This window comes from Pseudomonas sp. 210_17 TE3656 (genome assembly GCF_054821965.1).
Genome location: NZ_JBTRBC010000001.1, coordinates 3,836,433 through 3,891,200 on the forward strand (window position 1 = coordinate 3,836,433; position 54,768 = coordinate 3,891,200).

Annotated in this window: 57 protein-coding genes and 2 pseudogenes (2 of these 59 running past the window's edge); 23 read left to right on the forward strand and 36 right to left on the reverse strand. The window is 60.6% G+C overall.

Annotated elements, in window-relative coordinates; all coding sequences use genetic code 11:
- A protein-coding gene (locus ACVI9W_RS17980; RefSeq protein WP_422419813.1) for an MIP/aquaporin family protein crosses the window boundary here: on the reverse strand, positions 1–750 show its 5' portion. 102 nt of this gene lie to the left of the window's left edge; 750 of the gene's 852 nt are visible here — the first part of the coding sequence; it begins with the start codon at positions 748–750; its stop codon lies beyond the left edge, outside the window.
- 327 nt (positions 751–1,077) lie between these two features.
- Here ACVI9W_RS17980 and ybaK point away from each other — a divergent pair, with 327 nt between their 5' ends.
- Together ybaK and ACVI9W_RS17990 are read left to right on the forward strand one after the other, a co-directional pair.
- The gene (gene ybaK, locus ACVI9W_RS17985; protein WP_191830896.1) at positions 1,078–1,548 is read left to right on the forward strand and encodes a Cys-tRNA(Pro) deacylase; all 471 of its coding nucleotides are present in this window, start codon (positions 1,078–1,080) and stop codon (positions 1,546–1,548) included.
- A gap of 93 nt (positions 1,549–1,641) precedes the next feature.
- Positions 1,642–2,421, forward strand: coding sequence for a PhzF family phenazine biosynthesis protein (locus tag ACVI9W_RS17990; protein ID WP_461530711.1), 780 nt, complete (start codon positions 1,642–1,644; stop codon positions 2,419–2,421).
- A gap of 75 nt (positions 2,422–2,496) precedes the next feature.
- On the opposite strand, the gene ACVI9W_RS17995 is transcribed toward ACVI9W_RS17990, so the two are convergent.
- Together ACVI9W_RS17995 and argF are read right to left on the reverse strand one after the other, a co-directional pair.
- Entirely contained in the window at positions 2,497–3,606 is a 1,110-nt protein-coding gene (locus tag ACVI9W_RS17995) for an ABC transporter ATP-binding protein (RefSeq protein ID WP_422421853.1), read from the reverse strand.
- Positions 3,603–4,523 carry an ornithine carbamoyltransferase gene (gene argF / locus ACVI9W_RS18000; RefSeq protein ID WP_461530712.1) on the reverse strand — a complete coding sequence of 307 codons (921 nt, stop codon included), beginning with the start codon at positions 4,521–4,523 and terminating at the stop codon, positions 3,603–3,605. Before argF ends, ACVI9W_RS17995 begins: the two co-directional genes overlap by 4 nt.
- Positions 4,524–4,889: 366 nt before the next feature.
- Between argF and ACVI9W_RS18005 the strand changes: the two genes are divergently transcribed.
- On the forward strand, positions 4,890–6,998 hold the full coding sequence (locus tag ACVI9W_RS18005; RefSeq protein WP_461530713.1) for a molybdopterin oxidoreductase family protein: 2,109 nt from the start codon (positions 4,890–4,892) through the stop codon (positions 6,996–6,998).
- Positions 6,999–7,090: 92 nt separating this feature from the next.
- A complete protein-coding gene (gene grxD, locus ACVI9W_RS18010) occupies positions 7,091–7,426 on the forward strand; it encodes a Grx4 family monothiol glutaredoxin (RefSeq protein WP_028943477.1) in 336 nt (111 codons plus the stop codon).
- Between the two features lie 67 nt (positions 7,427–7,493).
- Here grxD and bfr read toward each other — a convergent pair whose 3' ends face one another.
- Both bfr and ACVI9W_RS18020 read right to left on the reverse strand, forming a co-directional pair.
- Positions 7,494–7,964: a bacterioferritin gene (gene bfr / locus ACVI9W_RS18015; RefSeq protein ID WP_157191402.1), complete on the reverse strand. Its 471-nt coding sequence runs from the start codon at positions 7,962–7,964 to the stop codon at positions 7,494–7,496.
- Positions 7,965–8,163: 199 nt separating this feature from the next.
- A complete protein-coding gene (locus ACVI9W_RS18020; protein ID WP_157194694.1) occupies positions 8,164–8,382 on the reverse strand; it encodes a bacterioferritin-associated ferredoxin in 219 nt (72 codons plus the stop codon).
- A gap of 232 nt (positions 8,383–8,614) precedes the next feature.
- On the opposite strand from ACVI9W_RS18020, the gene ACVI9W_RS18025 reads away from it, so the two are divergent.
- The gene (locus tag ACVI9W_RS18025) at positions 8,615–9,217 is read left to right on the forward strand and encodes a peroxiredoxin (protein WP_038607775.1); all 603 of its coding nucleotides are present in this window, start codon (positions 8,615–8,617) and stop codon (positions 9,215–9,217) included.
- 62 nt (positions 9,218–9,279) lie between these two features.
- On the opposite strand, the gene rnt is transcribed toward ACVI9W_RS18025, so the two are convergent.
- Both rnt and pyrC read right to left on the reverse strand, forming a co-directional pair.
- Entirely contained in the window at positions 9,280–9,948 is a 669-nt protein-coding gene (gene rnt, locus ACVI9W_RS18030) for a ribonuclease T (protein WP_274295447.1), read from the reverse strand.
- Positions 9,945–10,991 carry a dihydroorotase gene (gene pyrC, locus ACVI9W_RS18035; RefSeq protein ID WP_461530714.1) on the reverse strand — a complete coding sequence of 349 codons (1,047 nt, stop codon included), beginning with the start codon at positions 10,989–10,991 and terminating at the stop codon, positions 9,945–9,947. The genes rnt and pyrC overlap by 4 nt, the downstream gene beginning before the upstream one ends.
- Positions 10,992–11,121: 130 nt before the next feature.
- On the opposite strand from pyrC, the gene ACVI9W_RS18040 reads away from it, so the two are divergent.
- The gene (locus ACVI9W_RS18040; protein WP_461530715.1) at positions 11,122–12,063 is read left to right on the forward strand and encodes a flagellar protein MotY; all 942 of its coding nucleotides are present in this window, start codon (positions 11,122–11,124) and stop codon (positions 12,061–12,063) included.
- 129 nt (positions 12,064–12,192) lie between these two features.
- Positions 12,193–13,410, forward strand: a complete 1,218-nt coding sequence (locus ACVI9W_RS18045) for an argininosuccinate synthase (RefSeq protein WP_461530716.1) — start codon at positions 12,193–12,195, stop codon at positions 13,408–13,410.
- A 43-nt stretch (positions 13,411–13,453) separates the two neighbouring features.
- Here the strand turns inward: ACVI9W_RS18045 and ACVI9W_RS18050 are convergent, their stop codons facing one another.
- Positions 13,454–14,008: a hypothetical protein gene (locus ACVI9W_RS18050; RefSeq protein WP_461530717.1), complete on the reverse strand. Its 555-nt coding sequence runs from the start codon at positions 14,006–14,008 to the stop codon at positions 13,454–13,456.
- A 429-nt stretch (positions 14,009–14,437) separates the two neighbouring features.
- Here ACVI9W_RS18050 and ACVI9W_RS18055 point away from each other — a divergent pair, with 429 nt between their 5' ends.
- Positions 14,438–15,064: a response regulator transcription factor gene (locus ACVI9W_RS18055; RefSeq protein WP_191830868.1), complete on the forward strand. Its 627-nt coding sequence runs from the start codon at positions 14,438–14,440 to the stop codon at positions 15,062–15,064.
- Positions 15,065–15,159: 95 nt separating this feature from the next.
- On the opposite strand, the gene ACVI9W_RS18060 is transcribed toward ACVI9W_RS18055, so the two are convergent.
- From ACVI9W_RS18060 to metG, 8 genes and pseudogenes are all read right to left on the reverse strand, one after another.
- Positions 15,160–15,336, reverse strand: coding sequence for a PA3496 family putative envelope integrity protein (locus ACVI9W_RS18060; RefSeq protein WP_461530718.1), 177 nt, complete (start codon positions 15,334–15,336; stop codon positions 15,160–15,162).
- Positions 15,337–15,441: 105 nt separating this feature from the next.
- Positions 15,442–16,080, reverse strand: a complete 639-nt coding sequence (gene nth / locus ACVI9W_RS18065; RefSeq protein ID WP_107024622.1) for an endonuclease III — start codon at positions 16,078–16,080, stop codon at positions 15,442–15,444.
- A 4-nt stretch (positions 16,081–16,084) separates the two neighbouring features.
- Positions 16,085–16,609, reverse strand: a complete 525-nt coding sequence (locus ACVI9W_RS18070; protein WP_461530719.1) for an Rnf-Nqr domain containing protein — start codon at positions 16,607–16,609, stop codon at positions 16,085–16,087.
- Positions 16,602–17,219 carry an RnfABCDGE type electron transport complex subunit G gene (locus tag ACVI9W_RS18075; protein ID WP_461530720.1) on the reverse strand — a complete coding sequence of 206 codons (618 nt, stop codon included), beginning with the start codon at positions 17,217–17,219 and terminating at the stop codon, positions 16,602–16,604. Before ACVI9W_RS18075 ends, ACVI9W_RS18070 begins: the two co-directional genes overlap by 8 nt.
- A complete protein-coding gene (locus ACVI9W_RS18080; RefSeq protein ID WP_461530721.1) occupies positions 17,216–18,202 on the reverse strand; it encodes an RnfABCDGE type electron transport complex subunit D in 987 nt (328 codons plus the stop codon). The genes ACVI9W_RS18075 and ACVI9W_RS18080 overlap by 4 nt, the downstream gene beginning before the upstream one ends.
- Positions 18,198–19,043 (reverse strand): annotated as a pseudogene (rsxB, locus tag ACVI9W_RS18085) (electron transport complex subunit RsxB); the annotation flags it as partial. The gene ACVI9W_RS18080 and the pseudogene rsxB, both read right to left, overlap by 5 nt.
- Entirely contained in the window at positions 19,040–19,621 is a 582-nt protein-coding gene (locus tag ACVI9W_RS18090) for an Rnf-Nqr domain containing protein (RefSeq protein ID WP_461530722.1), read from the reverse strand. The gene ACVI9W_RS18090 and the pseudogene rsxB, both read right to left, overlap by 4 nt.
- Before the next feature lie 91 nt (positions 19,622–19,712).
- Positions 19,713–21,752 (reverse strand): methionine--tRNA ligase, encoded by a 2,040-nt coding sequence (metG, locus tag ACVI9W_RS18095; RefSeq protein WP_461530723.1) that lies wholly within the window; start codon positions 21,750–21,752, stop codon positions 19,713–19,715.
- 154 nt (positions 21,753–21,906) lie between these two features.
- On the opposite strand from metG, the gene apbC reads away from it, so the two are divergent.
- On the forward strand, positions 21,907–23,001 hold the full coding sequence (gene apbC / locus ACVI9W_RS18100) for an iron-sulfur cluster carrier protein ApbC (protein ID WP_191830861.1): 1,095 nt from the start codon (positions 21,907–21,909) through the stop codon (positions 22,999–23,001).
- A 137-nt stretch (positions 23,002–23,138) separates the two neighbouring features.
- Here the strand turns inward: apbC and ACVI9W_RS18105 are convergent, their stop codons facing one another.
- Entirely contained in the window at positions 23,139–23,348 is a 210-nt protein-coding gene (locus tag ACVI9W_RS18105; RefSeq protein WP_010221054.1) for a cold-shock protein, read from the reverse strand.
- Positions 23,349–23,698: 350 nt separating this feature from the next.
- Between ACVI9W_RS18105 and dcd the strand changes: the two genes are divergently transcribed.
- Complete coding sequence (gene dcd / locus ACVI9W_RS18110; RefSeq protein WP_028943496.1) at positions 23,699–24,265, forward strand: dCTP deaminase; 567 nt, start codon at positions 23,699–23,701, stop codon at positions 24,263–24,265.
- 99 nt (positions 24,266–24,364) lie between these two features.
- Complete coding sequence (locus tag ACVI9W_RS18115) at positions 24,365–24,598, forward strand: hypothetical protein (protein WP_038607815.1); 234 nt, start codon at positions 24,365–24,367, stop codon at positions 24,596–24,598.
- A gap of 3 nt (positions 24,599–24,601) precedes the next feature.
- On the opposite strand, the gene ACVI9W_RS18120 is transcribed toward ACVI9W_RS18115, so the two are convergent.
- From ACVI9W_RS18120 to ACVI9W_RS18170, 11 genes and pseudogenes are all read right to left on the reverse strand, one after another.
- Entirely contained in the window at positions 24,602–25,366 is a 765-nt protein-coding gene (locus ACVI9W_RS18120) for an ABC transporter ATP-binding protein (RefSeq protein ID WP_038607818.1), read from the reverse strand.
- A 27-nt stretch (positions 25,367–25,393) separates the two neighbouring features.
- Positions 25,394–26,509: a succinylglutamate desuccinylase/aspartoacylase family protein gene (locus ACVI9W_RS18125; RefSeq protein ID WP_461530724.1), complete on the reverse strand. Its 1,116-nt coding sequence runs from the start codon at positions 26,507–26,509 to the stop codon at positions 25,394–25,396.
- Between the two features lie 7 nt (positions 26,510–26,516).
- Complete coding sequence (locus ACVI9W_RS18130) at positions 26,517–27,227, reverse strand: ABC transporter permease (protein ID WP_038607823.1); 711 nt, start codon at positions 27,225–27,227, stop codon at positions 26,517–26,519.
- The gene (locus ACVI9W_RS18135) at positions 27,224–27,952 is read right to left on the reverse strand and encodes an ABC transporter permease (RefSeq protein WP_038607826.1); all 729 of its coding nucleotides are present in this window, start codon (positions 27,950–27,952) and stop codon (positions 27,224–27,226) included. Before ACVI9W_RS18135 ends, ACVI9W_RS18130 begins: the two co-directional genes overlap by 4 nt.
- 110 nt (positions 27,953–28,062) lie before the next feature.
- Positions 28,063–28,845, reverse strand: a complete 783-nt coding sequence (locus tag ACVI9W_RS18140; protein ID WP_422420302.1) for a transporter substrate-binding domain-containing protein — start codon at positions 28,843–28,845, stop codon at positions 28,063–28,065.
- Positions 28,846–29,043: 198 nt separating this feature from the next.
- A complete protein-coding gene (locus tag ACVI9W_RS18145) occupies positions 29,044–31,092 on the reverse strand; it encodes a c-type cytochrome (protein WP_461530725.1) in 2,049 nt (682 codons plus the stop codon).
- Between the two features lie 186 nt (positions 31,093–31,278).
- A pseudogene (locus tag ACVI9W_RS18150) lies at positions 31,279–33,721 on the reverse strand (penicillin acylase family protein).
- A gap of 110 nt (positions 33,722–33,831) precedes the next feature.
- The gene (locus tag ACVI9W_RS18155) at positions 33,832–34,032 is read right to left on the reverse strand and encodes an SEC-C metal-binding domain-containing protein (protein ID WP_038607838.1); all 201 of its coding nucleotides are present in this window, start codon (positions 34,030–34,032) and stop codon (positions 33,832–33,834) included.
- A gap of 6 nt (positions 34,033–34,038) precedes the next feature.
- On the reverse strand, positions 34,039–34,509 hold the full coding sequence (locus ACVI9W_RS18160) for an LEA/WHy family protein (RefSeq protein ID WP_038607840.1): 471 nt from the start codon (positions 34,507–34,509) through the stop codon (positions 34,039–34,041).
- Positions 34,510–34,514: 5 nt separating this feature from the next.
- Positions 34,515–34,991, reverse strand: coding sequence for a YchJ family protein (locus ACVI9W_RS18165; protein ID WP_461530726.1), 477 nt, complete (start codon positions 34,989–34,991; stop codon positions 34,515–34,517).
- A gap of 4 nt (positions 34,992–34,995) precedes the next feature.
- Complete coding sequence (locus ACVI9W_RS18170; protein WP_461530727.1) at positions 34,996–35,490, reverse strand: DUF6231 family protein; 495 nt, start codon at positions 35,488–35,490, stop codon at positions 34,996–34,998.
- A 160-nt stretch (positions 35,491–35,650) separates the two neighbouring features.
- Here ACVI9W_RS18170 and ACVI9W_RS18175 point away from each other — a divergent pair, with 160 nt between their 5' ends.
- The 4 genes from ACVI9W_RS18175 (at position 35,651) to ACVI9W_RS18190 (ending at position 38,260) form a co-directional block, all read left to right on the forward strand.
- Positions 35,651–36,337, forward strand: a complete 687-nt coding sequence (locus tag ACVI9W_RS18175; protein ID WP_038607890.1) for an OmpA family protein — start codon at positions 35,651–35,653, stop codon at positions 36,335–36,337.
- Positions 36,338–36,427: 90 nt separating this feature from the next.
- On the forward strand, positions 36,428–37,138 hold the full coding sequence (locus tag ACVI9W_RS18180; protein ID WP_461530728.1) for an OmpA family protein: 711 nt from the start codon (positions 36,428–36,430) through the stop codon (positions 37,136–37,138).
- 95 nt (positions 37,139–37,233) lie between these two features.
- Complete coding sequence (locus tag ACVI9W_RS18185) at positions 37,234–37,509, forward strand: DUF1145 domain-containing protein (RefSeq protein ID WP_461530729.1); 276 nt, start codon at positions 37,234–37,236, stop codon at positions 37,507–37,509.
- Entirely contained in the window at positions 37,502–38,260 is a 759-nt protein-coding gene (locus tag ACVI9W_RS18190) for a collagen-like protein (RefSeq protein WP_461530730.1), read from the forward strand. Before ACVI9W_RS18185 ends, ACVI9W_RS18190 begins: the two co-directional genes overlap by 8 nt.
- 92 nt (positions 38,261–38,352) lie before the next feature.
- Here ACVI9W_RS18190 and ACVI9W_RS18195 read toward each other — a convergent pair whose 3' ends face one another.
- Positions 38,353–38,817, reverse strand: a complete 465-nt coding sequence (locus ACVI9W_RS18195; RefSeq protein WP_461530731.1) for a CopD family protein — start codon at positions 38,815–38,817, stop codon at positions 38,353–38,355.
- A 97-nt stretch (positions 38,818–38,914) separates the two neighbouring features.
- Between ACVI9W_RS18195 and dinG the strand changes: the two genes are divergently transcribed.
- The 5 genes from dinG to pdxH all read left to right on the forward strand — a co-directional run bounded on the left by dinG (position 38,915) and on the right by pdxH (position 46,418).
- Positions 38,915–41,059, forward strand: a complete 2,145-nt coding sequence (dinG, locus tag ACVI9W_RS18200) for an ATP-dependent DNA helicase DinG (protein ID WP_038607904.1) — start codon at positions 38,915–38,917, stop codon at positions 41,057–41,059.
- Positions 41,060–41,140: 81 nt separating this feature from the next.
- Positions 41,141–43,396 (forward strand): beta-agarase, encoded by a 2,256-nt coding sequence (locus ACVI9W_RS18205; protein ID WP_461530732.1) that lies wholly within the window; start codon positions 41,141–41,143, stop codon positions 43,394–43,396.
- A 139-nt stretch (positions 43,397–43,535) separates the two neighbouring features.
- Positions 43,536–44,681, forward strand: a complete 1,146-nt coding sequence (locus ACVI9W_RS18210; protein ID WP_461530733.1) for a serine hydrolase domain-containing protein — start codon at positions 43,536–43,538, stop codon at positions 44,679–44,681.
- A 99-nt stretch (positions 44,682–44,780) separates the two neighbouring features.
- Complete coding sequence (locus ACVI9W_RS18215; protein ID WP_461530734.1) at positions 44,781–45,752, forward strand: OmpA family protein; 972 nt, start codon at positions 44,781–44,783, stop codon at positions 45,750–45,752.
- Between the two features lie 18 nt (positions 45,753–45,770).
- On the forward strand, positions 45,771–46,418 hold the full coding sequence (pdxH, locus tag ACVI9W_RS18220; RefSeq protein ID WP_461530735.1) for a pyridoxamine 5'-phosphate oxidase: 648 nt from the start codon (positions 45,771–45,773) through the stop codon (positions 46,416–46,418).
- On the opposite strand, the gene ACVI9W_RS18225 is transcribed toward pdxH, so the two are convergent.
- Positions 46,415–46,651, reverse strand: coding sequence for a hypothetical protein (locus tag ACVI9W_RS18225; protein WP_422420889.1), 237 nt, complete (start codon positions 46,649–46,651; stop codon positions 46,415–46,417). The two genes, pdxH and ACVI9W_RS18225, sit on opposite strands and share 4 nt — an antisense overlap.
- Before the next feature lie 146 nt (positions 46,652–46,797).
- Between ACVI9W_RS18225 and ACVI9W_RS18230 the strand changes: the two genes are divergently transcribed.
- Positions 46,798–47,262 (forward strand): outer membrane lipoprotein, encoded by a 465-nt coding sequence (locus ACVI9W_RS18230; protein ID WP_461530736.1) that lies wholly within the window; start codon positions 46,798–46,800, stop codon positions 47,260–47,262.
- 68 nt (positions 47,263–47,330) lie between these two features.
- Here the strand turns inward: ACVI9W_RS18230 and nhaA are convergent, their stop codons facing one another.
- Positions 47,331–48,509 (reverse strand): Na+/H+ antiporter NhaA, encoded by a 1,179-nt coding sequence (gene nhaA, locus ACVI9W_RS18235; RefSeq protein ID WP_461530737.1) that lies wholly within the window; start codon positions 48,507–48,509, stop codon positions 47,331–47,333.
- A gap of 220 nt (positions 48,510–48,729) precedes the next feature.
- Here nhaA and ACVI9W_RS18240 point away from each other — a divergent pair, with 220 nt between their 5' ends.
- Positions 48,730–49,824: a PLP-dependent cysteine synthase family protein gene (locus tag ACVI9W_RS18240; RefSeq protein WP_422420894.1), complete on the forward strand. Its 1,095-nt coding sequence runs from the start codon at positions 48,730–48,732 to the stop codon at positions 49,822–49,824.
- 77 nt (positions 49,825–49,901) lie between these two features.
- Here the strand turns inward: ACVI9W_RS18240 and ACVI9W_RS18245 are convergent, their stop codons facing one another.
- The 3 genes from ACVI9W_RS18245 to ACVI9W_RS18255 form a co-directional block, all read right to left on the reverse strand.
- Entirely contained in the window at positions 49,902–51,515 is a 1,614-nt protein-coding gene (locus ACVI9W_RS18245; protein ID WP_422418200.1) for an NAD(P)/FAD-dependent oxidoreductase, read from the reverse strand.
- A gap of 106 nt (positions 51,516–51,621) precedes the next feature.
- Positions 51,622–52,296 carry a COG3650 family protein gene (locus ACVI9W_RS18250; RefSeq protein ID WP_461530738.1) on the reverse strand — a complete coding sequence of 225 codons (675 nt, stop codon included), beginning with the start codon at positions 52,294–52,296 and terminating at the stop codon, positions 51,622–51,624.
- 70 nt (positions 52,297–52,366) lie between these two features.
- On the reverse strand, positions 52,367–52,966 hold the full coding sequence (locus tag ACVI9W_RS18255; RefSeq protein WP_342624463.1) for a short chain dehydrogenase: 600 nt from the start codon (positions 52,964–52,966) through the stop codon (positions 52,367–52,369).
- Positions 52,967–53,074: 108 nt separating this feature from the next.
- Between ACVI9W_RS18255 and ACVI9W_RS18260 the strand changes: the two genes are divergently transcribed.
- Positions 53,075–53,983 (forward strand): LysR family transcriptional regulator, encoded by a 909-nt coding sequence (locus ACVI9W_RS18260; RefSeq protein WP_461530739.1) that lies wholly within the window; start codon positions 53,075–53,077, stop codon positions 53,981–53,983.
- Between the two features lie 3 nt (positions 53,984–53,986).
- On the opposite strand, the gene ACVI9W_RS18265 is transcribed toward ACVI9W_RS18260, so the two are convergent.
- Together ACVI9W_RS18265 and ACVI9W_RS18270 are read right to left on the reverse strand one after the other, a co-directional pair.
- Entirely contained in the window at positions 53,987–54,232 is a 246-nt protein-coding gene (locus tag ACVI9W_RS18265) for a hypothetical protein (RefSeq protein ID WP_157191441.1), read from the reverse strand.
- Between the two features lie 138 nt (positions 54,233–54,370).
- Positions 54,371–54,768: the 3' portion of an ABC transporter ATP-binding protein gene (locus tag ACVI9W_RS18270; protein ID WP_038607943.1), read on the reverse strand. 304 nt of this gene lie beyond the right edge of the window; only the last 398 of its 702 coding nucleotides appear in the window; the start codon falls outside the window, past its right edge; its stop codon occupies positions 54,371–54,373.

The following is a 54,768-nucleotide window of genomic DNA, read 5'->3' on the forward strand; positions in this document are numbered from 1 at the left end:
ACCAAGGCTCGCCCCTATGATCGGCGCAAAAATCGGAATCAGGAAATAGGGAATGTCACGACCGCCAGTAAAGGCGACTTCGCCCCATCCGGCGAGGAATGTCATCAGCTTGGGCCCCAGGTCACGGGCCGGGTTCATCGCAAAACCGGTCAGCGGCCCCATGGCGCTGCCGATCACGGCAATCAGCAGGCCGATCAGCAACGGTGCCATGGCACCGCGGGGCAGACCATTGTTGTCGTCGGTCAGGGCCATGATCACCGCCATCAATACGGCAGTGATGATCACCTCGACCAGAAATGCCTGGCCGGTGGACAGCGCCGGGTGTGGGTAGGTGGAGAACACTGAAGCCAGCTCAAGGCTGGCCTGGCTGCCACGAACCATGGCATGGGTTTGTTCGTAATCGAAGAACAGGTTGCTGTACAGCGTATAGACCAGCGCGGCGCCGCAGAAGGCCCCGGCGATCTGGGCGACGATGTAGAACGGTAATTTGTGCTTCTCGAACCCGGCGAACAGCCACAAAGCGATGCTCACTGCAGGGTTGAGGTGAGCGCCGGAGACCCCGGCGGTCAGGTAGATCGCCATGCTCACGCCGACGCCCCAGATGATGCTGATTTCCCACAGGCCGAAGCTGGCACCCGCGACTTTGAGCGCAGCCACGCAGCCGGTACCGAAAAAAATCAGCAGGGCGGTGCCGAGGAATTCGGCCATGCATTGGCTGGATAAGGTGGGTTGTCGCAGAGCTGTCGTCATTCGTTACCTCGGTTTTTGTTGTTGTGAGGCGCAGTGAGCGCTCGACAAAAGCCCGACAGAAATCCCCATTTCGGTCAGGCAGGCGGCAAAAAACGCACCTGTTCGGTGCATTGCTATATTCAGAATCGAAAAAATATAGACAAGAAACGCTTATGTCAAAGGTCGAAAGTGAACTGGTGTTCACAAACTGACTATTGGCAACGTGCTGATGCTGAATCGTTCCGGCGCCTGATTGGCTGGTTGGGGGGGAGGCTTAGTGGTTCGAGGAGGTCGTTTTGTCCTAAAGTAACCGGCGAAATGCTATTCACTTTCTGTTTGGAGTCCCGCATGACCCCCGCCCTGGATCTGCTGAAAAAGCTTCGCGCCGAACATCACATTCACAGTTATGAACATGATCCCAAAGCGGCGTCCTACGGGCTTGAAGCCGCGGAGAAGCTCAATCTTGAGCCGGTACGGGTGTTCAAGACTTTGCTGGCTAGCAGTGAAAAGGGTGAATTGCTGGTGGCGGTGGTCCCGGTGATAGGTAGTCTCGATCTGAAGGGCCTTGCCCACGCGGCCGGGGTGAAGAAATGCGAGATGGCCGATCCGGCAGCGGCCCAGCGTTCCACAGGCTACCTGTTGGGCGGGATCAGTCCGCTGGGCCAGAAGAAACGACTGCGCACCTTTATTGATCAGTCCGCTCAATCTTTTGAAACGATTTTTGTCAGTGCCGGGCGGCGCGGGCTGGAAGTGGAGCTGGCGGCGGCGGTGCTGGCTGAACACACACAGGCAACGTTCGCCGCCATCGCCCGCGACTGACAACTGTATGCTGAAAATCCGACGACTCTGTCTCTGTTAGCCCCTGCCTGGTTACGGGCATGCTCAGTGTCCCAGAACAGAGAGAGTCGCCGCATGCAGCTGGAATTTCACCAGGTCGACGCCTTCAGTGAGCGTCCCTTTGCCGGCAATCCGGCCATGGTCTACCGCCTCGACCAGTGGCTCAGCGATGAGCTGATGCAGCAGATCGCCGCTGAACACAACCTTGCCGAAACCGCCTTTGTGGTGGCGGATGGCGCGCAGTGGCAGATTCGCTGGTTTACCCCCACCACTGAAGTCCCCTTGTGTGGTCACGCGACCCTGGCCAGTGCCCATGTGCTGCTGGAGGTTTACCAGGTGCCGAGCGAGCGCCTGCTGTTCCAGAGCCAGTCCGGGCCCTTGAGCGTGAGCCGTGAACACGGCCGGTTGCTGCTGGACTTTCCCCGTATCGATCCGCAACCGGTAAGTCGGCCATTACCGGTTGCCGAGGCTTTAGGCTGTCCGGTGCTGGAGGTGCTGCAGACCAAGGAATTGCTGGTGGTACTTGAGTCTGAACAGGCGGTACGCGACTGCACACCGGACATGGCGGCGCTGGCGCAATTGCCTGGATTGGGCGTGATCGTCACGGCGCGGGGCGAGAAGTATGACTTTGTGTCGCGGTACTTTGCTCCGGGGATCGGTATTCCCGAAGATCCGGTGACTGGTTCGACCCATTGCTGTCTGATTCCCTATTGGGCTGAGCGCTTGGGTAAGACTGAACTGCACGCCTTTCAGTGTTCCAGTCGCGGCGGAGAGCTGTTCTGTCGGCTGGAGGGTGAGCGGGTGAAAATTGGTGGTTATGCCCGGCGGGTAGCTAGTGGTACGTTGAGTCTGTAAAAAAGCATCGCGGGGCAAGCCCGCTCCCACAGGCCTCATAGCTGTGGGAGCGGGCTTGCCCCGCGATTGCGGATATCAGACCGCCGAGCTATAGCGCCGAACACCGTTCTCCGGCACCGGCAGCTGCGCCGCCACACTACCCGGTACGGCAAACAGCACCAGGTGATCTGCGGCCACTTCAATGCCTACCTCGGCCCCGACCTGATGATCGATATGGCTAGGAAAAATCGCTTCAAGCTGGCTGCCGGTCGGCAGTTGCAGGCGATAGAGGGTCGAGGCACCGAGGAAGCTCTTGCCGGTGATCAGCGCCTTGAGAGCACTGTGCGGGGCGTGAATGATGTCGTCTGGACGCAACAGCACATCAACCGCGCAGCCGGGGGTGAAGGTATAGGCGCGGTTGCCATGCAGCTCACCCAGTTCGGTTTGCACCGACTCCGGGCTGGTCAGCTGGCCACGAATGAAGTAGCCCTGGCCAATGAAGCTGGCGACGAAGGGCGTGAGGGGTTCGTGATAGAGGTTGTAGGGGGTATCCCACTGCTCCAGGCGACCTTCCTTGAACACGCCGACGTGATCGCTGACGGCAAAGGCTTCTTCCTGGTCGTGCGTGACCAGAATGGCACTGGTGCCACGGCTCTTGAGAATGTCGCGGACCTCATGGCTGAGGCGCCGGCGCAGCTCCACGTCGAGGTTGGAGAAAGGCTCGTCGAGCAACAGCAGTTGCGGCTCGGGGGCCAGTGCGCGGGCCAGGGCCACGCGCTGTTGCTGGCCGCCGGAAAGCTCGTGCGGGTAGCGTTTGCCGAGCCCGCCAAGCTTGACCAGTTCGAGCATTTCGGCCACGACCTGTTGCTGCTGCGGGTGCTTGCCGATGCCGAATGCGATGTTCTCGGCGACCGTCAGGTGCGGGAACAGCGCATAGTCCTGGAACACCATGCCGATCCTGCGTTTCTCCGGTGCCAGGGTGAAGCCGGCCTTGGAGATGACCTCGCCCGCCAGCTGGATCTCCCCCTCATGCACCGGCTCGAAGCCGGCGATGGCGCGCAAGGTGGTGGTCTTGCCGCACCCCGATGAGCCCAGCAGGCAACCGATGTCGCCAGCGTTGAGGTGCAGGTTGAGGTTCTGGACGATGCGCTGCTCGCCATAGCCACAGGCGAGGTTGCGCAGGTTAAGCAGTAAAGGTTGACTCATGCGTGGTGATAGGCCGGTTCAACAAGAGATTCGAGAAGCGCCTTCTGTGCATGCAGACGGTTTTCAGCCTGATCCCAGGCGACCGAGCGTGGGTCGTCGAGCAGGTCGAGACTGATTTCCTCGCCACGGTGGGCGGGCAAGCAGTGCATGAACAGGGCATCGGGTGCTGCCAGGTCGAGCAGTTCGCGGGTTACCTGGTAAGGCGCGAACAAGGCCAGACGCCGTGCAGTTTCCTCTTCCTGACCCATGGAAGTCCAGACATCGGTGCTCACCAGGTGCGCACCTTGCACGGCATCTTTGGGTTCACGGAAGATCTGCACGCGGTCACCGGCCTTGGCCAGAAACTCCGGGTTGGGCTCGTATTCGGCCGGGCAAGCGATGCGCAGCTGGAAGTCGAACTGGATCGCCGCTTCTATATAGCTGTTGCACATATTGTTGCCGTCGCCGATCCAGGCCACGGTCTTGCCCTGGATTGCGCCGCGATGCTCGAGGAAAGTCTGCATATCGGCCAGCAATTGGCACGGGTGCAGGTCGTCCGACAGGCCATTGATTACCGGTACGCGGGAATTGGCGGCGAACTCGGTCAGGGTGCTGTGGGCAAAGGTACGGATCATCACCGCATCGAGCATGCGCGACATGACGATGGCGCAGTCGCCGATCGGCTCGCCACGGCCCAGTTGGGTGTCGCGCGGGGACAGGAAGATGGCCTGGCCGCCGAGCTGGATCATGCCGGCTTCGAACGACAGCCGGGTACGGGTCGAGGATTTCTCGAAGATCATCCCCAGCACGCGGTTTTTCAGGGGTTCGAACAGTACGCCGCGGTTACGCAGGTCCTTCAGCTCGATGCCTCGACGGATCACACTGAGCAGTTCGTCGGGTGTGAAATCCATCAGGGAGAGAAAGTGCCTAGCGCTCATGTTTGACTACCTTTTTGCAACAGACCGCAGATCAACAATGCCGGTTTTCAGAAACAACGGAAGTGACCTGCGGCGAAAGCCGCACGGGGCGACGAAATAAGGGAAGACGCAATACTATAATTAAATGTCGCGTCATACCAAGTGGGGCGTGCACTGTGTGTATTGCTGGCAGTGTCGTAACCCATTGGCGGGCCGTTTTTTTTGTTTGCTACACAAGGGTTTTACACTGCCCGCTGAGGCCTTGGCAAACACCCGCGTGAATCGCTGCGCCTGATGCCGGTAGATTCACATGGCGAAACTCGCTGGTCGCCATGCACGCTCAGGCCCATAGTCAGGCGGATTACCAGACACCCGGAAGAGGTGGCCATGAACAAGACCTTGCATCACCGTGCCTGTCACCTGTGTGAAGCCATCTGTGGCTTGACCATTGAAACCACTCAGGAGCCCGGTGCAGAGCCACGCATCAGTTCGATCAAGGGTGATCCCCAGGACAGCTTCAGCCGCGGCCACATCTGCCCCAAAGCCGTGGCCCTGCAAGACATCCAGAACGACCCTGACCGGCTGCGCGCGCCGCACAAGCGGGTAGGCGACAGCTGGCTGGCAATTGGCTGGGACGAAGCCTTCGCGCTGGCCGCGCAAAAGCTCTGGGCCGTCCAGCAGGCCCATGGGCAGAACGCCGTGGCGGTCTACCAAGGCAACCCCAGCGTGCACAACTACGGGCTGATGACCCACAGCAACTACTTCCTCGGTCTGCTCAAGACCCGCAATCGATTTTCCGCCACCTCGGTCGACCAGTTACCGCACCACCTGACCAGCTACCTGATGTATGGCCATGGCCTGTTGCTGCCGATTCCGGATATCGACCATACCGATTTCATGCTGATCCTCGGCGGCAACCCCTTGGCGTCCAATGGCAGCATCATGACCGTGCCGGATGTCGAAAAGCGCCTCAAGGCGATTCAGGCCCGGGGCGGCAAACTGGTAGTCGTCGATCCGCGGCGCAGTGAAACCGCAGCCATGGCTGACCAGCATGTGTTTATCCGGCCTGGAGCAGATGCCGCGTTGCTGTGCGCCATGCTCAACACCTTGTTTGCCGAAGGCCTGGAGCGTGCTTCGGCATTGCCGGTCGATGGCCTGGACGAAGTGCGTATGGCCATAGCGCCGTTCACTGCCGAGTCGATGGCCCCCCTGTGCGGCGTCGATGCGCTGGTCATCCGGCAACTGGCGCGTGACTTTGCAGCTGCCGACAAAGCGGTGTGCTACGGCCGGATGGGGGTATCGACCCAGGCTTTCGGCACGCTTTGCCACTGGCTGGTGCAACTGATCAACCTGGTCAGCGGCAACCTTGACCGGGTTGGCGGTGCCTTGTGCACGCAGCCGGCGGTGGATCTGGTCGCGAGCACCGCAGGTGGCCATTTCAACGCGTGGCAGAGCCGGGTCTCCGGCTTGCCGGAGTACGGAGGTGAGCTGCCGGTGGTGGCGCTGGCCGAAGAGATGCTGTGCGAAGGGGAGGGGCAGGTACGCGCCCTGGTGACCGTGGCCGGCAACCCGGTGTTGTCCACGCCCAACGGCCGGCAGCTGGAGCGTGCGCTGGGCGGGCTTGAGTTCATGCTCAGCATTGACCTCTACATCAACGAAACCACGCGTTACGCCGACCTGATCCTGCCGTCCACCTCGGCGCTGGAGAACGATCACTACGACACCACCTTCAACCTGTTGGCGGTGCGCAATATCAGCCGCTTCAACCGGGCGATACTGCCCAAACCGGAAGGCGCGCTGCATGACTGGGAGATCTTCGTGGGCCTGGCCAAGGCCTACGCCGCACTCAGCGACAAACCTCTGAAGCCCACTGTACCTCCGGCGCAGATGATCGATAGCGGCTTGCGCCTTGGACCTTATGGCGAGCGTTCGGCCTTCAAACTATCGATAGAGACCTTGGCTGAGTACCCTCACGGTATTGATCTGGGGCCGCTGCAACCGAACCTCGCTGGCCGTCTGAAAACTGCCAACCAGCGCATCCAGGCGGCACCTGCGCAGATTCTTGGCGATTTGCAGCGATTTGCCGCTCAGCAGCCGGCCGAGCCTGGGCAGTTGCTGTTGATCGGTCGCCGACATGTACGCAGTAACAATTCCTGGATGCACAACTATCACCGTCTGGTGAAGGGTAAACCGCGTCATCAACTGTTGATGCACCCGGATGACCTGGCAGGGCGGCAGTTGCAGGATGGGCAGCGGGTCAGGGTCAGTTCGCGGGTCGGCAGCATTGAGGTCGAGGTGCAGGCTTGCAGCGATCTGATGCCCGGGGTGGTCAGCCTGCCTCATGGCTTTGGTCATGCCCGTGCAGGCGTGCGTATGGACATTGCCTGCAGCCAGCCTGGCGCCAGTGCCAATGACCTGACCGATGAGCGCCAAGTGGATGCCGTTTCAGGCAATGCAGCGCTCAATGGCGTGCCGGTGCAGGTGGTTGCCGCCTGATATCGGCAAGGCCGAGCGTCAAGCTCGGCTTTCCGATACAATGCGTCACCGTGCCGACAACCAGGTCGGAAAGTTCAGCCGCGAGGTGCTTCATGGATATCATTGAAACAATCAAAGAGCAGATTGCTAACAACACCATTCTGCTTTACATGAAAGGCTCGCCGAATGCCCCGCAGTGCGGCTTTTCGGCCAAGGCGGCGCAAGCCGTGATGGGTTGTGGCGAGAAATTCGCTTACGTGGATATCCTGCAGAACCCGGAAATCCGCGCCAACCTGCCAAAATATGCCAACTGGCCGACTTTCCCACAGCTGTGGGTTGCCGGTGAGCTGGTTGGCGGTTCCGACATCATGGCTGAAATGTTTGCCAACGGCGAACTGCAGACCCTGATCAAGGAAGCTGCAGCCAAGGCTGAGGCGGCCAAGGCCTGATTACAGGTTTGGTCAAAAAAAAGCCCCGCAATGCGGGGCTTTTTCATTTGCAGCGGGTCAGGCGAAGTTACTCGCCCATCTGCGACTGCAGGTAGTTTTCCAGACCGACTTTGTCGATCAGGCTCAGCTGGGTTTCCAGCCAGTCGATATGCTCTTCCTCGGACTCGAGGATGTCTTCAAGCAGCTCGCGGCTGCCGAAGTCGCCAACGGTTTCACAGTGGGCGATAGCGGCCTTGAGGTCGGCCAGACCTTTCTGCTCGATTTTCAGGTCGCATTCGAGCATTTCTTTGGTGTGTTCACCAATCAGCAGCTTGCCCAGGTCCTGGACGTTGGGAATGCCTTCGAGAAACAGAATACGCTTGATCAGTTTGTCAGCGTGCTTCATTTCATCGATGGATTCCTTGTACTCGTGCTTGCCGAGCTTATCCAGACCCCAGTCTTCATACATGCGCGCATGCAGGAAGTATTGGTTGATTGCGACCAGCTCGTTTCCGAGGATCTTGTTGAGATGCTGGATGACGCTAACGTCGCCTTTCATGATGGGGTCCTGCCCTATAAGTGTGTCTATAAGCAAGAGTTTGAGCCCCGTAACTTCGACTGTCAAACCTAAGTTATTGAATAATAAATGAAAATTAATCGGAATAAGAATGTTTGTGTTCCGCGTTATACCCCTAACTTATTGAATTACAGGCATAAAAAAACCGGACACGGGGTCCGGTTCTTGGAATGGGCTGTTTTTACGCTGCAGTAAATTCCACAGGGTAGGGCAAGATAGCCTGGCTGACCTGCAGTTCGGTCAGGGTTTCACGCACAACCTGCTTGGCCAGGCAGGCACATTTGCCACACTGGCTCGCCACGTTGGTGGCGCTTCTGACTTCCTTGTAGCTGCAGCATCCTTCATAGATCGCATCGCGGATCTGTCCGTCGGTTACACCAACACAAAGACACACATACATAGGGCAGACCATCGCTGGTAAAGGCTCAATGCGAAGAAGCTTAATGTTAATGAGAATGCTTGTCAAAGCACAATATGCCGAACTTTGCGCCAGAGCGACCAGCGGCAGCTTTCGAAGGTGCAGAGCCTGAAATTCGGCGAGCAGCGTCAGGCGGTGTATCATGGCCGACCTTTGCTCTGTCAGGTGGCTTATGCCAGCCTGCACAGCTGTTTCAACCATCAGGAGATATCGAATGAGCGTACTCGTTGGCAAAACTGCCCCGGACTTCACTGTTCCAGCCGTACTGGGCAATGGCGAAATCGTCGACAGCTTCAACCTGGCTTCGGCCATCAAAGGCAAGTACGGCCTGGTGTTCTTCTACCCGCTGGACTTCACCTTCGTCTGCCCGTCCGAGCTGATCGCTCTGGATCACCGCATGGCTGAGTTCCGCGACCGTAACGTTGAAGTGATCGCAGTGTCGATCGACTCGCACTTCACCCACAACGCCTGGCGCAACACCCCGATCAATGCCGGTGGCATCGGTCAGGTGCAGTACATCATGGCTGCTGACATGAAGCACGAAATCGCCAAGGCCTACGACGTTGAGTCCGAAGGCGGCGTTGCTTTCCGTGGCGCGTTCCTGATCGACGACAAAGGCGTTGTCCGTTCGCAGATCGTCAACGACCTGCCACTGGGCCGCAACATGGACGAGCTGCTGCGTCTGGTCGACGCCCTGCAATTCCATGAAGAGCACGGCGAAGTCTGCCCTGCCAACTGGAAAAAAGGCGACAAGGGCATGACCGCTTCGCCTGAAGGCGTTGCTGCTTACCTGAGCGAGAACGCTGGCAAGCTGTAATAGCGAGCGACAAAAAAAAAACCGGCCTTGATGGCCGGTTTTTTTATGGGTTCAGCAAGGCGTCAGTCGTTGAAGTCCTGCCAGCCACCCATTTCCTTCCAGCGATTGACGATGCCGCAGAACAGCTCGGCAGTCTTCTCGGTGTCGTAACGGGCCGAGTGGGCCTCACGACCGTCGAAATCGATGTCGGCACTCTGGCAGGCACGGGCCAGCACGGTCTGGCCGTAGGCAAGACCGGCCAGGGTCGCGGTGTCGAAACTGGAGAACGGATGAAACGGGTTGCGTTTCATATCGTGGCGCGCCACCGCCGCGTTGAGGAAGCCAAGGTCAAAGCTGCTGTTATGGCCCACCAGGATCGCCCGCTTGCAGCCATTGGCCTTGAGCGCCTTGCGCACGCCACGGAAGATATCGGTCAGCGCTGACTCTTCGCTGACGGCCATGCGCAGTGGGTGATCGAGCTTGATCCCGGTGAACTCCAGGGCGGCCTGTTCGATGTTGGCACCTTCGAACGGTTCGACGCGGAAGAAGTAGGTGTGCTCCGGGAACAGGAAGCCTTTTTCATCCATGCCGATGGTTACTGCGGCAATTTCCAGCAGGGCGTCGGTAGCGCTGTTGAAACCACCGGTCTCGACATCCACTACAACCGGCAGGTAACCACGAAAACGTTCAGCCATCGGGTGGCGTGGGCCACCGCTTGGACCATCCTGGTCGTCGTACAGATCTTCACTCACGCAGTTTCCTCCAGCAGGCGCCAGCGCAGTTGTTCACCGGCGCGCAGCGGGATAACGGTCTGCTCGCCGAACGGCAAGCTGCTTGGGGCGGTCCAGTCTTCACGAACCAGGGTAATGGTGTCGGTGTTGCGCGGCAGGCCGTAGAAGTCCGGGCCGTGCTTGCTGGCAAAACCTTCGAGCTTGTCCAGCGCGTTGCGCTGTTCGAACGCTTCGGCGTACATCTCGATGGCGGCGTAGGCGGTGTAGCAGCCGGCGCAGCCACAGGCCGCTTCTTTGGCGTGACGGGCGTGGGGCGCCGAGTCGGTACCGAGGAAGAACTTGCTGCTGCCGCTGGTGGCTGCGTCCAGCAAGGCCACCTGGTGGGTGTTGCGCTTGAGGATCGGCAGGCAATAGAAGTGCGGACGAATACCGCCGACCAGCATGTGGTTGCGGTTATACAGCAGGTGCTGGGCGGTGATGGTCGCGCCGACGTTGGCCGGAGCCTCGTTGACGAACTGCACGGCATCGCTGGTGGTGATGTGCTCGAAGACCACTTTCAGGGTCGGGAAGCGTTCGACGACACGGCGCAGATGCTCGTCGATGAACAGCTTCTCGCGGTCGAACACGTCGATCTCGCTACGGGTCACTTCACCGTGCACCAGCAGCGGCATGCCGATTTCGGCCATGGCTTCGAGTGCCGGGAAAATGTTGTCGATGCTGGTAACGCCGGAATCGGAGTTGGTCGTCGCGCCGGCCGGATACAGCTTGGCGGCATGCACGAAACCTGTAGCCTTGGCTGCGCGGACTTCTTCGGGCTGGGTACGGTCAGTGAGGTACAGCACCATCAGCGGTTCGAAGCGGCTACCGGCCGGACGTGCGGCCAGGATGCGCTCGCGATAGGCGCCGGCTTCGGCGGCATTGCGCACTGGCGGTACCAGGTTGGGCATGATGATTGCGCGAGCAAAGGTGCGCGCAACGTCGCCAACGGTGTGGGGCAAGACGGCGCCATCACGAAGATGGATGTGCCAGTCATCGGGACGCAGGAGGGTCAGGCGGTCGGACATTGGGGATTCCAGGCGGGTCGAACTCAAGGTGAATGCTACCGGAAAAGCCGGGTCCGAGCACTCGCTATCAAGTTTTGCCACGCCTGACCGATAGCCTGCGGGTATACCGTGAAAATCTGTGGAGCCGCCCGTGCGCCAGCGTTATCTAGCCCTACTCAGCCTGTTTGCCTGCTTGCCGGCGACGGCACTCACTTTCCAGACCCGTCTGGAGAATATTGAGTGGAAGGTCGAAGGCGATCAGTTCGAATGCCGCCTGGTCCAGCCGGTTGCCGATTTCGGTAGTGGTGAGTTCGTGCGCCGTGCCGGTGAACAGGCGACGTTTCAATTGCGTTCGAGCAGCAATGTCCTGGGTACAGGATCTGCAACCCTGCTGGCTGCCGCAGCGCCCTGGCAGCCAGGCCGTGGCGATATCAACCTGGGCTCGGTGCGCATGGCCCGTAGCGGCGTGCTGTTTACCAGCTCTCAAGGGCAGGCCAGCCGTCTGATCAATGGTCTGCTCGACGGCCGCAGTACCGTGGTTCGCAACTATGCCGGTGAAGCCGGGCGAGCGATGGAAGTGCGCCTGTTGCCGGTAAAATTCAGCAAGGCCTACAGCGATTACCAGGTCTGCGCCGCCAAGCTGCTGCCAATGAATTACGACCAGGTGCGCCAGGCACGGGTCGATTTCCCTGGGGGCGGGATTGAACTGGACGCCAATGCCAAGGCGCGTCTGGACGTGATCCTGGAGTTTCTCAAGGCCGATCCTACGGTCAACCGCATCGAGCTTGACGGTCACTCCGACAACAGTGGCAATCGCCTGACCAATCGTGATCTGTCCCGACGCCGGGCCTTGGCGGTAATGGAGTACTTCAAGGCGCATGGCATTGCCGAAGATCAGATCAGCGTACGCTTCCACGGTGAGCGCTACCCGCTGGCCGCCAACAACTCGGCCGCCAACCGCGCGCGCAATCGCCGGGTGAATATTCAGCTCGATCGGGTAACCCCGGTTGAAACAGCGTCAGAAAAAGCCCCGGAAACACCAGCAGCCCCCGCGGCGCAAACGGAAACTGGCAAGCCATCGATCAAGTCGTGAGGTGCGACCGTCCGTCGCGCTCTCGACAGTTCCTGTCGCTTTGTCGTCACAAGCTGTCGCCCCACTGTAATTTTTGCGGCAAGGCCGGTAGAATCGACGGCTTTCCGTACAACCCCGTGGAGTGATGGCATGGCGGACGTAAAAAAGGTCGTACTGGCGTATTCCGGCGGCCTTGATACTTCGGTGATTCTCAAGTGGCTGCAGGATACCTACAACTGTGAAGTGGTGACTTTCACTGCCGACCTGGGGCAGGGCGAAGAGGTCGAACCGGCCCGCGCCAAGGCTCAGGCCATGGGCGTGAAAGAAATCTACATCGATGACCTGCGCGAAGAGTTCGTGCGCGACTTCGTTTTCCCGATGTTCCGCGCTAACACCGTTTACGAAGGCGAGTACCTGCTGGGTACTTCCATCGCTCGTCCGCTTATCGCCAAGCGTCTGATCGAAATCGCCAATGAAACCGGCGCCGACGCCATTTCCCATGGTGCTACCGGCAAGGGTAACGACCAGGTGCGCTTCGAACTGGGTGCCTATGCACTCAAGCCGGGCGTCAAGGTTATCGCTCCATGGCGTGAATGGGACCTGCTGTCCCGTGAAAAACTCATGGACTATGCCGAAAAGCACGGTATCCCGATCGAGCGTCACGGCAAGAAAAAATCGCCTTATTCGATGGACGCCAACCTGCTGCACATCTCCTATGAAGGTGGCGTGCTGGAGGATACCTGGACCGAACACGAAGAAGACATGTGGAAGTGGACCAAGTCGCCAGAGGCTGCGCCGGACGTTCCTACCTACCTGGAACTGACTTACCGCAACGGTGACATCGTTGCCCTGGACGGCGTTGAAATGTCGCCGGCCACCGTATTGGCCACCCTCAACCGCATTGGCGGCGAGAACGGCATCGGTCGTCTGGACATCGTCGAAAACCGCTATGTCGGCATGAAGTCCCGTGGCTGCTACGAGACCCCGGGCGGCACCATCATGCTGCGCGCGCACCGGGCGATCGAGTCGATCACCCTGGATCGTGAAGTCGCTCACCTGAAAGACGAGCTGATGGTCAAGTACGCCAGCCTGATCTACACCGGCTACTGGTGGAGCCCGGAGCGTCTGATGCTGCAGCAGATGATCGACGCCTCCCAGGTCAATGTGAACGGTGTCGTGCGCCTGAAACTGTACAAGGGCAACGTGATCGTCACTGGCCGTAAGTCCGATGACTCGCTGTTCGACGCCAACATCGCAACCTTCGAAGAAGATGGCGGCGCTTACAACCAGGCCGACGCAGCGGGCTTCATCAAGCTCAACGCCCTGCGTATGCGCATTGCTGCAAACAAGGGTCGTTCGCTGCTCTGAACGATGCCTTGAATGAAAACCCCGGCCTGGTCCGGGGTTTTTTTTAGTTGTTGATCGGCTGGGTTGCCAGTGTTGTCTGGATGCCTGTCTCCAGGTTGATTAGTGTCCAGGTGTTGCACAATGGGTGGGTCTGGTCCAATGCCAGCATGGCAAAGTGTTCGAGCAATTGACTCGCACATGTTCCGCTTATGGTAATGGTTACGGATGCTTGAACAATCTGTAGCGGATTACCAGGCGCATGGGCAGTGCTGTTGTCCGCTGCGAGGCTGATAGCCTCATTGTCTATCGGTAATTCAGCGGGTGCCTGTAGTACGTTGCTATTGATTGTTTCCAGCGTAGTGGGTGGTTGCACTGAAGTAGCAGCGGCGGAGGCGTCGGTGGAATCCTGTATTGGCAGTGAATACAAAGATTTGTAGTTGAAGTTGAGTGTAAGGAAGAATAAGACGGTCAGAAAAAACGGAAAGCCTACAAGAAACCATGTGTAGGTGGTCTGGCTGTCTTCACTTAGAAAAGGCAACGAAGCCAGCGCCGAGGCTTCGATGATTCCGGCGAATATAGCAATGATGGTCAATGGGCTTTTCGGCTCTGCGTTGCTCATCGCCGTGTCCTCACTTCGCTTTCACCCAGTCGAGTGGCTATTAGTCTGGATAACACGCGGGGTTGGCACTGGGCGGGATTTCTGATCGGGGAAACTATTGCCTCGCATCTTGTATCGAACCTCATAGAGGTCGGTAAATATATATCAAGATTATAAGACTTTTCCTTCAGGTATTAAGGTGCTGCTGGCTGGGTTATTTAGGTGTGCTGGTGCTATTTTTGGTTTTAGAGGTTAATTCTGTTTCGTTCAAGGGCACTGATGTAAGTGTGGGAATGGGCAGGTTCAGGTTTTTTGTAGGACCAATCCTCTATGTGTGTAGGTTTTATCTTTGTGTGCTTTTGCTCGCGGGTGTCGCAATACAATATGTCGCGTAACTAGGCTATTGTGCGGGCTCAAAAAAAATCGAACAGCGAACAATTGGATCTGCCCATGAATAAAGTGCTGATCGTGGATGATCACCCGGTCATCCGCCTGGCTGTACGTATGCTGATGGAGCGGCATGGCTATGAAGTCATCGCAGAGACGGATAATGGCGTGGACGCGTTACAACTGGCACGAGAGCATGATCCGGATATCGTCATTCTGGACATCGGCATCCCCAAACTCGATGGTCTTGAAGTTATTGCCCGGCTTACGACCACCTGTCCGGGGGCCAAGGTGCTGGTACTGACCTCCCAGGCACCTGGGCACTTTTCGATGCGTTGTATGCAGGCAGGTGCCGCCGGCTATGTCTGCAAGCAGCAGGACCTCACAGAGCTGCTCAGTGCAATCAAGGCCGTGCTGTCCGGCTACAGTTATTTCCCCAATCAAGCGCTGCATTCGGTGCGTAGCAATCTGGGCGGCGCCAGTGAAGCCGATATGGTCGAGCGTCTGTCGGGGCGGGAGATGATGGTCCTGCAGCAACTGGCGCGCGGCCGGACCAACAAGGAAATTGCCGATGGTATGTTTCTGAGCAACAAGACCGTCAGTACCTACAAGACCCGGCTGCTACTCAAGCTCAATGCCCGGTCATTGGTTGATCTGATCGAACTGGCCCAGCGCAACGGTCTGGTTTGATATCGCCAGTAGCAACAAAGCCTCCACTCGGGAGGCTTTGTTGGTGAGGCCGGTACTCCGCAGCCAAGGGCTACCTGGCTTGCACAGTCGACGCGTCAGAGGTCGAAGTCGTAATCGGCCAGTTGTTTCTTCAGGCGACGTTCTTCCAGCATGTTATCGATGGTACGGCGCTTGCTCAAGTTGGTCTTTGCCACTTCAGCCGGAACATCTTCCTCTGCGTCTTCAGTGGCGATGTCGTCATCGACAACCAGGTCTTCTTTATCGGTGCTCATAAGTCACTCCAAGCCAAGAGGGCCATTGGCGCACCTTATAGCGAGAATTTTCGAGCTGGTACAAAAGATTTTTTCAATCGGCCCGGCGCAGTTTTCACTATCTGCTCAATCGTCTGAGGTTTTCTGCTTGTATTCACACAGGTCTTCGATCCGGCAACTTCCACAACGCGGTTTACGTGCCAGGCACACATAGCGCCCGTGCAGGATCAGCCAGTGGTGAGCATCGAGCAGGTAAGCCTTGGGCACGAACTTCATCAATGCCTTCTCAACTTCAAGCACTGTCTTGCCCGGAGCAATCCCGGTGCGGTTGCTGACCCTGAAAATATGCGTGTCCACCGCCATTGCCAGTTGCCGGAAAGCGGTGTTGAGGACCACGTTGGCGGTCTTGCGACCCACGCCAGGCAATGCTTCAAGCGCTTCGCGAGTTTCTGGTACCTGGCTGCCATGCTGTTCGATCAGCAAGCGGCAGGTTTCGATCACGTTGCGGGCTTTGCTGTTGTACAGGCCGATGGTCTTGATGTATTGCGACAGTCCGTCGACGCCAAGGGCATAGATGGCTTCGGGGGTATTGGCGACCGGGTACAACTTGGCGGTCGCCTTGTTCACGCTGACATCGGTGGCTTGGGCTGAAAGAATGACCGAAATCAGCAACTCGAAGGGGGAGGTGTAAGCCAGTTCTGTCTTGGGCTCGGGATTGTCTTCGTGCAGCCTGCGAAATATCTCCAGGCGTTTGGCGGCATTCATGGGGTCAACACTTTCCTTGACGACGTGAGGGGGCTCGCCGCAGGCAAACCCTGTTGTACAGGGCCAGCAGCAGGCCCAACAGAAAAAACGCCCCGGGCAGCAGGGCAGCCAGGCGCAGTCCCGCCCAGCCGGCCAACAACTCGCGGCAAAGCCCCAAGGCGATACACAGGGCGGCGAATGCGCCTAGCAACTGGACGATATCGCGCCAGCGACGGTTTTCGCCTTGAGCGTACTCGAATATCAGGCATTGTACGGCGATCAGTGCCGGGTAGGGGCTCAGCGCCTGATGCAGGGGCAGGGCCCAGGCGCGCAGACTCAACTCCAGGCAGGTCGTCAGCGCTGCGGCCAGCAGCACGCTGGCGAGCATTCTGCCGCGGGCCGCGAGCCAGCGGTGCAAAGAACCCATTGCCAATTGATGCAGGGTAATCAGTAACACGCTGAAACCGGCGATGGCGCACGCGTCAAGCAGCGTCTGGGTGATACCCAGCAACGGGGCCAGGCTCACGGCGGCCAGCCATTGCCTACTCATCATTGGCTGCCTCAAGTAAGTGCTGACGATGTTCGTCGAAGTAGCGCAGGGCGTCATGCACAGCATGGATCACCGCACGCGAAGTCACCGTGGCGCCTGCCAGTTGATCAAACTGACCGCTGTCACGCTTCAGCGCCCAGGCGGCATCGGGTGTGGTTTGCCGGCTGGTACCGATGAAGCTTTGTAGCCACTGGTTACCCGGTTCTACCAGCCTGGCGCCCAGACCAGGCGTTTCCTGTTGGCGCAGTACCTTGCTGGCGATCAGGCGGCCTTGCGTGTCGATGGCGATCAGCAGCTCGATCTGGCCTGCGTAACCCTGAGTCTGACTGTGCAGCACTACCGCGCTCGGGCGACCGGCAAGGGTGGCACGATAGCCTGCCAGCAGCCGGCTGTGGGCGAGGGTGGGGGCGCTTAGCACCAGGGGTGTCTGCAATGGCTGGTTGTCATAGGTCTTTTCTGGCAGGACGCTGAGCCAGGTCTGTGCCTTGAGCTTTTGCTCGGCCAGAGCGATATCCCGGGCACTGAAGTGCTGCCAGATCATGCTGCTGCCCAGGCTCAACAAGGCAATGAGCGACAGCAGTATGGTGCTGCGTATCGACGAGCGGTTCATGATGACACCGCTTGACGACGTTCGGCCCAGCGCTCCAGCGCCGGTACACACAGGTTCATCAGCAGCACCGCGAAAGCGGTGCCATCGGGGTAGCTGCCCCAGGTGCGGATCAGGTAGATCAACAAGCCCATCCCTATGCCAAACAGCAAGCGGGCCTGTGGTGACCTGGGGCCGGAAACCGGTTCTGTCGCAATAAAGAATGCGGCCAGCATGGTCGAGCCGCTGAACAGATGCAGTAACGGTGAACCATTGGAATCCGAGCCGGATCCATTCCAGAACAACAGGCTGATCACGAACAGACTCGCCAGCAAGCCGACAGGGGCATGCCAGCTGAAGACCTTGCGTTGCAACAGCAGCAAGCCGCCAAGCAGGAAGGCCAGGTTGACCGTTTCGCTGCCTGCGCCGCCGAAATGCCCGAAGCCTGGATGAGTGCTGAACAACTCGTCGAGGGTCAGGCTGCGGTTGTTGCGCAGGCCATCCAGAACGGTAGCCTGGGCCCAGGCATCGGGTTGCTCGCCGGTACTGAAAGCAAACACATGCTGCAGGCTGCTGCCCAGATCCAGCAGTTGCGCACCGGGCCACTGGGTCATGTGCAGCGGGAAGGCCAGCAAGACCACGGCATAGCCGAGCATGGCCGGGTTGAACGGGTTCTTGCCGACACCGCCATACAGTTGCTTGCCAAGGGCGATGGCACTGACCGTGGCGATAACCGGTACCCACCAGGGGGCGTAGGCAGGCAAGGCAGCGGCAAGCAGGGTGGCGCTGACCAGGGCGCTGCCATCATTGAGTGAAGGCAGGACCGGGCGTTGCTGCAGCTTGAGCAGCAGGCCTTCGCTCGCCAGGGCTGAGCTTGCGCACAACAACAGATTGAAGACCATTCCCCAGCCATGCTGCCAGAGCAGCGTCAGCACCCCAGGCAGGCACGCCAGCAGCACCAGCAGCATGGTGCTGCGCAGGCGCTCGCTGTTATCAACGGCCGGCATGGGCGGTAGCCGGTTGCAAGGCCAGCAGTTGCGCCTGGGCCTGTTCGGCCTCTTGTTCCAGTTCAGCCAACTGCGCCAGCTGAGTAGCGTTCGGTGTCGCACCGAAGGCGCTTCTGGCTTTGTTCAGCTGTGCCCGGCTCATGGCGGCGGCAATCTTTGCTTTTTTCAGCGCGGCATCGGCCGCGGCGGCTTTCTGTGCCTTGACCCGCTCGATGGCGGATTTGATCGGGTCATCGCTGGTTACGGCATGCTCCGGGGTGTTACTGACGGCGCTGCGTTGACTGCGGGCGGCACGATCGGCTTGCTTGCGCGCTTCTTCGCGCTGCAGGCGGCTGTTGCGCAATTCAAAGCGACGGCGGGCATGATTGCGTTTGGCGCTGCGGGCAGCCAGGGTCTCGGCGTCCTGGGCCATGCCGCCGACAATCGGGATGATGCTGCTGGTTGCGCTCAGTGGCAGCAGGTCGATGCAATCTACCGGGCAGGGTGCCACGCACAGGTCGCAGCCTGTGCATTCAGCACTGATCACGGTGTGCATCAATTTGGCTGCACCGACAATGGCATCCACCGGGCAGGCCTGGATGCATTTGGTGCAGCCAATGCATTCGGCTTCGCGGATAAAGGCAACCTGGGGCGGCGCGCTACCGCGCTCAGGGTCCAGGGCTATGAGCGGCACCTGCAGCAGGTTGGCCAGGGCGGCGATGGTTTCGCTGCCGCCTGGCGGGCATTTATTGATCGCTTCGCCCTTGGCCAGGCCCTCTGCATAGGGCTTGCAGCCAGGGTGACCACATTTGCCGCATTGGGTCTGCGGCAGCAGGGCGTCGATGCGTTGAATCAGACTCATGATGTAAATAATCCGTTGAAGCCGAGAAACGCCAAGGCCATCACGCCCGCGCCGATTAACTCTGCAGGCAGGCCGCGAAAGCTCTCGGGCATCGCCTCGTTGTCACTGCGTTGACGCAGGTCGGCGAACAGGCTCAAAGCCAGCCAGAACCCCAGACCACCGCCCAGGCTCCAGGCCAGGGTCTGCAGTGTGCCGTAGGCGCCTTCAATGACCTGCAGGCTCAAGCCTAGCAGTGCCACATTGCCCAGCAGTAACGGCATCAGCCCGTCGAAGGGCAGGCTTGGCAACGCTCGAGACAACAGGCCGAGCAGCGGCTCAATCAGCAGTACGCACAGGGGCAGCAGGACGAAAAGACGTAGGTACTCAAGCTGCAGGGGTTGCAGGAGGTAGTGATACAGCAGTTGCCCCAGCGTGACGGCCAGCACCAGTAACGCCAGTGTTGCAAGTCCCAGTGCGTGCAGTCGACGGCGGTCCTGGCCAGCAGAAGGTTGCAGGGCCGGGTCGATGGCCAGCCCTTGATGCAGGACCAGGTTGTTGACCAGCGCGGCGCTGATCAGGGCCAGGATGAATTCGCTCATGGGGGTGCACATTGCCAGGGCTGTTCGCCATTATCCGGCAATGACGCGAGGATGAGAACGCCCCGGACGCAATCGTCCGGGGCGTGAGGCCTTACTTGATGCGTTGACCGGGCTTGGCGCCACTGTCAGGGCTGAGCAGGTAGATTTCTTCACCGCCGGGGCCGGCAGCCATGACCATGCCTTCGGAGATGCCGAAGCGCATTTTGCGCGGCTTGAGGTTGGCGATCATCATGGTCAGGCGACCTTCAAGCTTGGCCGGGTCCGGGTACGCCGACTTGATGCCGGAGAACACGTTGCGCTGCTCGTCACCGATGTCGAGGGTCAGGCGCAGCAGCTTGTCGGCACCTTCCACGGCTTCGGCCTTGAGAATCAGGGCCACGCGCAGGTCGACGGCAGCAAAGGTGTCGAAGTCGATCTCGGCCGACAGCGGGTCCTTGCTCAGTTCGCCATTGCCGGTAACCACGGAAGTCTGGCTGGCGGCCAGGTCTTCCTTGCTGGCGGCGGTCATGGCCTCGACCTTGACCGGATCGATGCGGCTCATCAGCGCCTTGAACGGGTTCAGCTGGTGATTGCTCAGGCGGGTCTGATGATCGTCCCAGGTCAATGGGGCAACGTTGAGGAACGCCTCGGCGTCGGCAGCCAGCAAAGGCAGTACCGGCTTGAGGAAGATCACCAGCTGGCGGAACAGGTTGATGCCCTGGGCGCAGATGGCCTGGACTTCATCCTGTTTACCTTCCTGCTTGGCCAGGGACCATGGTGCCTTGTCGGCGATCCAGGCGTTGGCGCGGTCGGCCAGGGCCATGATTTCACGCATGGCACGGGCGAAGTCGCGCGCTTCATAGGCCTCGGCGATGCTTGGCGCAGCGGCCAGGAACGCTTCGGTCAGCTCTGGCGCGGCGTCGCCGGCAACCATCACGCCGTCGTTGCCCTTTTGAATGAATCCCGCGCAGCGGCTGGCAATGTTGACCACCTTGCCGACCAGGTCGGAGTTGACCTTCTGTACGAAGTCTTCCAGGTTCAGGTCGAGGTCATCGACGCCGCGGCTGAGCTTGGAGGCGTAGTAGTAGCGCAGGTATTCCGGCGCCAGGTGATCCAGGTAGGTACGGGCCTTGATAAAGGTGCCGCGCGACTTGGACATCTTCGAGCCGTTGACGGTCAGGTAACCGTGTACGTTGATGCCAGTCGGCTTGCGGTAGCCCGCGCCTTCGAGCATGGCAGGCCAGAACAGGGCGTGGAAGTTGACGATGTCCTTGCCGATGAAGTGGTACAGCTCGGCCTTGGAGTCCTTGTTCCAGAACGCGTCGAAGTCCAGCTCGGGACGACGGGCGCAGAGGTTCTTGAAACTGGCCATGTAGCCGATCGGCGCGTCCAGCCAGACATAGAAGTACTTGCCGGGCTCGTCGGGGATTTCGAAACCGAAATACGGCGCGTCACGGGAGATGTCCCATTCCTGCAGGCCGGCATCCAGCCACTCGGCGATCTTGTTGGCTACGGCGTCCTGCAGGGTGCCGCTACGGGTCCACTGCTGGAGCATGGCCTGGAAGTCGGGCAGCTTGAAGAAGAAATGCTGGGAGTCCTTGAGCACCGGGGTAGCGCCGGAAATCGCTGACTTGGGATTCTTCAGCTCGGTCGGGGCATAGGTGGCGCCGCATTTTTCACAGTTGTCGCCGTACTGGTCTTCGGCGGCACACTTGGGGCAGGTGCCCTTGATGAAGCGGTCGGCCAGGAACATTTTCTTGTCCGGGTCGAAGTACTGGGTGATCGAACGGGTGGCAATGTGCCCGGCGTCACGCAGCTTGAGGTAGATCTGGCTCGACAGCTCGCGGTTTTCTTCGGCGTGGGTCGAGTGGAAGTTGTCGAAGTCCACCAGGAAGTCGGCGAAGTCGCCACTGTGCTCGGCCTGGACGGCGGCAATCAGTTGCTCAGGGGTGATGCCTTCCTTTTCGGCGCGCAGCATGATGGCCGAACCGTGGGCGTCGTCCGCGCAGACATACACGCATTGATTGCCGCGATGTTTCTGGAAGCGCACCCACATGTCTGTCTGGATGTACTCGAGCATATGGCCAAGGTGAATGGAACCATTGGCATAGGGCAGGGCGCTGGTGACGAGAATCTGACGTGGCTCGGACATGGGGGCTCGGCTACTTTTTTCGGCTACTTGAGATGAAACGATGATCGGCCACTATAAAACGCCGGGAAATTTATTTCACCCCATGGACGTCTGTGGATGTTTCGCGGGTTAGCATAGTGGTCTGTTTTACTCAGTCTTTTTAACGGGAGTCTCCATGAGTGCCGTCACTCGCGCAGCCGTCGAAGCCGTTCTTCGCCAGTACACCGATCCTTACCTGAACCAGGACCCGGTCAGCGCCGGCTGTGTCCAGGCCATCGATATCCAGGGCGAGCGGGTCAGTGTCCGGTTGCAGCTGGGGTACGCCGCCGGCCTGTTCAAGAATGGCTGGGCCCAGGTCCTGCAAACTGCCATTGAAGGTATCGAGGGTGTCGCTTCGGCGCAGGTTGAAATTAATTGCGTGATCACCGCGCACAAGTCCCAGGCGCAGATCCCTGGGCTGGCCAACGTCAAGAACATCATTGCCGTGGCCTCGGGCAAAGGCGGTGTGGGCAAGTCCACGACCGCCGCCAACCTGGCTCTGGCCCTGGCCCGTGAAGGCGCGCGCGTGGGTATTCTCGATGCCGACATCTATGGCCCGAGCCAGGGCGTGATGTTTGGTATCCCGGAGCGCACCCGTCCGCAGGTCCGCGAGCAGAAGTGGTTCGTGCCGCTCAAGGCACACGGCGTCGAAGTCATGTCCATGGCTTTTCTGACGGACGACAACACACCGATGGTCTGGCGCGGGCCGATGGTTTCCGGGGCCTTGCTGCAGCTGGTGACCCAGACTGCCTGGGACAATCTCGACTACCTGGTGATCGACATGCCGCCAGGCACCGGCGATATCCAGCTGACCCTGGCGCAGAAAGTCCCGGTGGCAGGTTCGGTGATCGTCACTACGCCGCAAGACCTGGCCCTGATCGACGCCAAGAAAGGCGTGGAAATGTTCCGCAAGGTCAATATCCCGGTATTGGGTGTGGTCGAGAACATGGCCGTGCATATCTGCTCGAACTGTGGCCACGCCGAGCATCTGTTTGGCGAAGGCGGCGGTGAGAAGCTGGCCAGCCAGTATGGCGTGGAACTGCTGGCCTCGCTGCCGCTGTCGATGCTGATTCGCGAGCAGGCCGACAGTGGCAAGCCGACCGCGATTGCCGAGCCTGAGAGCCAGATTGCCATGGTCTACCAGGAGCTGGCCCGTCAGGTGGGGGCGCGGATCGTATTGCAGGAGGCAGCGGCGCCTGCGATGCCGAATATCACCATCAGCGAAGATTAAACTGGAATCATCGCGGGGCAAGCCCGCTCCCACTGAATCGGTGGGAGCGGGCTTGCCCCGCGATGAGGGCCGAATTAAGGGCAAAAAAAAGCCCCGCCTGTTAAGGGCGGGGCTTTTTTCAAGCTGTAAAGCGGAAGTTAGATAACTTCTACTTCTTCAGCCTGCATGCCTTTCTGACCGCGGGTAGCGATGAAAGAGACCGCTTGGCCTTCTTTCAGGCTCTTGAAGCCGTCAGCCTTGATGGCTTTGAAGTGTACGAACAGGTCGTCACCGGATTGTGGGGTGATGAAGCCGAAGCCTTTTTCATCGTTGAACCACTTAACGGTACCGGTTTGGCGATTGGACATGGTCTGTCTCCTTGGACAAAGTTAACTACGACTCAGGAAACGCCCTGGCCGAGACTGAGTGCAAAGAGGCAGAAAATTCATGAAGATGGGTTGATCGAAATCTTGCATCAGGTAGATATTCTCAGTGACACGTGCAGCACAGTGGCGTCACCATAACCCTTTTTCCAGAACGTGCCAATGGTCTTGTTCAGCTTTCGCGCAAATCATGACTGACGGTGCTGTATGCCTCCCTGAACGCCCCGGTACACGGGGATTCGACGCTTGGCGGTGGATGAAACTTTGAACCGGGCGCCGGGCCCGGTAAGATGCGCCACAGAATTTCTTCACCTCGTTACTTCAGGACACCCGCCATGAGCATCAAATCGGACAAGTGGATTCGCCGCATGGCGCAGGAACACGGCATGATCGAGCCGTTCGTCGAGCGCCAGGTGCGCGGTGAGAGCGACAACCGGCTGATCTCCTTCGGTGTCTCCAGCTACGGCTACGACGTACGCTGCGCCGACGAGTTCAAGGTGTTTACCAACATCAATTCGGCGACCGTCGATCCGAAAAACTTCGATGCCGGCAGCTTTGTCGACGTCAAGAGCGACGTTTGCATCATCCCGCCGAACTCCTTCGCCCTGGCTCGCACCGTGGAGTACTTCCGGATTCCGCGTAACGTGCTGACCATCTGTCTGGGCAAAAGCACCTACGCCCGTTGCGGCATCATCGTCAACGTCACCCCGCTGGAACCTGAGTGGGAAGGTCACGTGACCCTGGAGTTCTCCAACACCACCACCTTGCCGGCGAAAATCTACGCCAATGAAGGCGTGGCGCAGATGCTCTTCCTGGAGTCCGATGAAGAGTGCGAAGTGTCCTACAAGGACCGTGGTGGTAAATACCAGGGCCAGCGCGGCGTCACCCTGCCACGCACCTGATCCGAAAAAACGCGGGAATTCCCGGCGGCTGGCAGACTCTAATGAGATGAACCGTTTCGCCAGGCAACAGGCCTGGCGGACTTCGCCGAGGAGCCGCTCATGAAACTCGATCCGGCCATCAGTGCCAAGCTGGCTGTGTTACAGCCTAATCAGGTCGGAGTAATGGCCTGGTCACTGCTGGCCCATCCGCATCCGCATTTCGCTCATGCAGGCGGTGTACCCGGTCAGCCCGACCCGGACACCCCCGACCAGCCGTCACCCGATGAAAATCATCCGATGGAACCGGGTGAGCCGACCTTGCCTGACGAACCACCACCCGCGCCCGTCGCCTGAGGCTTACTTCAGGTTACCGCTCAAGAACTGACGCAGGCGTTCGCTTTTCGGATTTCCGAGTACCTCGGCGGGCGGCCCCTGCTCTTCGACCAGGCCCTGATGCAGGAACATCACCTGGGTCGCCACTTTGCGCGCAAAGGCCATCTCGTGAGTCACCATGATCATGGTCCGGCCTTCTTCGGCCAGGCCCTGGATCACCCGCAACACTTCGCCGACCAGTTCCGGGTCCAGCGCCGAGGTTGGCTCATCGAACAGCATGACCTCCGGCTCCATGGCCAGTGCCCGGGCAATCGCCACGCGTTGTTGCTGCCCCCCGGACAGAAACGCCGGGTACTGCTCGGCCACGCGGGCGGCCAGGCCGACCTTATCCAGGTATCGCCGGGCGCGGGCTTCGGCTTCCTGCTTGCTGACGCCCAGAACCCGTCTTGGCGCCAGACTGATGTTGTCCAGCACGCTCAGGTGGCTCCACAGGTTGAAGTGCTGGAAGACCATGGCCAGGCGCGTGCGCAGGCGCTGCAGCTCGTCCGGATCGCTGACCCGCAGACCGAGGTGGTCATGGCTCATGTGCACCGGTTTGCCATCGAGGGTCATGCTGCCCTCGTTGGGTTGTTCGAGAAAGTTGATACAGCGCAGGAAGGTGCTCTTGCCCGAGCCACTGGCGCCGATCAGGCAGATTACGTCACCGGTCTTCGCCTTCAGCGAGACACCCTTGAGCACATGATGTTCGCCGTAGCGCTTGTGCAGGTCTTCGATGGTCAGTTTGTACATGCGCAGGCTCTCAAAGGTGACTATTGCTCAAGGCGATAACAGGTAACCGCTGCGGTAGGGCTGGCGGCCGGCCACATGCGCAATGACCATGCCGGCGGTAGCCATGCGCCGTAGCGAGCGGGCATACATGAGCCCGGGCTGGACGTTGCGCACCGCGGTCACCCGGTCGCTGAGCGGGTCGATGACTTCGGCGATCAACTGGTCGGTCTCCAGGTACTGGCCCGGCTTGGCGTGGAATACCAGCAAGCCGCCCAACGGCGTGGCCACCGGTTCCACACCCGCCAACGGGGTTGCCGGGTACGACAGTGGCGGAAGGGGGCTCGCTTGGCCTTCGATGGCGCCATATTGCGTCAGATAATCGAGAATTGCCGCGCAATCCTGTTCCGCCAGCGGGTGACTGACATCGCCTTGGCCGCGCAATTCGACGGTGACCGAAAAGCTGCCTTGCGGGATCGGGAACTGTTTGCCGAAACGCTGCTGCAGCTGCCACCAGACCAGGGTGAAGCACTCATCGAAGGACTGCCCGCCCGAATCGGTGGCGAGCAGGCTGGCCTGGGCGCCGAGGTAGCGCGACAGAGGCTCGACTTGCGGCCAGGCCTCAGGTGTCGTGTACAAGTGGGCGACGGCTTCGAAGTCACAATGCAGGTCCAGCACCATCTCGGCATCGCAGGCCAGTCGCTGCAGGGTCAGGCGTTGCGACTGCAGCGGTGTGTGGACCGGGTGGGTATCCAGGGCACGGCGCAGGCATTCGCGGATCAGGGCAATGTTGTGGTCCTGATCCTGGCTCAGGTGCGCTTCGATCTGATCGCCGATCTTGTCGCTCAGGTCGACGAAGTTGCGATTGAAATTCTCGCCACTCTGCAGCTCGAAGCGGCCCAGCGGCATATCCATCAGCACCTGTTCCAGGCCGACCGGGTTGGCGATCGGCACCAGTACGATCTCGCGGCGCAGCAATCCCAGGGCTTCGAGCTCGCCCAGGCGTTGCTTGAGGTGCCAGGCCACCAGCATGCCGGGCAGTTCGTCGGCGTGTAGCGAGGCCTGGATGTAGATCTTTCCGGCGCCCCGCGGGCCGAAATGGAAGCTGTGGATCTGGCGGGCGATCCCTGGAACCGGTGCCAGAATATCGTGGGTCGAGTGATGCATATCAGTCCTAGTGAGTCGGTCCTAGAAAAGCCAGCCAGCGCCGTTCGGCGAGGCGGAACAGGCCAACCAGAGCGAAGGTCACGCACAGGTAGATCAGTGCGGCGATACCGAACGACTGGAAGGTCAGAAACGTGGCCGAGTTGGCGTCGCGGGCGACCTTGAGCACATCCGGCACGGTCGCGGTGAAGGCAACTGTGGTGGAGTGCAGCATCAGGATCACTTCGTTGCTGTAGTAGGGCAACGAGCGGCGTAGCGCCGACGGCATGATGATATAAGCATAAAGTTTCCAGCCGCGCAGGCCATAAGCCTTGGCTGCTTCCACCTCGCCATGGTTCATGCTGCGGATCGCGCCGGCGAAGATCTCGGTGGTGTAGGCGCAGGTGTTGAGGGCGAAGGCGAGGATGGTGCAGTTCATCGCGTCACGAAAGAAGCTGTCGAGCAGCGGTTGCGCGCGCACGGCGGCCAGGCTGTAGATCCCGGTGTAGCAGATCAACAGCTGGATATACAGTGGTGTGCCACGGAACAGGTAGGTGTAGAACTGCACCGGCCAGCGGATCCAGAAACGCGGCGAGACGCGGGCGATGGACAAGGGTATCGAGACCACGAAGCCGATTGCCAGCGCGGCGGTCAGCAGCCACATGGTCATGGCCAGGCCGGTGATGTGCGTGCCATCGGTATAAAGAAAATCGCGCCAGTATTGCTGCAGCAATTCGATCATCGGATGGCCTCCCGGGTGCCGACGTTGTAGCGGCGTTCCAGCCAGCGCAGGACGATGTTCGAGGCGCTGGTGATAAGCAGATAAATAAAGGCTGCGACCATCAGGAAGTAGAACAGCTGGTAGCTGCTCTTGCCGGCATCCTGGGCGGCCTTGACCAGATCAGCCAGGCCGATGATCGAGACCAGGGCGGTGGCCTTGAGCATGACCATCCAGTTGTTGCCGATGCCGGGCAGGGCGAAGCGCATCATTTGCGGGAAGACCACGAAGCGAAAGCGCTGCATACGCTTGAGGCCATAGGCGGTGGCGGCCTCGACCTGGCCGCGGGGCACGGCAAGGATCGCACCGCGGAAGGTCTCGGTGAAGTAGGCACCGTAGATGAAACCCAGGGTGATCACGCCCGCCGCGAACGGGTCGATTTCAATGTATTCCCATTCCATGTAGTCGGTGAGCGTCGTCAGCCAGGTTTGCAGGCTGTAGAAAATCAGCAGCATCAGCACCAGGTCGGGGACCCCGCGGATCAGCGTGGTGTAGGCCTGGGCGATCAGGCGCAGCGGGCGCACTGGCGAGAGCTTGGCGCTGGCGCCGAGCAGGCCCAGGCCAACGCTGACCAATAGCGACATGAAGGATAATTTGATGGTCATCCAGGTGCCCTGCAGCAGCAAAGGGCCGAAGCCCTTCAGGCTGAAGGCCGAGAGTCCCAGAAACTGCAACAGGTCTTCGAACATGTAAGCAACCTATGCCAATGGCTGTGGGAGCGGGCTTGCCCCGCGATTGCGGTCTGTCAGCTACATCGCATCGCGGGGCAAGGCGAGTCGTCGCACCGCCGCTCCTACAGTTATTTGCCGCTGTAGAGGTTCAGATCACCGAAGTGTTTCTTCTGGATCTCGGCATAGGTACCGTCATCGTGTAACGCTTTGATACCTTTGTTGATCAGGTCCTGGAGCTCTTTGTTACCTTTTTTGATACCCACCGCGGTCTTCGACGGTAGCAATTCGCTTTCTACCGGTGCGCTGACTTCATAGTCTGTGCCCTGAGGCGACTTGAGAAAGCCCAGTTCAGCCTGGAGCATGTCCTGTATGGAAGCATCCAGACGGCCGGAGGTCAGGTCGGCATAGACCTGGTCCTGGTTCTGGTAGGCCTGGGTCTTGACCCCTGCTTTGTCCAGCACGGCCTTGGCGTAGGCCTCCTGGATGGTGCCTTGCTCATAGCCGACCGTCTTGCCTTTGAGCGAAGCCGGGTCGGCGCTCAGTCCGGAACCTTTTTTGTACACCAGCGAAGTCGGGCCGGAGAACAGTTCATTGGAGAAGTCGATGACTTTTTCCCGCGCCGGGGTGACGGTCATGGACGAGATTACCCCGTCGAATTTGTTGGCCTTGAGGCCCGGAATCATGCCGTCGAAATCGCTCTCGACCCACTTGCATTTGACTTTGAGCTCGGCGCAGATGGCGTTACCCAGGTCAATGTCGAAGCCCACCAGGCTGCCGTCGGCAGCCTTGGATTCAAACGGGGCATACGACGGGTCGACGCCGAAGCGCAGCTCCTTGTATTCCTTGGCCAGGGCATTGCCCGCAGCCAGACACAGTGCAAGTGCAGAAAACGTCAGCCATGCTTTTTTCATTGTGTGTCCCTGGATTTGTAACCTAGTGGGGTGGCACTGGGCCGTTACCGGCCAGTGCCTGACATCACAATGACAGCAATTTTCACACCATATTCTTGCAGTGTAGGAGCGGATTCATCCGCGAAGGACTGCATAGCAGTCCCTTGTCTGGGGCAGCGACCCATTCGCGGATGAATCCGCTCCTACAGAGGCAAGCCTTTAGTAGCGCGCATCCATCGGCTTGCCGCCGTTGGGCCAGTCCTTGACCTTGTCCGGGAAGTCCGGTCGCGGCTGCTGCGAGAACCAGGCGGCAACGTCCACTGCTTCCTGGTCGCTCAGGCCACCCTGGCCCAGGGGAAAACGCTCATGAAAGCCGATCGGCATGTTGCGTTTGACGAATGCGGCAGCCGTGTAGGTGCGCGCCATACCGGCGCCGATGTTGAAGGACTGCTCGCCCCACAGTGGCGGGAACACCAGGCTGCCATCCGCGCGGGCCAGCCCCTGGCCATCGGCGCCGTGACACACCGCACATTGTTTGACGTAGACCTGTTGGCCGTTATCGAGGTCGGGCTTGATCGCTGGATCGATCTTGCCAACACCACGGCCAGCCACTTTGTCGCCGGGCTGGGTGTTGTTTTTCATCCACTCGAAGTAGGCGACCATGGCCTGCATGTCAGCGGACTGTGGCGGAATCGGCTTGCCGTTCATGGAGCGGCGGAAGCAGCCGTTGATGCGCTCTTCCAGGGTAATCACCTTACCGGCGCGCGGCGCGTACCCGGGGAAAAACGCCGACACGCCAACAAAGGGCGAACCATCGGCCACGGTACCGGCGTTGAGGTGACAGCTTGTGCAATTGAGCGCATTGCCGACGTTGTCCGGCAGCAGTTCCTTGGTCTGCAGGTGCAGGCGCATGCCGCGGATCACCTGGTCGGCATTGGCGGCGGCGAGCAGGTCGGCCAGGCGCGGGGTCTCGAAGGCAGTCGAGTCGGTGGTTTGCGGGTTGAGCTGAGCGCGCAGCTTTTTCACCTGTTCCGGAGTGACCGCTGAACTGTTGTTGCCCCAGCGGCTGCGCACGAAACTGAGGATTTCGGCGATTTCCTGATCCGATAAACGCGCGAAACCGGGCATGGTGTAGGTCCGCGAATGGGTGGCGGTCTGTGCGGTCTCCCAGCCAGTCAGGGTGATGTGCAGCAGCGATGTCGGGTCGCTGGAAGCAATGCTCGGGTTGCCGGCCAGTGGCGGGAACATGCCGGGCACGCCCGCGCCGTCGGTACGGTGGCAGTCGCTGCAGAACTGGGTGTAACCCAGGCCACCCCGGCTGCTGAACAGATCGGCCGGTGGCGCGGCCGGCGTCAGTGCCACGGCGGGCATGGGCAGGTCGTTTTCGCCCGGCGGCAGGGATTTGAGGTAGCTGGCGATGGCGGTCAGATCGGTATTACTGAAATGCTGGGTGCTGTGGTGAATCACGTCGGCCATGTTTCCGGAGACCGTGGCGAAGCGGTTCTGTCCGGTTTTGAGCAATTGTACGGTGTCTGGCACCGTCCACAGATTGCGCAGACTCAGGGCGCGCCAGTGCTCGACGGTTTCCCCGGCGAGGAAGTGCTTGCCACTGCTGCCGGTGTCACTCATGGCCTTTTCCTGAAAGGCGATGCCGCGCGGGGTATGGCAGGCGCCACAATGGCCCAGGCCCTGCACCAGATAGGCGCCGCGATTGATCAGCGGATCGCGGTCCGGGTCGGGTTCGAACGGTTGATTATCGACAAACGCCCAGTTCCAGAATGCCAGCCCCCAGCGCATGTTGAACGGCCAGCTCATGTCGGCGGCCTGGTTGGACTGGCTGATCGGCTCCACCGCTTGCATCAGGTAGGCGTACAGCGCCTGCATGTCCTCCTCGCTGATTTTGGCGTAGGACGGGTAGGGCATGGCGGGATACAGATGGGTGCCGTCGGCGCTCACCCCTTCGCGCATGGCCTTGTCGAACTGCTCGAAGCTGTAACGCCCGATACCGGTTTCCGAGTCCGGGGTGATGTTGCTTGAGTAGATCGTGCCCATAGGCGTCTTCAGTTGCAGCCCACCGGCCATCAACGGACCTTGCGGGGCGGTGTGGCAAGCGATGCAGTCACCGAGCTGTGCAACGTAGCGGCCACGTTCGAGCAGTGACTTGTCGGTGGTTTCAGCCGCTGCCATGTCTGGCTCACTGGCGTGAAGGGCGGGTATCAGCAGCAACGTCGTGGCGCACAGGGCCAGGCGTGAAAGTACGGAAGCCATTGCATATTCCTTTAGTCACCCGGCCTGGGTGGTCCCTTGGGCGCAGGTGTGCAATCGTTTTTATGATTCATCAGGCAGCACTGGGAACGAGGCTCGTCCCAGTGTTGTTGTAGAGGATTTGCAGGCGGGTACAGTTGATATGGATCAGCGCAGCCGGCATTGCACCGGCTGCGGGGTGCGAGAGGATTACTTGCCCGGCACCAGGGTCAGACGCTTGCTGCCGTAGGCGCGGTCGAAGTTTTGCGGTTGCAGCGGCAAACTCATGTAACGGCCCTTGAACCAGGCGTCCAGGCCATCGGCAAAGTGCGGGCTGGCCGGGTTGCCGGACTGGCCGCTGCTGCTCTGCAGTTGCAGCGGTTCGATCTGGCCGAAGTCCACCACCATGCGCAGCGACGGCGCCAGCTGGGCGTTGAAATCCTTGCCCCAGGCATAGGGCGCAAGGTTCAGGGTGCTGTGGTCGCCGCCGCTGGCCTGCGGGCCACGACTGACGGCATCACCCAGGCCATGGAAGGTCGCTGTCGGCCAGCGGTACTGGTGCAGCTTGCCCCATTGCCAGGCGCGACGGTCATTGCCCTGTTGCGCTTCACCGGCAGTGACTGCTGCGGCCAGGCTGCGGGCGAGGATCGTTGGTTTGTCTTCTTGCTGCGCGGTGCGCTGGTCGTTCCAGAACGGGCTGTCTTCACGGCCGAGCAAATGATCGGCCTGTGCCGAGTAGGACAACCGCGCATTACCGACGAAGGCCTGCCAGGTCGCCGAAGATTCCGGGCCGAGCTCATCGAGGAAGGTCAGTTTCGCGCTTTCCTGCAGGAACAGTTCATACAGGGCGGCGTCGGCCGAGGTGGTACTCAGGCGGCCATCGAAGGCCATCAGCCGCGTATAGGCTTCACGGGCCTTGCTGCGCTGATCGCCGGGCAACGCGTCGATCGCCTGTTTCAGCGGCTGAGCCATGCCGGGTGCTTCGAACATCTGCTTGAGTTTGGCGGCGAACAGGGTGGTCTGGTCGTTTTGCATGGTGATCAGGCTGCGGCTGTCATGCTTGCCGTTAGCGGCCAGCTCCCCCAGGCGCTCGGCGCGCTCGGGGTAGTACCAGCTATTGGACAACTGCATGCCGTAACCTTTGGGCACGCTGCGCTGGTTGGCATTGCCAAGCCAGCCCTGCGGCGGGTCCTGGTCGTAAGGGTGGAGCATCGGGTCGGCGTAGCCGTCCCAGTCGTAGCGCCCGTCCCAGCCCGGCGAAGGCAGCAGCCCCTGGCCTTCACGACGGTTGGGGAAGCGGCCGCTGACCTGCCAGCCGATGTTGCTGGCGTCGGCGAAGACGAAGTTCAGCGCTGCGGCACCGATTTCGCGGGTGTTGTCGAAGGCGCGCTCGACGTTCTGCGCCCGTGACAGGTTGAAAAATGCATCCAGGCTCTGGTCGCCCCTGAGCTGTGGCAGTTGCAGGGCCAGGCCCAGGCTGGCGTTCTGCGCCTGGCCGAGCAGGCGTGCCATGACGGGTGTCGTACAGGGTTTCGCGCTGTGGGCGCTGGCCTTTGACGAAGAAGGTTTCGTTGCGCGCCAGGGCTGGCAGCCATTTGCCGTCGGCCTGGTACATCAGGCGGCTGCCTTCGCGTTTAAGGCGTTCCAGGTACAGGTCTTGGTTATCGGCCATGACCGCACTGGCGCTCCAGGCCAGTTTGCCGTTGTAGCCGGAAAGCAGCAGTGGCAGGCCGGCAATGGTTACACCAGCGCCCTGGTATTTAGGTGCGCGGATCTGCACCGGTGTCATTGCCCAGGCCCCGAGGGTGTCGCTGGCCAGCAGGCTCTTGCCGCTACGGCTGCGTTGCGGGGCAATCGCCCAGTTGCTGGAACCGGCTGTGCCCAACAGGTTGAGGGCAGCCAACTGTTCGCTGGCGGCGCTCAGCGGTGCCAGCCCGGCCAGCGCGTTGCCCAGGCTCAGGCCTTTGAGCTTGTCGGCCTCAGCTGTCGGCAGGGGTTCGTCAGGGTAGCTGGGCAACAACCACGGCAGTTTGTCGCTGCCGACTTTCTGCGCCAGGGTCAACGCGGCGAGCTCTTCCTGCAGGTTGACCGACTGGCTGAAGTTGTACAGGCAGAAGATCAGTGCCGAGTCTTCAGGCTTCCAGTATTCCGGGCGGTAGCCGCTTTGCGCCAACGGCGCCGGGAGCCGGTCGCGGTAACGGAACAGGTAGGCGTTGACGCCACGGGCATAGACTTCAAAGAAGCGCTTGAGGCGTGGCGAGGCATCGGCGTAAAGCTGGTTGGCGGTCTGTTTCAGGTTGGCGCCACGCATCAGCCGGTCGACTTCCAGTACATCCGGGCCGGCAATCTCGGCCAGGCGACCCTGGGCCAACAAGCGCATGCCGACCATTTGCCCGATGCGGTCACCGGCATGCACATAGCCCAGTGCGAACAGGGCGTCGTGGAAGTTGCTGCTTTCGATCAACGGCATGCCCATGGCATTGCGTCGTACCGAGACGTTCTGCGCCAGGCCTTTAAGGGGTTGTATGCCGCTGGTCGGTGGCACGCTGTCGCGGTAGCCACCCATCTGGCAGCCGCTCAGGGCAAGCACGCCGAACACCGCTGCGGCTACGCCGAACCGGGGGAGGAAAGGGGGGAAGGCTGGCGCGGCCATGGTCGGGCTCCTGCAGGGCGTGGCGTCTAAAAGGCGCTACGTTAGTGAGCCCGACCACGCCATGCAAGCGGGGCACAGCCTTTATTTTTCAGGCTGTTCAAAGGCCACTATCAGGCCCCGTGGCACTTTTTGAACTTCTTGTTGCTGCCGCATGGGCACGGGTCGTTGCGGCCGACGTCCTTCAGGGCGTTGCGCACCGGCTCCTGGTGACCGTGGTTGCAGTGCGGACCGTGAACATGGCCGTGGTCATGGTCGTGATGATCATGATCGTGGTTGCAGTCAGGGCCATGGACATGGGGTTGTTGAGTCATTGCGGGTTACTCCGGTAAAAGATCGCCGGGAATTATCTCACCACTGCGCGACAAGTGCAGTTCGCGGGCGAAGAATAATCCGCTGTTGAGCTCACCATCGAGGCGGTAGCGCAAGGGAAGGTCAGTGTTTTTGAGCATTTTCGCCAACGGTTTGACCTGCTTCCAGAGGTTGGTGCGCACGGGGATCTTGAAGGTCCGCCGGGCATGCCCACCGACACTGCGCCACAGGCTTTCCTCCCCCTCGACCAGTAACAGATCGTTCAGGTGCACGGTGTAACTCAGGTAGCGGATGAACAGGCGTCCGTCGTTGGGGTTGTCGACGCGTACATGAAGGACGAATTCTTGCTCCAGCAGGTGCATCTTGACCGCTTCGACCTTGACCAGGCGAACCTCGGGATCGCGGTAGTCACTGTCCAGCCAACTGGCACACCCGGTCAGTTGCAGTATCAGAAAGCTGAGTAGCAACAGACGGGTCATTGGCGTTAGCTCCCTAGATAACTGGCGCAGCACTTCTTGAATTTCTGCCCGCTGGCGCATGGGCAGGCGTCGTTGCGTCCGGCTTTCAGGCCGACTGTCGGGTCGATGAAATACCAGTGCCCGCCATTCTGCACAAAGGCCGAACGCTCGCGATGGCTATGTTCGCCGTCATTATCGTGCCAGCGGGCGGTGAAGGTGACGAAGGCATGTTCAGGCTTGCCGCCAAATACCTCGGCGCTTTCCACTTCAAGGCCCAGCCAGGTGCTTTGCGCGCTCCAGGCGGCAATCGCGGCGCGGTCAAGGCCGGCCTGCTGTGCAGGCAGGGTGGTGTTCACCAGGTAATCGATCAGCCCCAGCACATAGGCGCTGTAGCGCGAACGCATCAGCGTCTGCGCATCGGGGGCCGGATGCCCGGCGTGATAGTGTCCGCAACAGGCGTCGAGCAGATTACCGCTGCCGCAGGGACAAACCGAGACACTCATTGTTTCACCACCAGTACTTGCCAAAATTTTGCGGATTGGCCCAGAACTTGGCATTGAGCCAGTCCGGGACCTGTTTGTATTCACGTAGATCATAGGTGAACAGGCTCAGGACCTGATCATCGCGCTGAAATTTTTCGTTGGCTTGCAGGGCCAGGGCGAAGAAATCGGTGTCTTGCCAGCCGCAGGCGCTCAGGTCGGCCAGCACTGCCACGCGGCTGGCATTGAGGTTGCGGATGCCGCCGAGCAACTGCAGGCCATCGCGCTTGGGCAGGTGCTCCAGGCAATCGACCAGCAAGGCTAGATCAAAGCGCTGAGCGGCCAAATCCGTAGGTAGAGGTCCCGGTTCAGTCTGGGCAATCTTCACGTGCGGGTGCGCCTGGACAAAGACGTCCAAAGCCGGAAAACGCGTGCCGACCAGTAATAAACGCTGCGGTAGATGGTGTTCAAGCAGCGCCGCCAGGGCTTGCTGCGGGGTTCGTTGGGAAAATCCGTCAATCATCGGGAATCCTCGGTCAGATGCGTCAAGACTAACGATCTCGGGCCGTCAGGCATAGAGGCTGACAGCCGCATCATGGCTTATTGCTGGCGGAGTCGGTTTGTGCGGTCTTTACTCCCATAGCATCGGTTTTAAACCGATTCCCCCAAGGAGACGCAACAAAATGAGCATAGTACGCACAGCATTACCTCTGGTTCTGCTAACCAGCGTCTTAACTGGTTGCGCAGGTTTGCAAAAAACTGACTGGCCGATATGTGCTGCCGTCGGGGGTGTAGGCGGCGCGGGATTGGGCGCCATAGAAAGTTCAAGCTGGGCTGGCTGGGGTGCATTGCTTGGCGCTGGCCTGGCGGCAGGCTATTGCTGGGCCCACGGCGATGGTGATGAAGATGGTGACGGCGTACCGGACAGCCGTGACAAGTGTCCGGGTACCCCGCGTGGCGTTCAGGTCGATGCCAATGGCTGCCCACCAGCGCCTGTGGTCGAAGAAGCGGTCGTGGTCAAGGAAGAGGTCATCGTCATTCGCGACGTTCACTTCGAGTTCGATTCTGCCCGGTTGACGCCAGCTGACAAGGAACGCCTGAATACCATTGCGACCCGCCTGAAAAACGAGGCGCCGACGGCCAGACTGAGTGTCACCGGTCACACCGACAGCGTCGGTCGCGATGCCTATAATCAGAAACTCTCGGAGCAACGTGCCCAATCGGTCACCGACTACCTGGTCAGCAGCGGAGTGCCGCAAGCCAGCTTTGTTTCGGTGCAGGGTGCAGGCGAGTCGCGGCCGGAAGCCGACAATGCGACCGCTGAAGGGCGGGCCATGAACCGCCGTGTGGAGATTCGTATCCAGCGCTGAAGCGCAACCGGCCTGCGGCTTGAGAAGTGCCGCAGGCCAGTCTTTACTCCTGTGTGACCGGTAGACGCCGGTGACACAGGAGCAATTCCCATGAGTGTTTTCTCCAAGGCCGCAGTACCGGTGCTGGTGACTGCAAGCCTGATCTCCGGCTGCGCCACCCACAGTGATGGCAGCGCCCCACTCAATCAAAGGACCTGGCCAGTCTGCAGCCTGCTTGGCGGTTTGGTAGGTGGCGGGCTGGGGGCTATCGAAAGTTCTGCCTGGGCAGCCGGTGGCGGTGTTGCCGGGGCCATTGCCGGCGGCCTGATCTGCTATGCCCAGGACGGCGACGAGGACGAGGATGGTGTGTTCGACCGCCGCGATCGTTGCCCTGATACGCCGGCCAACACGCCGGTCAGCCATACAGGTTGCCCACTCCCGCAATATCCGGTCACCGACAAGGCAGCGCCCGAGCCTGAAATCATCACCCTCAATGACCAGGGCTCGGTGATGTTCGCCTACGATTCCGCCGAACTGACCAGCAGCGCCCATAGTCAGTTGCAGGGGTTGATGAGCAAGCTCAATGCGCCCGGTGTGACAAGCGTCAAGGTGATCGGTCATACCGATAGCCAAGGTTCGGATGCCTATAACCAGACGCTTTCCGAGCGGCGCGCCAGCAGCGTCGCCGAGTACCTGATCAGCCAGGGCCTGGCACCCTCGAAAGTGACCAGCCAGGGCCGCGGTGAAAGTGAACCGATTGCCGACAATGAGACCGACGCCGGGCGCGCGCAGAACCGCAGGGTAGAACTGCACCTCAATTGAACCTGCCTCTGGTGCGCGGCAGTGCCAGCCGTTACTGTTGCAGGCGATGCCAGGGCTTCTGGCATCGCCTAAAAAAATAACAGCAGGGGGCGCGTATGAAGGGCTTACTAGGGTTGGGCAAAGCCCTGACGGTAGTGTTCTGGTGGGTGGTGCTGGTGAATCTGCTGATTCCCCAGGAATTCCCCTTCAATCGATTGATCGCTCTGGCCGGCGCTGCATTGTTCGGGCTGCACGTGCTGGAAGTGCTGTTTTTCAATGGCCGCCTGCGTGGGCGCAGCCATCGCTGGTTTGACCGCTTGCAGATCCTGCTGGTCGGTATCTTTCATGTCCTTTCGATTCCAGCGCCCCGTCAGGAGACTAAACATGCGTAAGTTGGTCTTGCTGGCTGCATTGTTCAGCCCCCTGGTGCTGGCGGAGTCGATCAGTGTCGCGCCGCACTCGGTGCTGCGTTTGCCGAATAAATCCAGTGTCGTGCACCTGCAGCGTCTGCACGTGGCCGATGCCGCAACGCTGCTGTTGCCGGCCAGTCTGGTCGAACTGAAAGTGGACGAGCTGCAGCTGGGGCAGGAGGCACGCATTGCCATTGCCCCGGCCGAGAGCACATTACGCGTTGAAGTGGCGCGGGCACAGCTGGGTGAGGGCAGCCAGATCGCCGCGCGTGGCGCTCCGGGCACTTATGAGCGAGCGGCGCTGGCTGGGCGCAACCTTGATCTGCAGTTGCGTGCCGTGCAAGCGCCGTTGCTGGCGATCGATGCCCGCGGAGGTGCTGGGGCGCCAGGGTACGTCGGGCTTGACGGGGCCAACGGCAAAGCTGGCGGATGCACATGGGGCCAGGCAAGCCGTGGTGCCAATGGTGACAACGGTGGCGATGGCCATGATGGCGCGGCGGGCGGTCGGGTACGACTGGCGCTGCCGGCGGACTTTCCCGCAGAACGGATCAAGGTCCAGCTCGACGGCGGGGCGCCAGGTGTAGCGGGTGCAGCGGGCAAGCCGGGAGCAGGGGGCGTGAGCAAGGGTTGCCTGGTCTACCGGACGGCTGCGGGCGCACCCGGGAAACCAGGGGTTGCCGGTCAGCCAGGATTGGCGGGCAATGCCGGCGAGCTGATCCTGCAGCGCTTGTAGGTGTAATTGTCGGTGGGAGCGGGCTTGCCCCGCGATTGCGCTCTGTCAGCCACATCGTATCGCGGGTCAAGCCCGCTCCCACCGGTTGTGCGTTACACCAGCAGGCGCGTAGTTGCCACTAGCACCACGGCAATCCCGAGCAACAGGTTGATCCCCACCAAGCGACGAATCTTGCCCAGCACCACCGCGCCTGTCGGCCAGTCTTGCGCCTGCACCGCTTTGCGCAATTCCGGCAGCAGCAACGACTGGACACGAATGAACAGCGCGATCATCGCAATAGCGCCGCCAATCATCACCTGTACATAGCGTGGCGCCGCGTCCAAGCCGGCAAAACGCAGGTGCAGCATGCCTATGCCGCTGATCGCCAGGACCGCGATGGCTAACCAGACCCACACGAAGAAACGCTGAAACACTTCTACCCAGAGGCGCAGACGGTCAGGCCCTTGAAGGGCTGCAACCGCCGCAGGCCGCAGGATCAGCCAGGCGAAGAACATCCCGCCGACCCATACCAGGGCGGCCAGGACGTGCAGGCTATAAGGAAGGGTAAAGGCGCTCATCGGGATCTCCATTCGGCGCAAAGGGCAATAGCGGGGTATGATAGCGACCCAATCGAAACACTGAAAATTTATCCAGCCCTTCGGGCGCCCCGACACCATGATCAGCAACGAACTCAAAACCACGATTCAGGGCGCCTATTCGCGTTTTCTCGAAGCCAAGAGCCTCAAGCCTCGCTACGGCCAGCGTCTGATGATCGCCGAAGTGGCCAAGGTGCTTGGCGATATCGCCTGTGACGATGAAGGTCGGCGCGCCGGCGATCCCGCCGTGGTGGCGGTCGAGGCCGGTACCGGTACTGGCAAGACGGTTGCCTATAGCCTGGCCTCGATTCCCGCTGCCAAGGCCGCCGGCAAGCGTCTGGTGATCGCCACCGCGACGGTAGCCCTGCAGGAGCAGATCGTCTTCAAGGACCTGCCCGACCTGATGCGCAACAGCGGCCTGAACTTCACCTTCGCCCTGGCCAAGGGGCGTGGTCGCTATCTGTGCCTGTCCAAGCTCGACCTGTTGCTGCAGGAGGGCCATGCACAATCGGCCACTGCGCAGCTGTTCGAGGAAGAGGGCTTCAAGATCGAGGTCGACGAAGCCAGCCAGAAGCTGTTCACCAGCATGATCGAGAAGCTTGCCGGCAACCGCTGGGACGGCGACCGTGACAGCTGGCCGCAAGCCCTGGAAGACCAGGACTGGGCACGCCTGACCACCGACCATAGCCAATGCACCGGCCGCCATTGCCCGAACTTTGGCCAGTGCACCTTCTACAAGGCCCGTGAGGGCATGGGTAAGGTCGACGTCATCGTCACCAACCACGATATGGTTCTGGCCGACCTGGCCCTGGGCGGTGGCGCGGTGTTGCCTGATCCGCGCGACACCATCTATGTGTTCGACGAAGGTCATCACCTGCCGGACAAGGCCATTGGCCATTTCGCCCACTACACCCGTCTGCGTTCCACCGCCGACTGGCTCGAGCAAACCGCCAAGAACCTGACCAAGCTGCTGGCCCAGCACCCGTTGCCGGGCGACCTGGGCAAGCTGATCGAGCAGGTGCCGGAACTGGCGCGGGAGATCAAGGCCCAGCAACAGTTCATGTTCAGCGCCTGTGAGCAGGTGGCCGATTTCCGTCCCGGCGAGGATATGGAGGGCCGCGAGAGGCCGCGTCACCGCTTCGAGGGCGGTGTGGTGCCCGAGCACATGCGCGAGATGGGGATCGAGCTGAAGAAGGGCTTCTCACGCCTGACCGATCTGTTCACCCGTCTGACCGAATTGCTTAAAGAAGGTATGGATGCCGAGGTCAATATCGGTATCGCCAGCCATCAGGCCGAAGAGTGGTACCCCTTGTTCGGCAGCCTGTTGATGCGCGCCCAGGGCAACTGGGAGCTGTGGACCGCCTTCACCGCAGAAGACCCGGAAGACAGCCCGCCCATGGCCCGCTGGCTGACCCTGGCCGAGAGCGGGGCGCTGTTCGACATCGAGGTCAACGCCAGCCCGATCCTTGCGGCTGAAATGTTGCGGCGCAATCTGTGGAACGTTGCCCATGGTGCGCTGGTGACTTCGGCAACCCTGACCGCACTGGGCAAGTTCGATCGTTTCCGCATGCGCGCCGGTCTGCCCAAGGATGCGGTCACCAGTGTCGTGCCCAGCCCTTTCCATCATGTCGATGCCGGTGTGCTACGGGTGCCGGACCTGCGTGCCGACCCTCGGGATGCGGCGGCACACACCGCGGCGATCATTCGTGATCTGCCGGAGCTGGTTGAGGGTTCGCGTGGTTCGCTGGTGCTGTTCTCTTCGCGCAAGCAGATGCAGGACGTGTTCGATGGCCTGGATCGCGACTGGCGCAAGCAGGTGTTCATCCAGGGCAACCTGTCCAAGCAGGAAACCCTGAACAAACACAAGGCGCGTGTCGATGGCGGTGACTCCAGCGTCCTGTTCGGCCTGGCGAGCTTTGCCGAAGGTGTCGACTTGCCGGGCGCCTACTGTGAGCACGTGGTAATTGCCAAGATCCCTTTCGCGGTACCGGATGATCCGGTCGAAGCGGCCCTGGCCGAGTGGATCGAAGCGCGTGGCGGCAACCCGTTCATGGAAATCGCTGTACCAGACGCTTCGTTGCGCCTGATCCAGGCCTGCGGTCGCCTGCTGCGTACCGAAGAGGACCGCGGCACCATCACCCTGCTGGACCGACGTGTGGTTACCCAGCGCTACGGTAAGGCTATTCTCAATGCCTTGCCGCCGTTTCGACGGGAAATTTCCTGACCCCCGGGGATCATTGCTCCGGGGCGTTGTCTATGTCTCAGTTCAAGGCCCGCAAGGGCCCTCAAGGAGAGCTCCAGCCCTATGATTCGCCGTACCTTGCCTGCTGTCTTCGCACTGTTGTTCAGCACACCGCTGCTGGCCGGGCAACAGACGCTGTTCAGCTTTGTGCGCCCGGCCGCCGTGGTCAACGTGGTGACCGAAGATGCCAGCTTGCCGCAATACAACGCAGAGCAGACGGCCGAGGGTGAGGTATTGCGGCGTGTGGTGTTCAACCCGGTGCAGCGCCCCAGCCTGCGGCTGAGCCCGCAAACCGGTGTCTGGGACTGGTCGGCGGCCACAGCCCTGACCTTGCGCCTGCAAAGTGGTATGGACTGGCCGTTGACCGTGGATGTCACGGTGTTGAGTGGTGACGGCAAGACCCTCACCAGCCGTATCGACCTGCCCGCCGGGCCGGCACAGACGATATGGGTGCCACTGACGGCCAGCTCGCCGCTGAGCCAGGGCATGCGTGCCGGGCCACCGATGCCCTGGACGCATGACGGCCAGCGTTGGGTGCTGACCAGTAGCAGCGGTGCGCTGGACTTGAAGCAAGTGGTGTCGGTGACCTTGTCGATGAACAAGCCCAATGTCGCCCAGAGTCTTTTGATTGAACGCGTTGGCATTCAGGATGACGACCAGCTGCAAAAGGCTGCGTATACCGGTTTGATTGATGGCTATGGCCAATCAACCCGCGGCCGCTGGCCGGAAAAAATCGTCAGCGATGACCAGCTCAAAGCCGCCGCGACCCGTGAGCAGCAGCAGCTCAAGGGCTGGCTGGCTGAACGCACTCAGTTGCCGCGCGACAAGTTTGGCGGCGTGACGACAGGCCCAGGCTTCGATGCCAAGGGCTTCTTCCGTACCGAAAAACGTGATGGACGCTGGTATCTGGTCACCCCTGAAGGCCATCCGTTCTACTCGCTGGGCGTCAACACCGTGGCAGCCGACGGCGGCCGCACCTACGTAGCCGGACGCGAGTCGATGTTTACCGCCTTGCCGCAAGCGGGTGAGCCACTGGCGCAGTTCTATGGCGAGGGTAACAACAACGACGGCAACGGCTCGGCTAGCGGGCGAAACTTCAATCAGGGGCGCTGGTTCGACTTCTATGCCGCCAACCTTGAGCGCAGCCATGGCAAACCCTGCACGCCGGTCGCGGCGACTGCCGCCACGGCAGCAGTGGACTGCCCAGTACCGGCGCTGGACCTCAAGCGCTGGCAGGGACATACCCTCGACCGTCTGCAGGCCTGGGGCTTCAATACCCTGGGTAACTGGAGCGAGCCGGCCTTGGGGCAGGCCAACCGTCTGCCTTATACCTTGCCGTTGTCGATTGTCGGCGATTACACCAGCATCAGTACCGGTATGGACTGGTGGGGGCGTATGCCTGATCCGTTCGACCCGCGCTTTGCCATGGCCACCGAGCGTGCCGTGGCCATCGCTGCCCGTGACCACCGTGACGATCCCTGGCTGATCGGCTATTTCGCCGACAATGAACTGGCCTGGGCAGCTCCTGGGGATGACCCCAAGGCCCGTTACGCCCTGGCTTATGGCACCTTGCGCCTGACCACGGACGTGCCGGCCAAGCGGGCGTTCCTCAAGCAGTTACGCGACAAATACCGTAACCAGGCCGGGCTGTCCAAAGCCTGGGGGATTGATCTGCCAGCGTGGGAGTTGATGGAAGACCCAGGTTTCGAGCCGCCGCTGCCGAGCGCGGAACACCCCGAGATCGAAGCCGACTTCAAGTACTTCCAGAAGGTTTTTGCCGAAACCTACTTCAAGACCATCGCGGACTCGCTCAAGTGGCATGCGCCCAATCACTTGCTGCTGGGCGGCCGCTATGCGGTCAGCACACCCGAGGCGGTGGCGGCCTGTGCCGAGTTCTGTGATGTTCTGAGTTTCAACTTCTATACGCCCAAACCGCAGGACGGCTACGACTTCAGCCAGCTCAATGCCCTGGACAAGCCGGTGCTGGTGTCGGAATTCCAGTTCGGCTCACGTGACCGCGGGCCGTTCTGGCCAGGGCCTATGGAAGTGGCCAAGGAAGAAGGACGCGGCCCGGCCTATGCCGCTTTCGTCAAGGCCGCCCTGGCCGAACCGTCGATTGTCGGTGTGCACTGGTTCCAGTACCTGGACCAGCCTGCCAGCGGGCGCTTGCTCGATGGCGAGAACGGTCACTTCGGGCTGGTGGGTATCACCGACGTACCATTCCAGGGTTTTGTCGACAGTGTGCGTAAGAGCAATCTGCAAGCACAGGAGCAGATCGGCAAGGCAGGCGTCAGCGAAAACACCTCAAAAGCCCCGTAGCAAAGGCGTGGCGGCCTGAGGCAGGCAAATTGCCTCGGGCCCGCTGGGCGACGCTCTGTCCAGTGTCTGTTCCCAAAACCGCCGCAGGCTGAAACAATGCACGCCATTTTCGATAGCAGTATGCGCGGGGAGCGGCTGGGTGCAGATTCAGGGTCATTACGAGCTTAAGTTCGAAGCCGTGCGCGAGGCCTTTGCGGCGCTGTTCGACGATCCTCAGGAGCGTGGCGCAGCGCTGTGTATCCAGATTGGCGGGGAGACCGTCGTTGACCTCTGGTCTGGTACCGCCGACAAGGACGGCGCCGAGGCCTGGCACAGCGACACCATCGCCAACCTGTTCTCCTGTACCAAGATGTTCACCGCGGTGACGGCTTTGCAACTGGTGGGTGAGGGCAAGTTGGCCCTGGATGCTCCGGTTGCGCGTTACTGGCCGGAATTTGCCCAGGCTGACAAGCAGGCGATTACCTTGCGCCAGTTGCTCAGCCACCGGGCCGGGGTGCCCGCACTTCGCGAGCTGATGCCTGCAGAGGCTTTTTACGACTGGCAAACCATGGTCCAGGCGCTGGCTGCCGAGGCGCCCTGGTGGACGCCTGGCACTGCTCATGGCTATGCGGCCATCACTTATGGATGGCTGATCGGTGAGTTGATTCGACGTGCAGACGGTCGCAGCCCTGGCGAGTCGATCGTAGCCCGCACCGCCCGCCCGCTGGGTCTGGATTTTCACATCGGCCTGGCTGACGATCAGTTCCACCGGGTCGCGCATATTGCCCGAGGCAAGGGCAACATGGGCGATGAAGCGGCCCAGCGTCTGCTTCAGGTGACCATGCGTGAGCCTCAGGCGCTGTCCACTCGCGCCTTTACCAACCCGCCCGGCATGCTCACCAGTACCAACAAGCCGGAATGGCGGCGGATGCAGCAGCCGGCGGCCAACGGCCATGGCAATGCCCGCAGCCTCGCCGGTTTTTATGCCGGTGTGCTCGATGGCAGCCTGCTGGAATCGGAGCTGCTCGACGAACTGACCCGTGAGCACAGCCTGGGCCAGGACAAGACGTTGCTGACCCAGACCCGGTTCGGACTAGGTTGCATGCTCGACCAACCGACCGTGGCCAACGCCACCTTTGGTCTGGGCAGCAAGGCCTTTGGTCACCCGGGCGCCGGCGGCTCTGTTGGTTTTGCCGATCCGGAGTACGATGTGGCCTTTGGTTTTGTCACCAATACCCTGGGCCCTTATGTATTGATGGACCCGCGTGCCCAGAAGCTGGTGCGTGTCCTGGCAACCTGCCTTTGATCGGTTAGCCCCAATGTTACCTGAACCCTTTGTCTATTCTGGCTTCCAAGGATTAGCGCAAATGGGCGGAATTTCTTTCATTTTCATGGTGTATCACTGATGTCTTCACATAAAACCTTAGCTATCGCCCTGTGCCTGGCCATGACCGGCTGTGCTCAGCACTCCCCGAAAGGTGCGGCCGACAGTGGCATCGACTGGTGGCCCTTCGGCTCGGACAAGGTTGCCAACCAGGAAGTGAAGGAAGTGGTTGTCGAGAAAGTCGCCAAGGCCGATGCCAAGTCCGAGAGCAGCAGCCGCTGGTGGTGGCCGTTCGGTGACAGCGACAAGGCCAAGGTTGCGGCCGTGCCGAAGATTGACCACAAGGCCACCCAGGCCTGGCTGGACAGCTACGAACCGCGCCTGCGTGAAGCAATCAAGGACAGCAAGTTCGAACTTGAGCGCCGTGAAGACGTGCTGGTCGTCACCGTACCGGTAGACAGCTCCTACAACCCGGATCGTCCGGCCATGCTTCTGCCGGTCACCCTCGGCCCCATTACCCGCGTGGCCAAAGCGATTGAAACCGATAAGCAGACCGCTGTACTGGTGCTCGGCCATGCCGACACCAGCGGTGCCGCCGCCGGCAACCAGAAGCTCAGCCAGGAACGCGCCCAATCGGTAGCAGCCATCTTTCGCCTCAGTGGTCTGGAACGTGATCGCCTGATGTTGCGTGGCATGGGTTCGGAAATGCCGCGTGCGGCCAACGACAGTCTGCAGGGCCGTGCCCTGAACCGTCGGGTGGAACTGGTGCTGACCCCGCAAAACACCATGGTCGCGTTGCTGGCCAAGTACAAGCAGCCGACGCCGAGCCCGGCCGAGCTGGTCGCGGTGCAGGATGCCAAGGCCCCGGTCAAGGCCGCGGTGAAGCCTGCCGCCAAGGCTCCGGTGAAGAAAGCCAGCACCAGCAAAAAAGCCGCCCCGGCCAAAGCCACGACCGCCAAGAAGAGCGCCCCGGCAGCCAAGCCCGCAGCCAAGAAGCCTGCGCCTGCTGCCAAAAAAGTGGCCGCCAACACCAGCCCTGCGAAGACCAACTGATCGTCAAGGAACGCAGTAATGACCAAGACCCTGGCCGATATGCGCCGCGATTACACCCGTGATGGCCTGGCGGAAGCCCAGGCCCCGGACCAGCCTTTCGCATTGTTTCGCCAATGGTTCGACGATGCGGTGAAGACCGAACAGCCGCCGGTGGAAGCCAATGCCATGACGTTGGCAACGGTAGACGCCGATGGCCGTCCGCATTGCCGGATCCTGTTGCTCAAGGGCCTGGATGACCAGGGTTTTACCTTCTTCACCAACTACGACAGCGCCAAGGGCCAGCAGCTGCAGGCCAATCCGTTTGCGGCCATGACGTTCTTCTGGCCGGCCCTGGAGCGTCAGGTGCGGATCGAAGGCAAGGTGGTCAAGGTCACGCCCGAAGAGTCGGACGAGTATTACCAGGTGCGCCCGTTGGGTAGTCGTCTGGGTGCTTGGGCCTCACCGCAAAGCCAGGTGATTGCTGATCGCGCCGAGCTGGAAGGGTTGGTCAAGGCCACCGAACAGCGTTTCAGCGATACCCAGCCGCATTGCCCTGAGCACTGGGGTGGTTACCGTTTGCTGCCAGAGCGTATCGAGTTCTGGCAGGGGCGAGCCAGCCGCCTGCACGACCGTCTCAACTACCGCCTGCAACAAGGCAACTGGCTGCGTGAGCGTCTGGCGCCCTAATCGGCCCGGTAAGCGGCGGCCTCGCGTTCCAGCCAGGTCGCCAGCTCGGCGCGTTTGATCTTCTGTGCCTTGGCATTGTCCAGACATTCAAGCATGTAGGCTTTCTTGCCTTCGTCCGTACCGGCCATTGACAGCGCCAGGTCGCGGTCCATCCAGCGGCGGATGCGCACATACAACCACCAGTGAAAATACAGGCCTGCCAGAGTCGTGATGACGACGATGAAGTAATCCATGTCTATCCTTGCGCTAAAGGTTTTTCAGGCTGCATCGGTGACACAGGCTGTATGGAAGCTGAATGGAATCAATTTTACCCCGCATCGATCGTGACAGTCGTCAATGCGCGGAGTCTAATGAACACCTGTCTTATGGAGGTCATCCTATGCGTAAATCTGTTTTGCTGGTTGCCAGCTTCACCACCATGTCGCTGCTGCTCACCGGTTGTGCCTCGAGCCTGACCGGTGATTCCTACTCGCGTGACGAAGCTCGCCGCGTGCAAACCGTGCGCATGGGAACCATCGAAGCGCTGCGGCCAGTGAAAATCGAAGGTACCAAAACGCCTATCGGTAGCGGTGCCGGTGCTATCGTCGGCGGCGTAGCGGGTAGCTCCGTCGGCGGTGGCAAAGGCAGCATTGTTGCGGCGGTCATTGGTGCCGTGGCGGGTGGCTTGGTGGGTGCTGCCGCTGAAGAAGGCATGACCCGTACCCAGGGCGTGGAGATCACTGTGCGTGAAGACGATGGCAGCACGCGTGCCTATGTACAGGCAGTCCAGGAAAACGAGATTTTCCGCGTTGGCGAGCGTGTCCGGATCATGACCGTAGACGGTACCAGCCGGGTTAGTCGCTGATCGTTCAGCGCTAAAAGAAAACCCCGACTCGGCAGTGCCGGTCGGGGTTTTTTATGGCCTGGACCGGGTCAGGCGGCGGTTGCCTTGCGGCTGGCCAATGCGGTGATGCCGTAGCCGATCAGGGCGGCGAGAATGGACCCGGTGAGGATGCCCATACGGTCCATGCCGGCATACTCGCTACTGCCCGGAACAAAGGCCAGCGAGCCGACGAACAGGCTCATGGTAAAGCCGATGCCACAGAGGATCGCCACGCCCAGCACCTGGCCCCAGTTGGCGCCACCGGGCAGGGCGGCCATGCCAAGCTTGACCGCGATCCAGGTGAGGCCGAACACCCCTACGGTCTTGCCCAGCAGCAAGCCGACGGCAATACCCATGGGTACGTGATGGGTGAAGCTTTCCAGGGTTACCCCGGCCAGCGATACCCCGGCGTTGGCGAACGCGAACAGCGGCAGGATGCCGTAAGCCACCCAGGGGTGCAGGGCATGTTCCAGCGTCAGCAGCGGAGAAGGTTCGGCGTTGCGTGTACGCAATGGAATGCACAGCGCGAGGGTGACCCCGGCGAGGGTGGCGTGGACACCGCTTTTGAGTACACAGACCCAGAGGATCAGGCCGATCACCATGTACGGGCCGAGTTTGACCACCCCGAGCCGGTTCATTGCGATCAGCGCCAGCAAGCAGGCGCCGGCCAGCATCAGCGACAGGCTCGACAGTTCACCCGAGTAGAACAGCGCAATGACAATGATTGCGCCCAGGTCATCGATAATTGCCAGGGTCATCAGGAACAACTTGAGCGACACCGGCACGCGTTTGCCCAGCAGCGCCAATACGCCCAGGGCAAAGGCGATGTCGGTGGCCATGGGGATGGCCCAGCCGGCAACGGCGGCCGGGTTGTCCTTGTTCAGGAACCAGTAGATCAGCGCCGGTACCACCATGCCGCCGATGGCAGCAGCACCCGGCAGGACGATCTGCGAAGGCTTGGACAGGTGACCGTCGATTATCTCGCGCTTGACCTCAAGGCCGATCAGCAGGAAGAACAGGGCCATCAGGCCGTCGTTGATCCACAGCAGCAAGGGTTTGGCGATTTTCAGTGCGCCGATCTGGGCGACCACAGGTACATCCAGCAAGCCGTTGTACAGGTATGACAAGGGCGAGTTGTTGATGATCAGGGCCAGGGCGGCGGCAGCAATCAGCAATAGACCGCTGGCCGCTTCCAACTGAAAGAAACGTGTGAAGGTGCTTCGCAGCAAGGGCGCTCTCCATCCTGAGGATTCCGATAGGGGGACACCCTACCTTGTGAGGATATGCATTAAAACAAAAACTATATTCTTTTTTGTTATAAGCTGTGACTAACCTGACCAAGGCAGCCTAGCAGTTGGGTAGGAATATATTGTCTGGCTGTATCTGTTGGAGATGTAGGGACTTTCTTAACATGCTCCCTTATAAATCGATCTTTTTCGGGACTGGACCATGAACGATCACCGCCAGTGGGCACGTGAAGCAATCCGCATCATCGAGGCTGACTTCCAGCGCAGTGCCGATACACACCTGATCCCGCTGCCCTTGCCGGGTTTTCCCGAGGTCGAGTTGTACTTCAAGGACGAATCCAGTCACCCCACCGGCAGCCTCAAGCATCGCCTGGCGCGGTCGCTGTTTCTCTATGCCCTGTGCAATGGCTGGCTACGTCCAGGGGCGCCGGTGATCGAAGCCTCCAGCGGCTCGACGGCAATCTCCGAAGCCTACTTCGCGCGCCTGCTCGGCCTGCCCTTCATCGCCGTGGTGCCCGCCAGTACCTCTCAGGAAAAGATTGCCCAGATCGCGTTCTACGGTGGCCAGAGCCATCTAGTGAATGACCCCACGCAGCTCTACGCAGAATCCGAACGTCTGGCGCGGGAAACCGGCGGTCACTTCATGGACCAGTTCACCTACGCCGAGCGCGCCACCGACTGGCGCGCCAACAACAATATTGCCGAATCGATCTTTACCCAGATGCGTTTCGAACGGCATCCAGAGCCTGCCTGGCTGATTTCGAGCCCGGGCACTGGCGGCACTACCGCGACCCTCGGGCGCTATGTGCGCTATCGCCAGCATGCCACCCGGGTGCTGTGTGCCGATGCCGAGCGCTCGGTGTTTTTCGACAGCTATACCAGCGGCGACCGCTCGTTGTTGCTCGATTGTGGATCACGAATCGAGGGCATTGGCCGGCCACGTGTAGAAGCCTCGTTTCTGCCTCAGGTGATCGATGCCATGATCAAAGTGCCTGATGCACTGTCCCTGGCGGCCATGCATTACCTGGCTGAACGCCTGGGGCGTCGGGTGGGCGGTTCGAGCGGTACCAACCTGATCGGTGCGCTGATGGCGGCACGGCAGATGCAAGCGGCGGGGGAGGCGGGATCGATCGTGGCGATTCTGTGTGATGGCGGCGATCGTTATGCGACCACCTATTACGACCAGGACTGGCTGGTAGCGCAGGGGTATCAGTTGCAGGGATTGATCGATGCGGTAACAGCCTGTGTGGAACGGGGTGAGGCTTTGCCTGAGACGGTATTGCGCGCGGGGATTTGAAGTGCATCGCGGGGCAAGCCCGCTCCCACAGGTTTGGAATACTCCTGTGGGAGCGGGCTTGCCCCGCGATTGCTCTATCAGCCGTCCAGGCCCAGCATACTGCGAGCCACCGCCTCGGCAATACGAATCCCGTCGACACCCGCCGACAGAATGCCACCGGCATAACCTGCACCTTCACCCGCCGGGAACAGGCCCTTGAGGTTCAGGCTCTGCATGCTGGCATCACGGGTGATACGCAGCGGCGATGAGGTACGGGTTTCGATACCGGTCAACACCGCGTCATGCAGGTTGTAGCCCTTGATCTGCCGATCGAAGGCCGGCAAGGCTTCACGGATGGCTTCGATGGCGAAGTCCGGCAGGCTCGGGGCCAGGTCGCCAAGATTGACGCCGGGCTTGTACGACGGCTCGACACTGCCCAGGGCGGTGGATGGCCTGCCGGCGACAAAGTCACCGACCAGCTGTGCCGGCGCCTGGTAATTGCTGCCGCCCAGTACATAGGCATGGGCTTCAAGCTGTTCCTGCAACTCGATGCCTGCCAGCGGACCACCTGGATAATCCTGCTCCGGGGTGATACCGACGACGATGCCAGAGTTGGCATTGCGCTCGTTGCGCGAGTACTGGCTCATGCCATTGGTGACTACCCGGCCCGGCTCGCTGGTGGCCGCGACCACGGTGCCGCCCGGGCACATGCAGAAGCTGTAGACCGAACGGCCGTTCTTGGCGTGGTGCACCAGTTTGTAATCCGCCGCGCCCAGTTTCGGGTGCCCGGCGTATTTGCCCAGGCGAGCCTGGTCAATCAGCGATTGCGGGTGTTCGATGCGGAAACCGATGGAGAACGGTTTGGCTTCCATGAACACGCCGCGCGCATGCAGCATGCGGAAAGTGTCACGGGCGCTGTGGCCCAGGGCCAGGACCACATGGCGCGAGTGCAGTTGTTCACCGCTCTGCAACACCACGCCGTTGAGCTGGCCATCGTCCATCAGCAAATCGGTAACTTTCTCTTCGAAGCGTACTTCGCCGCCCAGCGCCTGGATCTCGTGACGCATGTTCTCGACCATGCCGGTCAGGCGGAAGGTACCGATGTGCGGTTTGTTGACGTAGAGGATCTCTTCCGGCGCGCCGGCTTTGACGAACTCGTGCAACACCTTGCGGCCGTGGTGCTGCGGGTCCTTGATCTGGCTGTAGAGTTTGCCGTCGGAGAAGGTACCGGCGCCACCTTCACCGAACTGTACGTTCGACTCGGGGTTGAGCACGCTTTTGCGCCACAGGCCCCAGGTATCCTTGGTGCGCTGACGCACTTCCTTGCCGCGCTCGAGGATGATCGGCTTGAAGCCCATCTGCGCCAGCAGCAGGCCGGCGAAAATCCCGCACGGACCGAAGCCGACCACGATGGGGCGCTCTTGCAGGTCGGCAGGGGCCTGGCCGACCACCTTGTAGCTGACATCCGGCGCGACATTGACGTTGTGATCGTCGGCGAACTTGTGCAGCAGCTCGGCTTCGTTGCTGACGTTCAGGTCGATGGTGTAGATGAACAGCATTTCGCTGTTCTTCTTGCGCGCATCATAGCTGCGCTTGAACAAGGTGAAGTCCAGCAACTGGTCGTCGCTGATCCCCAGGCGTTGCACGATGGCCTCGCGCAGGGCTTCATCAGGATGATCCAGCGGCAGCTTCAGTTCGGTGATTCGTAACATGGCAGGGTCCAGTATCCCGGCCATGAACGGCCGGCGGCTTTACACAAACCGCCAAGTATAAGCTGTTCGCCGCCTTTGCAGGCAGGATTAACGCGGGCGCCGATGATCAGTCGTTACGTGAACCGCCGTAGTAGGCGCAACCGCGCAGGGTCTGGCCGTTCACTCGCAGCTCGGCGCTCAGGTGGCTGACTGCACCACTCATGCTGTCGACGCAGCGTTGCGGAGCGACCCAGAGATCGACGCGCTGACCGTTGGCTTCGGTGCTGAGGCTGAAGCGACCATCAGGCAATTGTTCTTCCAGGAACGGCACGGCCAGTTCCGGCACGCCCGGGCGCGTCAGGACCATGCCCTTACCGCTGGCCTTGAGGTCCCAGTCCGGCTCGTTGCCGTGTGCACGCACGGTCAGGCGCTTGAAGTTGGGATCAGTGCAGGCGCTGCTGGAGTTCTCGACCCGGTACAGGCGCTGGACATTCAATTGTCCGTCGTTGCCGGCATTCTGGCCTGCGGAAAGGTTACCGCTGATGTCCGCGAACAGCGTGCCCGGTTCGCCGGCCAGGGCAGCGGCTTCCTGCAACACACCGGTGTTGCCGCTATCGAAGACGGCAAAGTGGCGACTTTCTGTACATGGCTTGAACAACAGCTGGCCGCCCTTGGCAGTCAATTCGCCCTGCATCCGGGTCATGCCTGCGGTAGAAGCTGCCTGCGGTTTTTCCGCCAGCATCTGGCAGCCGGCGAACAGCGGCAACAGGGCGACAAGCAACAACGAAGGGGCGGCACGCATCAAGCAAACTCCAGGGTCTCTACCGAAAGGTGCCGCCACGTTACGCAGGCTGGACGCCGATCACAAGGCCTCAGCCGACATGATAGGTCTGGCCGGTTTGCAGGCCCTCGACGCTCTTGGCATAGGCCAGCGCCACATCCGTCGCCGGTACCGGTTTGAATCCGCGGAAATACGGGGCGTAGGCCGGCATGGCTTCGACCAGTACGTTGGGGCTGATTGAGTTGACCCGCAGGCCACGGGGTAACTCGATTGCTGCCGCTTTGACGAAGGCATCAATGGCGCCGTTGACCAGGCTGGCCGAGGCACCGGTACGGATCGGGTCGTGGCTGGTGATGCCGGTGGTGAAGGTGAACGAGCCACCGTCGTTGATGAACTCGCGACCGATCAGCAGCAGGTTGACCTGGCCCATGAGCTTGTCGTTCAGGCCCAGGGCAAAGTGTTCTGCAGTCATCTCGTCCAGTGGCGCGAAGGTGACATTACCGGCTGCGCAGACCAGGGCATCGAAACGCCCGGTTTGTTCGAACAGGCGGCGAATCGAAGCGCTGTCGCTGATATCTACCTGATAGTCGCCGCTGCTGCGGCCGATGCGCAGCACTTCATGACGTTGTTCCAGCTCTTTGGCCACCGCCGACCCGATGGTGCCGTTGGCGCCGATCAACAGGATTTTCATTGAACCGTTCCTCGCAGTTTTTTGGGGACAAGGCTCAAGTCTAGAGTGGATTTTTTTGCGGATAAGCGTGCTAATAGGCAACCTTTGGTTTTCATCTGGAAACAATCAATGAGCGACCTGGATGATCTGGCGGCCTTCGCCGTGTTGATGGATGCCGGTAGCTTCACCCAGGCCGCGCAACAACTGGGGTGGAGCAAGGGGCAGCTGTCCAAGCGCATCAGTGCTTTGGAGGCCAGTCATTCGGTAAAGCTGCTGCACCGCACCACGCGGCGTCTGAGTTTGACTGCAGCGGGTGCCATGTTGCTGCCCCAGGCCCAGGCATTGGTGCGGCAAATGGAGGCCGCGCGTCAGACTTTGGCGATGCTCAAGGACGAACTGGCTGGCCCGGTGCGCATCACCGTACCGGTGTCGCTGGGCGAGACCTTCTTCGAAGGTTTGCTGCTGGAGTTCGCCGTCGACTATCCGGATCTGCAGGTGGAACTGGAGCTGAACAATGGCTACCGGGATCTGTTGGCGGAGGGCTTCGATCTGGCGATTCGCACCGAGGTCCAAGACGATGCACGCTTGGTTGCGCGCCCGCTGTTGGCCATGCAGGAACTGACCTGCGCCAGCCCTGCCTATCTGCAGCGCCAGGGCGAACCACATCTGCCGGCTGAATTGAGTGCTCATCGCTGTTTGCTCAACAGCCACTACAGTGGGCGGGAAGAATGGTTGTATCACCACCAGCATGAACTGCTGCGGGTGCAGGTTGCCGGCAGTTTTGCCAGCAATCACTACAGCCTGCTGAAGAAAGCTGCATTGCTCGGTGCCGGCATCGCCAGGCTGCCTTCCTACATGGTGCATGCGGAGCTTGCCGATGGCCGCTTGCAGTGGTTGCTGCGTGACTATCAGACCCGCAGTGTGCCGTTGTTTCTGGTGCATCCGTATCAGGGCCGGATGCCCAGAAGAGTCCAGGTACTGGCCGACTACCTGCTGCGCTGGTTCAAGCGCAGCAGCCAGGCGTTGCAGACGCTGTAGGGATTACATCTTGTTGTCGTGCTTTTCACCTTTCATCATTTTGTCGTCTTTGCCCATCATGTTTTTGTCCATCTTGTCTTTGCTCATGTCCATCTTGTCGTCGGCCATGTGCTTATCCATTTTCATGTCCTTTTCCATGCTGGCTTCCTTGTCCATTTTCATGTCTTGGGCGGCATGCACGGCCGGCAGGAAGGCCAGGCTCGAACCAAGGCTGAGGATGAGGGCGGCGGCGCTGATGGTTTTGTTCATGGTGGGACTCCAGTAGGTTAGAAGGGCGAGTGCCACTGGCTGTGGCTCACCTGCAGCACTAGAGTCCGCTGCCCGGGAGGCGTTACAGCGGGCAAGAAAAAAGGCCCGTAGGCCTTTTTTCGATTGCGCTGCAGAAGGTCAACCGCCCAGGTAGGCGTCGCGGACCTTGGGATCGGTCAGCAGTGCTTCCCCGGTGCCCTGCATCACCACCCGGCCGTTCTCCAGCACATAGGCACGGTCGGCAACTTTCAGGGCCTGGTTGGCGTTCTGCTCGACCAGGAACACCGTCACGCCATCACGCCGCAGTTGCTCGATGATGTCGAAGATCTGCTGAATGATGATCGGAGCCAGGCCCAGCGACGGCTCGTCCAGCAACAGTAGCTTGGGCTTGCTCATCAGCGCCCGGCCAATTGCGAGCATTTGCTGCTCGCCACCGGACATGGTGCCACCGCGCTGAGAGAAGCGCTCCTTCAGGCGCGGGAACAGCTGCAGGACTTTGTCCATCTGCTCCTGATAGTCGCCCTTGTTGGTGAAGA

Coding starts and splice junctions, on each gene's coding strand:
- ybaK (WP_191830896.1), top strand. CDS start 1,078: ATGACCCCCGCCCTGGATCTGCTGAAAAAGCTTCGCGCCGAACATCAC.
- ACVI9W_RS17990 (WP_461530711.1), top strand. CDS start 1,642: ATGCAGCTGGAATTTCACCAGGTCGACGCCTTCAGTGAGCGTCCCTTT.
- ACVI9W_RS17995 (WP_422421853.1), bottom strand. CDS start 3,606: ATGAGTCAACCTTTACTGCTTAACCTGCGCAACCTCGCCTGTGGCTAT.
- argF (WP_461530712.1), bottom strand. CDS start 4,523: ATGAGCGCTAGGCACTTTCTCTCCCTGATGGATTTCACACCCGACGAA.
- ACVI9W_RS18005 (WP_461530713.1), top strand. CDS start 4,890: ATGAACAAGACCTTGCATCACCGTGCCTGTCACCTGTGTGAAGCCATC.
- grxD (WP_028943477.1), top strand. CDS start 7,091: ATGGATATCATTGAAACAATCAAAGAGCAGATTGCTAACAACACCATT.
- bfr (WP_157191402.1), bottom strand. CDS start 7,964: ATGAAAGGCGACGTTAGCGTCATCCAGCATCTCAACAAGATCCTCGGA.
- ACVI9W_RS18020 (WP_157194694.1), bottom strand. CDS start 8,382: ATGTATGTGTGTCTTTGTGTTGGTGTAACCGACGGACAGATCCGCGAT.
- ACVI9W_RS18025 (WP_038607775.1), top strand. CDS start 8,615: ATGAGCGTACTCGTTGGCAAAACTGCCCCGGACTTCACTGTTCCAGCC.
- pyrC (WP_461530714.1), bottom strand. CDS start 10,991: ATGTCCGACCGCCTGACCCTCCTGCGTCCCGATGACTGGCACATCCAT.
- ACVI9W_RS18045 (WP_461530716.1), top strand. CDS start 12,193: ATGGCGGACGTAAAAAAGGTCGTACTGGCGTATTCCGGCGGCCTTGAT.
- ACVI9W_RS18050 (WP_461530717.1), bottom strand. CDS start 14,008: ATGAGCAACGCAGAGCCGAAAAGCCCATTGACCATCATTGCTATATTC.
- ACVI9W_RS18055 (WP_191830868.1), top strand. CDS start 14,438: ATGAATAAAGTGCTGATCGTGGATGATCACCCGGTCATCCGCCTGGCT.
- ACVI9W_RS18060 (WP_461530718.1), bottom strand. CDS start 15,336: ATGAGCACCGATAAAGAAGACCTGGTTGTCGATGACGACATCGCCACT.
- nth (WP_107024622.1), bottom strand. CDS start 16,080: ATGAATGCCGCCAAACGCCTGGAGATATTTCGCAGGCTGCACGAAGAC.
- ACVI9W_RS18070 (WP_461530719.1), bottom strand. CDS start 16,609: ATGAGTAGGCAATGGCTGGCCGCCGTGAGCCTGGCCCCGTTGCTGGGT.
- ACVI9W_RS18075 (WP_461530720.1), bottom strand. CDS start 17,219: ATGAACCGCTCGTCGATACGCAGCACCATACTGCTGTCGCTCATTGCC.
- ACVI9W_RS18080 (WP_461530721.1), bottom strand. CDS start 18,202: ATGCCGGCCGTTGATAACAGCGAGCGCCTGCGCAGCACCATGCTGCTG.
- ACVI9W_RS18090 (WP_461530722.1), bottom strand. CDS start 19,621: ATGAGCGAATTCATCCTGGCCCTGATCAGCGCCGCGCTGGTCAACAAC.
- metG (WP_461530723.1), bottom strand. CDS start 21,752: ATGTCCGAGCCACGTCAGATTCTCGTCACCAGCGCCCTGCCCTATGCC.
- apbC (WP_191830861.1), top strand. CDS start 21,907: ATGAGTGCCGTCACTCGCGCAGCCGTCGAAGCCGTTCTTCGCCAGTAC.
- ACVI9W_RS18105 (WP_010221054.1), bottom strand. CDS start 23,348: ATGTCCAATCGCCAAACCGGTACCGTTAAGTGGTTCAACGATGAAAAA.
- dcd (WP_028943496.1), top strand. CDS start 23,699: ATGAGCATCAAATCGGACAAGTGGATTCGCCGCATGGCGCAGGAACAC.
- ACVI9W_RS18115 (WP_038607815.1), top strand. CDS start 24,365: ATGAAACTCGATCCGGCCATCAGTGCCAAGCTGGCTGTGTTACAGCCT.
- ACVI9W_RS18120 (WP_038607818.1), bottom strand. CDS start 25,366: ATGTACAAACTGACCATCGAAGACCTGCACAAGCGCTACGGCGAACAT.
- ACVI9W_RS18125 (WP_461530724.1), bottom strand. CDS start 26,509: ATGCATCACTCGACCCACGATATTCTGGCACCGGTTCCAGGGATCGCC.
- ACVI9W_RS18130 (WP_038607823.1), bottom strand. CDS start 27,227: ATGATCGAATTGCTGCAGCAATACTGGCGCGATTTTCTTTATACCGAT.
- ACVI9W_RS18135 (WP_038607826.1), bottom strand. CDS start 27,952: ATGTTCGAAGACCTGTTGCAGTTTCTGGGACTCTCGGCCTTCAGCCTG.
- ACVI9W_RS18140 (WP_422420302.1), bottom strand. CDS start 28,845: ATGAAAAAAGCATGGCTGACGTTTTCTGCACTTGCACTGTGTCTGGCT.
- ACVI9W_RS18145 (WP_461530725.1), bottom strand. CDS start 31,092: ATGGCTTCCGTACTTTCACGCCTGGCCCTGTGCGCCACGACGTTGCTG.
- ACVI9W_RS18155 (WP_038607838.1), bottom strand. CDS start 34,032: ATGACTCAACAACCCCATGTCCATGGCCCTGACTGCAACCACGATCAT.
- ACVI9W_RS18160 (WP_038607840.1), bottom strand. CDS start 34,509: ATGACCCGTCTGTTGCTACTCAGCTTTCTGATACTGCAACTGACCGGG.
- ACVI9W_RS18165 (WP_461530726.1), bottom strand. CDS start 34,991: ATGAGTGTCTCGGTTTGTCCCTGCGGCAGCGGTAATCTGCTCGACGCC.
- ACVI9W_RS18170 (WP_461530727.1), bottom strand. CDS start 35,490: ATGATTGACGGATTTTCCCAACGAACCCCGCAGCAAGCCCTGGCGGCG.
- ACVI9W_RS18175 (WP_038607890.1), top strand. CDS start 35,651: ATGAGCATAGTACGCACAGCATTACCTCTGGTTCTGCTAACCAGCGTC.
- ACVI9W_RS18180 (WP_461530728.1), top strand. CDS start 36,428: ATGAGTGTTTTCTCCAAGGCCGCAGTACCGGTGCTGGTGACTGCAAGC.
- ACVI9W_RS18185 (WP_461530729.1), top strand. CDS start 37,234: ATGAAGGGCTTACTAGGGTTGGGCAAAGCCCTGACGGTAGTGTTCTGG.
- ACVI9W_RS18190 (WP_461530730.1), top strand. CDS start 37,502: ATGCGTAAGTTGGTCTTGCTGGCTGCATTGTTCAGCCCCCTGGTGCTG.
- ACVI9W_RS18195 (WP_461530731.1), bottom strand. CDS start 38,817: ATGAGCGCCTTTACCCTTCCTTATAGCCTGCACGTCCTGGCCGCCCTG.
- dinG (WP_038607904.1), top strand. CDS start 38,915: ATGATCAGCAACGAACTCAAAACCACGATTCAGGGCGCCTATTCGCGT.
- ACVI9W_RS18205 (WP_461530732.1), top strand. CDS start 41,141: ATGATTCGCCGTACCTTGCCTGCTGTCTTCGCACTGTTGTTCAGCACA.
- ACVI9W_RS18215 (WP_461530734.1), top strand. CDS start 44,781: ATGTCTTCACATAAAACCTTAGCTATCGCCCTGTGCCTGGCCATGACC.
- pdxH (WP_461530735.1), top strand. CDS start 45,771: ATGACCAAGACCCTGGCCGATATGCGCCGCGATTACACCCGTGATGGC.
- ACVI9W_RS18225 (WP_422420889.1), bottom strand. CDS start 46,651: ATGGATTACTTCATCGTCGTCATCACGACTCTGGCAGGCCTGTATTTT.
- ACVI9W_RS18230 (WP_461530736.1), top strand. CDS start 46,798: ATGCGTAAATCTGTTTTGCTGGTTGCCAGCTTCACCACCATGTCGCTG.
- ACVI9W_RS18240 (WP_422420894.1), top strand. CDS start 48,730: ATGAACGATCACCGCCAGTGGGCACGTGAAGCAATCCGCATCATCGAG.
- ACVI9W_RS18245 (WP_422418200.1), bottom strand. CDS start 51,515: ATGTTACGAATCACCGAACTGAAGCTGCCGCTGGATCATCCTGATGAA.
- ACVI9W_RS18250 (WP_461530738.1), bottom strand. CDS start 52,296: ATGCGTGCCGCCCCTTCGTTGTTGCTTGTCGCCCTGTTGCCGCTGTTC.
- ACVI9W_RS18255 (WP_342624463.1), bottom strand. CDS start 52,966: ATGAAAATCCTGTTGATCGGCGCCAACGGCACCATCGGGTCGGCGGTG.
- ACVI9W_RS18260 (WP_461530739.1), top strand. CDS start 53,075: ATGAGCGACCTGGATGATCTGGCGGCCTTCGCCGTGTTGATGGATGCC.
- ACVI9W_RS18265 (WP_157191441.1), bottom strand. CDS start 54,232: ATGAACAAAACCATCAGCGCCGCCGCCCTCATCCTCAGCCTTGGTTCG.